Annotated in this window: 61 protein-coding genes and 4 pseudogenes (2 of these 65 only partly in view); 26 read left to right on the forward strand and 39 right to left on the reverse strand. The window is 62.7% G+C overall.

Features of this window, described 5'->3' with window-relative positions; translation table 11 throughout:
- The 3 genes from SO140_RS03080 to SO140_RS03090 form a co-directional block, all read right to left on the reverse strand.
- Window positions 1-181, reverse strand: partial view of a hypothetical protein gene (locus SO140_RS03080; RefSeq protein ID WP_449380838.1) — the 5' portion only. 179 nt of this gene lie to the left of the window's left edge; 181 of the gene's 360 nt are visible here — the first part of the coding sequence; its start codon is at window positions 179-181; its stop codon lies beyond the left edge, outside the window.
- A gap of 56 nt (window positions 182-237) precedes the next feature.
- Window positions 238-2,166, reverse strand: coding sequence for a serine hydrolase (locus tag SO140_RS03085; protein WP_449380839.1), 1,929 nt, complete (start codon window positions 2,164-2,166; stop codon window positions 238-240).
- Window positions 2,167-2,574: 408 nt separating this feature from the next.
- Window positions 2,575-3,663, reverse strand: coding sequence for a methyl-accepting chemotaxis protein (locus SO140_RS03090; RefSeq protein ID WP_449381736.1), 1,089 nt, complete (start codon window positions 3,661-3,663; stop codon window positions 2,575-2,577).
- 268 nt (window positions 3,664-3,931) lie between these two features.
- Between SO140_RS03090 and recJ the strand changes: the two genes are divergently transcribed.
- Window positions 3,932-5,773, forward strand: a complete 1,842-nt coding sequence (gene recJ, locus SO140_RS03095; RefSeq protein ID WP_498542310.1) for a single-stranded-DNA-specific exonuclease RecJ — start codon at window positions 3,932-3,934, stop codon at window positions 5,771-5,773.
- A gap of 58 nt (window positions 5,774-5,831) precedes the next feature.
- On the opposite strand, the gene SO140_RS03100 is transcribed toward recJ, so the two are convergent.
- Complete coding sequence (locus SO140_RS03100) at window positions 5,832-7,058, reverse strand: lytic murein transglycosylase (protein WP_498542311.1); 1,227 nt, start codon at window positions 7,056-7,058, stop codon at window positions 5,832-5,834.
- Between the two features lie 91 nt (window positions 7,059-7,149).
- Here SO140_RS03100 and SO140_RS03105 point away from each other — a divergent pair, with 91 nt between their 5' ends.
- Window positions 7,150-7,317: a hypothetical protein gene (locus tag SO140_RS03105; RefSeq protein WP_449381739.1), complete on the forward strand. Its 168-nt coding sequence runs from the start codon at window positions 7,150-7,152 to the stop codon at window positions 7,315-7,317.
- 11 nt (window positions 7,318-7,328) lie between these two features.
- On the opposite strand, the gene SO140_RS03110 is transcribed toward SO140_RS03105, so the two are convergent.
- Window positions 7,329-7,787, reverse strand: coding sequence for a MarR family winged helix-turn-helix transcriptional regulator (locus tag SO140_RS03110; protein ID WP_498542312.1), 459 nt, complete (start codon window positions 7,785-7,787; stop codon window positions 7,329-7,331).
- 98 nt (window positions 7,788-7,885) lie between these two features.
- Between SO140_RS03110 and SO140_RS03115 the strand changes: the two genes are divergently transcribed.
- Both SO140_RS03115 and SO140_RS03120 read left to right on the forward strand, forming a co-directional pair.
- A complete protein-coding gene (locus SO140_RS03115; RefSeq protein WP_449381741.1) occupies window positions 7,886-8,365 on the forward strand; it encodes a carboxymuconolactone decarboxylase family protein in 480 nt (159 codons plus the stop codon).
- A 28-nt stretch (window positions 8,366-8,393) separates the two neighbouring features.
- Window positions 8,394-8,903, forward strand: coding sequence for a cupin domain-containing protein (locus SO140_RS03120; RefSeq protein ID WP_449381742.1), 510 nt, complete (start codon window positions 8,394-8,396; stop codon window positions 8,901-8,903).
- Window positions 8,904-8,940: 37 nt separating this feature from the next.
- Here the strand turns inward: SO140_RS03120 and SO140_RS03125 are convergent, their stop codons facing one another.
- From SO140_RS03125 to efp, 3 genes are all read right to left on the reverse strand, one after another.
- Complete coding sequence (locus SO140_RS03125) at window positions 8,941-9,153, reverse strand: hypothetical protein (protein WP_449381743.1); 213 nt, start codon at window positions 9,151-9,153, stop codon at window positions 8,941-8,943.
- A 324-nt stretch (window positions 9,154-9,477) separates the two neighbouring features.
- Complete coding sequence (locus tag SO140_RS03130; RefSeq protein ID WP_449381744.1) at window positions 9,478-11,085, reverse strand: M23 family peptidase; 1,608 nt, start codon at window positions 11,083-11,085, stop codon at window positions 9,478-9,480.
- A gap of 53 nt (window positions 11,086-11,138) precedes the next feature.
- Window positions 11,139-11,705 carry an elongation factor P gene (gene efp, locus SO140_RS03135; RefSeq protein WP_194476041.1) on the reverse strand — a complete coding sequence of 189 codons (567 nt, stop codon included), beginning with the start codon at window positions 11,703-11,705 and terminating at the stop codon, window positions 11,139-11,141.
- A 162-nt stretch (window positions 11,706-11,867) separates the two neighbouring features.
- Here efp and epmA point away from each other — a divergent pair, with 162 nt between their 5' ends.
- From epmA to SO140_RS03150, 3 genes are read left to right on the forward strand one after another with little or no spacing between them, the layout of a single operon-like run.
- Window positions 11,868-12,920 (forward strand): EF-P lysine aminoacylase EpmA, encoded by a 1,053-nt coding sequence (gene epmA / locus SO140_RS03140; RefSeq protein ID WP_449381745.1) that lies wholly within the window; start codon window positions 11,868-11,870, stop codon window positions 12,918-12,920.
- The gene (locus SO140_RS03145) at window positions 12,917-14,011 is read left to right on the forward strand and encodes a lysine-2,3-aminomutase-like protein (protein WP_449381746.1); all 1,095 of its coding nucleotides are present in this window, start codon (window positions 12,917-12,919) and stop codon (window positions 14,009-14,011) included. Before epmA ends, SO140_RS03145 begins: the two co-directional genes overlap by 4 nt.
- Before the next feature lie 46 nt (window positions 14,012-14,057).
- A complete protein-coding gene (locus tag SO140_RS03150; protein ID WP_449381747.1) occupies window positions 14,058-14,312 on the forward strand; it encodes a hypothetical protein in 255 nt (84 codons plus the stop codon).
- A gap of 52 nt (window positions 14,313-14,364) precedes the next feature.
- On the opposite strand, the gene SO140_RS03155 is transcribed toward SO140_RS03150, so the two are convergent.
- The 8 genes from SO140_RS03155 to SO140_RS03190 form a co-directional block, all read right to left on the reverse strand.
- Complete coding sequence (locus SO140_RS03155; RefSeq protein ID WP_449381748.1) at window positions 14,365-15,450, reverse strand: 3-deoxy-7-phosphoheptulonate synthase; 1,086 nt, start codon at window positions 15,448-15,450, stop codon at window positions 14,365-14,367.
- Between the two features lie 235 nt (window positions 15,451-15,685).
- Entirely contained in the window at window positions 15,686-16,264 is a 579-nt protein-coding gene (locus SO140_RS03160) for an HdeD family acid-resistance protein (protein ID WP_449381749.1), read from the reverse strand.
- Between the two features lie 71 nt (window positions 16,265-16,335).
- The gene (locus tag SO140_RS03165; protein ID WP_498540063.1) at window positions 16,336-17,367 is read right to left on the reverse strand and encodes a PrsW family intramembrane metalloprotease; all 1,032 of its coding nucleotides are present in this window, start codon (window positions 17,365-17,367) and stop codon (window positions 16,336-16,338) included.
- Window positions 17,368-17,877: 510 nt separating this feature from the next.
- Entirely contained in the window at window positions 17,878-18,147 is a 270-nt protein-coding gene (locus tag SO140_RS03170) for a hypothetical protein (protein ID WP_449381750.1), read from the reverse strand.
- Window positions 18,148-18,299: 152 nt separating this feature from the next.
- Complete coding sequence (locus SO140_RS03175) at window positions 18,300-18,866, reverse strand: hypothetical protein (RefSeq protein WP_449381751.1); 567 nt, start codon at window positions 18,864-18,866, stop codon at window positions 18,300-18,302.
- A 392-nt stretch (window positions 18,867-19,258) separates the two neighbouring features.
- Window positions 19,259-20,722, reverse strand: coding sequence for an autotransporter family protein (locus SO140_RS03180; protein ID WP_498542313.1), 1,464 nt, complete (start codon window positions 20,720-20,722; stop codon window positions 19,259-19,261).
- On the reverse strand, window positions 20,713-22,761 hold the full coding sequence (locus SO140_RS03185; protein ID WP_498542314.1) for a beta strand repeat-containing protein: 2,049 nt from the start codon (window positions 22,759-22,761) through the stop codon (window positions 20,713-20,715). The genes SO140_RS03180 and SO140_RS03185 overlap by 10 nt, the downstream gene beginning before the upstream one ends.
- 557 nt (window positions 22,762-23,318) lie before the next feature.
- A complete protein-coding gene (locus SO140_RS03190) occupies window positions 23,319-23,453 on the reverse strand; it encodes a hypothetical protein (protein ID WP_449381753.1) in 135 nt (44 codons plus the stop codon).
- A gap of 1,223 nt (window positions 23,454-24,676) precedes the next feature.
- Here SO140_RS03190 and SO140_RS03195 point away from each other — a divergent pair.
- Window positions 24,677-24,877: a hypothetical protein gene (locus SO140_RS03195; protein WP_498542315.1), complete on the forward strand. Its 201-nt coding sequence runs from the start codon at window positions 24,677-24,679 to the stop codon at window positions 24,875-24,877.
- A 635-nt stretch (window positions 24,878-25,512) separates the two neighbouring features.
- Here SO140_RS03195 and SO140_RS03200 read toward each other — a convergent pair.
- The 9 genes and pseudogenes from SO140_RS03200 to SO140_RS03240 form a co-directional block, all read right to left on the reverse strand.
- Entirely contained in the window at window positions 25,513-25,770 is a 258-nt protein-coding gene (locus tag SO140_RS03200; protein WP_498542316.1) for a DNA ligase-like domain-containing protein, read from the reverse strand.
- 203 nt (window positions 25,771-25,973) lie between these two features.
- Window positions 25,974-26,558: pseudogene (gene ku / locus SO140_RS03205) on the reverse strand (non-homologous end joining protein Ku); the annotation flags it as partial.
- Window positions 26,559-27,494, reverse strand: a pseudogene (locus SO140_RS03210) (major capsid protein); the annotation flags it as partial.
- A gap of 55 nt (window positions 27,495-27,549) precedes the next feature.
- The gene (locus SO140_RS03215) at window positions 27,550-27,906 is read right to left on the reverse strand and encodes a head decoration protein (RefSeq protein WP_498542317.1); all 357 of its coding nucleotides are present in this window, start codon (window positions 27,904-27,906) and stop codon (window positions 27,550-27,552) included.
- Between the two features lie 29 nt (window positions 27,907-27,935).
- Window positions 27,936-28,070, reverse strand: coding sequence for a hypothetical protein (locus tag SO140_RS03220; protein ID WP_498542318.1), 135 nt, complete (start codon window positions 28,068-28,070; stop codon window positions 27,936-27,938).
- Window positions 28,031-29,614, reverse strand: a complete 1,584-nt coding sequence (locus SO140_RS03225) for a phage portal protein (RefSeq protein WP_498542319.1) — start codon at window positions 29,612-29,614, stop codon at window positions 28,031-28,033. Before SO140_RS03225 ends, SO140_RS03220 begins: the two co-directional genes overlap by 40 nt.
- A 3-nt stretch (window positions 29,615-29,617) precedes the next feature.
- Window positions 29,618-29,860 carry a phage head-tail joining protein gene (locus SO140_RS03230; protein ID WP_498542320.1) on the reverse strand — a complete coding sequence of 81 codons (243 nt, stop codon included), beginning with the start codon at window positions 29,858-29,860 and terminating at the stop codon, window positions 29,618-29,620.
- Between the two features lie 3 nt (window positions 29,861-29,863).
- Window positions 29,864-31,894: a terminase gpA endonuclease subunit gene (locus tag SO140_RS03235; protein WP_498542321.1), complete on the reverse strand. Its 2,031-nt coding sequence runs from the start codon at window positions 31,892-31,894 to the stop codon at window positions 29,864-29,866.
- Window positions 31,895-31,899: 5 nt separating this feature from the next.
- The gene (locus tag SO140_RS03240) at window positions 31,900-32,145 is read right to left on the reverse strand and encodes a hypothetical protein (protein WP_498542322.1); all 246 of its coding nucleotides are present in this window, start codon (window positions 32,143-32,145) and stop codon (window positions 31,900-31,902) included.
- Window positions 32,146-32,642: 497 nt separating this feature from the next.
- Between SO140_RS03240 and SO140_RS03245 the strand changes: the two genes are divergently transcribed.
- Window positions 32,643-33,608, forward strand: coding sequence for an ABC transporter substrate-binding protein (locus SO140_RS03245; RefSeq protein ID WP_498542323.1), 966 nt, complete (start codon window positions 32,643-32,645; stop codon window positions 33,606-33,608).
- A 535-nt stretch (window positions 33,609-34,143) separates the two neighbouring features.
- On the opposite strand, the gene SO140_RS03250 is transcribed toward SO140_RS03245, so the two are convergent.
- Entirely contained in the window at window positions 34,144-34,467 is a 324-nt protein-coding gene (locus SO140_RS03250) for a hypothetical protein (RefSeq protein ID WP_498542324.1), read from the reverse strand.
- Between the two features lie 584 nt (window positions 34,468-35,051).
- Window positions 35,052-35,700 (reverse strand): annotated as a pseudogene (locus SO140_RS03255) (SOS response-associated peptidase).
- 151 nt (window positions 35,701-35,851) lie between these two features.
- On the opposite strand from SO140_RS03255, the gene SO140_RS03260 reads away from it, so the two are divergent.
- Entirely contained in the window at window positions 35,852-36,484 is a 633-nt protein-coding gene (locus SO140_RS03260) for a hypothetical protein (RefSeq protein WP_498542325.1), read from the forward strand.
- Window positions 36,485-36,491: 7 nt separating this feature from the next.
- On the opposite strand, the gene SO140_RS03265 is transcribed toward SO140_RS03260, so the two are convergent.
- From SO140_RS03265 to SO140_RS03275, 3 genes are all read right to left on the reverse strand, one after another.
- Window positions 36,492-36,905, reverse strand: a complete 414-nt coding sequence (locus SO140_RS03265) for a hypothetical protein (RefSeq protein ID WP_498542326.1) — start codon at window positions 36,903-36,905, stop codon at window positions 36,492-36,494.
- Between the two features lie 479 nt (window positions 36,906-37,384).
- A complete protein-coding gene (locus tag SO140_RS03270; RefSeq protein ID WP_498542327.1) occupies window positions 37,385-37,576 on the reverse strand; it encodes a hypothetical protein in 192 nt (63 codons plus the stop codon).
- Between the two features lie 149 nt (window positions 37,577-37,725).
- The gene (locus SO140_RS03275; RefSeq protein ID WP_498542328.1) at window positions 37,726-38,244 is read right to left on the reverse strand and encodes a hypothetical protein; all 519 of its coding nucleotides are present in this window, start codon (window positions 38,242-38,244) and stop codon (window positions 37,726-37,728) included.
- A 167-nt stretch (window positions 38,245-38,411) separates the two neighbouring features.
- Here SO140_RS03275 and SO140_RS03280 point away from each other — a divergent pair.
- From SO140_RS03280 to SO140_RS03290, 3 genes and pseudogenes are all read left to right on the forward strand, one after another.
- Window positions 38,412-38,750: pseudogene (locus tag SO140_RS03280) on the forward strand (transposase); the annotation flags it as partial.
- 246 nt (window positions 38,751-38,996) lie between these two features.
- On the forward strand, window positions 38,997-39,869 hold the full coding sequence (locus SO140_RS03285) for a hypothetical protein (RefSeq protein WP_498542329.1): 873 nt from the start codon (window positions 38,997-38,999) through the stop codon (window positions 39,867-39,869).
- A 109-nt stretch (window positions 39,870-39,978) separates the two neighbouring features.
- Window positions 39,979-40,254: a hypothetical protein gene (locus SO140_RS03290; RefSeq protein WP_498542330.1), complete on the forward strand. Its 276-nt coding sequence runs from the start codon at window positions 39,979-39,981 to the stop codon at window positions 40,252-40,254.
- Between the two features lie 417 nt (window positions 40,255-40,671).
- Here SO140_RS03290 and SO140_RS03295 read toward each other — a convergent pair whose 3' ends face one another.
- The 4 genes from SO140_RS03295 to SO140_RS03310 form a co-directional block, all read right to left on the reverse strand.
- A complete protein-coding gene (locus tag SO140_RS03295) occupies window positions 40,672-41,067 on the reverse strand; it encodes a choice-of-anchor Z repeating domain-containing protein (protein WP_498542331.1) in 396 nt (131 codons plus the stop codon).
- Window positions 41,057-41,323, reverse strand: coding sequence for a hypothetical protein (locus SO140_RS03300; protein ID WP_498542332.1), 267 nt, complete (start codon window positions 41,321-41,323; stop codon window positions 41,057-41,059). Before SO140_RS03300 ends, SO140_RS03295 begins: the two co-directional genes overlap by 11 nt.
- Before the next feature lie 22 nt (window positions 41,324-41,345).
- Window positions 41,346-41,939 (reverse strand): hypothetical protein, encoded by a 594-nt coding sequence (locus SO140_RS03305; RefSeq protein WP_498542333.1) that lies wholly within the window; start codon window positions 41,937-41,939, stop codon window positions 41,346-41,348.
- Window positions 41,940-42,340: 401 nt separating this feature from the next.
- The gene (locus tag SO140_RS03310; RefSeq protein WP_498542334.1) at window positions 42,341-42,571 is read right to left on the reverse strand and encodes a hypothetical protein; all 231 of its coding nucleotides are present in this window, start codon (window positions 42,569-42,571) and stop codon (window positions 42,341-42,343) included.
- Window positions 42,572-42,656: 85 nt separating this feature from the next.
- On the opposite strand from SO140_RS03310, the gene SO140_RS03315 reads away from it, so the two are divergent.
- The gene (locus tag SO140_RS03315; RefSeq protein WP_498542335.1) at window positions 42,657-43,016 is read left to right on the forward strand and encodes a hypothetical protein; all 360 of its coding nucleotides are present in this window, start codon (window positions 42,657-42,659) and stop codon (window positions 43,014-43,016) included.
- 993 nt (window positions 43,017-44,009) lie between these two features.
- Here the strand turns inward: SO140_RS03315 and SO140_RS03320 are convergent.
- Window positions 44,010-44,141, reverse strand: a complete 132-nt coding sequence (locus SO140_RS03320) for a hypothetical protein (RefSeq protein WP_498542336.1) — start codon at window positions 44,139-44,141, stop codon at window positions 44,010-44,012.
- 270 nt (window positions 44,142-44,411) lie between these two features.
- Here SO140_RS03320 and SO140_RS03325 point away from each other — a divergent pair, with 270 nt between their 5' ends.
- Both SO140_RS03325 and SO140_RS03330 read left to right on the forward strand, forming a co-directional pair.
- A complete protein-coding gene (locus SO140_RS03325; protein ID WP_498542337.1) occupies window positions 44,412-44,594 on the forward strand; it encodes a hypothetical protein in 183 nt (60 codons plus the stop codon).
- A gap of 95 nt (window positions 44,595-44,689) precedes the next feature.
- Window positions 44,690-44,875: a hypothetical protein gene (locus SO140_RS03330; protein WP_498542338.1), complete on the forward strand. Its 186-nt coding sequence runs from the start codon at window positions 44,690-44,692 to the stop codon at window positions 44,873-44,875.
- A 143-nt stretch (window positions 44,876-45,018) separates the two neighbouring features.
- On the opposite strand, the gene SO140_RS03335 is transcribed toward SO140_RS03330, so the two are convergent.
- From SO140_RS03335 to SO140_RS03350, 4 genes are read right to left on the reverse strand one after another with little or no spacing between them, the layout of a single operon-like run.
- A complete protein-coding gene (locus SO140_RS03335) occupies window positions 45,019-45,210 on the reverse strand; it encodes a hypothetical protein (RefSeq protein WP_498542339.1) in 192 nt (63 codons plus the stop codon).
- Between the two features lie 9 nt (window positions 45,211-45,219).
- Window positions 45,220-47,292 (reverse strand): AAA family ATPase, encoded by a 2,073-nt coding sequence (locus SO140_RS03340; RefSeq protein ID WP_498542340.1) that lies wholly within the window; start codon window positions 47,290-47,292, stop codon window positions 45,220-45,222.
- The gene (locus SO140_RS03345) at window positions 47,289-47,816 is read right to left on the reverse strand and encodes a hypothetical protein (protein ID WP_498542341.1); all 528 of its coding nucleotides are present in this window, start codon (window positions 47,814-47,816) and stop codon (window positions 47,289-47,291) included. The genes SO140_RS03340 and SO140_RS03345 overlap by 4 nt, the downstream gene beginning before the upstream one ends.
- Before the next feature lie 6 nt (window positions 47,817-47,822).
- Entirely contained in the window at window positions 47,823-48,194 is a 372-nt protein-coding gene (locus SO140_RS03350; RefSeq protein WP_498542342.1) for a hypothetical protein, read from the reverse strand.
- A gap of 524 nt (window positions 48,195-48,718) precedes the next feature.
- Between SO140_RS03350 and SO140_RS03355 the strand changes: the two genes are divergently transcribed.
- The 10 genes from SO140_RS03355 to SO140_RS03400 all read left to right on the forward strand — a co-directional run.
- Entirely contained in the window at window positions 48,719-48,907 is a 189-nt protein-coding gene (locus SO140_RS03355) for a hypothetical protein (RefSeq protein WP_498542343.1), read from the forward strand.
- Between the two features lie 2 nt (window positions 48,908-48,909).
- Window positions 48,910-49,113 (forward strand): hypothetical protein, encoded by a 204-nt coding sequence (locus SO140_RS03360; protein ID WP_498542344.1) that lies wholly within the window; start codon window positions 48,910-48,912, stop codon window positions 49,111-49,113.
- Window positions 49,110-50,042 carry a PD-(D/E)XK nuclease-like domain-containing protein gene (locus SO140_RS03365; protein WP_498542345.1) on the forward strand — a complete coding sequence of 311 codons (933 nt, stop codon included), beginning with the start codon at window positions 49,110-49,112 and terminating at the stop codon, window positions 50,040-50,042. The genes SO140_RS03360 and SO140_RS03365 overlap by 4 nt, the downstream gene beginning before the upstream one ends.
- On the forward strand, window positions 50,042-50,959 hold the full coding sequence (locus SO140_RS03370) for a hypothetical protein (protein ID WP_498542346.1): 918 nt from the start codon (window positions 50,042-50,044) through the stop codon (window positions 50,957-50,959). Before SO140_RS03365 ends, SO140_RS03370 begins: the two co-directional genes overlap by 1 nt.
- 14 nt (window positions 50,960-50,973) lie before the next feature.
- The gene (locus SO140_RS03375) at window positions 50,974-51,129 is read left to right on the forward strand and encodes a hypothetical protein (RefSeq protein WP_498542347.1); all 156 of its coding nucleotides are present in this window, start codon (window positions 50,974-50,976) and stop codon (window positions 51,127-51,129) included.
- Between the two features lie 10 nt (window positions 51,130-51,139).
- The gene (locus SO140_RS03380; RefSeq protein ID WP_498542348.1) at window positions 51,140-51,394 is read left to right on the forward strand and encodes a hypothetical protein; all 255 of its coding nucleotides are present in this window, start codon (window positions 51,140-51,142) and stop codon (window positions 51,392-51,394) included.
- Between the two features lie 23 nt (window positions 51,395-51,417).
- Window positions 51,418-51,765, forward strand: coding sequence for a hypothetical protein (locus SO140_RS03385; protein WP_498542349.1), 348 nt, complete (start codon window positions 51,418-51,420; stop codon window positions 51,763-51,765).
- On the forward strand, window positions 51,749-52,147 hold the full coding sequence (locus SO140_RS03390; protein ID WP_498542350.1) for a hypothetical protein: 399 nt from the start codon (window positions 51,749-51,751) through the stop codon (window positions 52,145-52,147). The genes SO140_RS03385 and SO140_RS03390 overlap by 17 nt, the downstream gene beginning before the upstream one ends.
- A 178-nt stretch (window positions 52,148-52,325) precedes the next feature.
- Window positions 52,326-52,622 carry a hypothetical protein gene (locus SO140_RS03395; protein ID WP_498542351.1) on the forward strand — a complete coding sequence of 99 codons (297 nt, stop codon included), beginning with the start codon at window positions 52,326-52,328 and terminating at the stop codon, window positions 52,620-52,622.
- A protein-coding gene (locus SO140_RS03400; protein WP_498542352.1) for a tyrosine-type recombinase/integrase crosses the window boundary here: on the forward strand, window positions 52,619-53,714 show its 5' portion. 14 nt of this gene lie beyond the right edge of the window; 1,096 of the gene's 1,110 nt are visible here — the first part of the coding sequence; the start codon lies at window positions 52,619-52,621; the stop codon falls past the right edge of the window. Before SO140_RS03395 ends, SO140_RS03400 begins: the two co-directional genes overlap by 4 nt.

Raw genomic sequence — 53,714 nt, forward strand, 5'->3', positions numbered from 1 at the left:
GACGCACCGCGGCCTTCTGCGCATAGGGCGGAAGGCTGTTGCTCGGCGGCTGGTGATAGCCCGGCAAGAAGCCGTAGCCACGCCAGACTGGCGCCGGCCGCTTGTGACTTGCCGCAGCCGGCGCGACGACCGGCAGCAGCGACAGAACGACGGCGATCGATGGAAACACGAGGCGCGACATCAGCAGACAATAGACGGTCGATTGTGGGGAGGCGATTCAAATCGGAGTGCTAGCCTCTATGGGACGAGCGCGCCCCGTTGCTCCAACGGTCCCGGATTGAGGACCGCGCCGTTGACCTTTCCGGCCTCGTCGCGACGGAAGGCGATCCGTGTGTGATCGCCGCTTTCGACGTGGAATTCATCTTTTGACAGGGCCGCCAGCGGCGTCGGCTGGCCCTTGTCGAAATCGAGGATCGACCAGGCGCCTGTTGCCTCGACGACGAGCTTGCCGTCCGCAACACCGACTTGAAGCGCGACACTGCGCGACGGAACTGCCTCCCGGGCAAAGGCGACAACGAGCGGATCGGTCTGCTTCGCGCGGATGATCTTGAGCTTGATCATCGCGTTTGTCGGCCCCGAAATCCGGCGAAAGGCCGCTTCCAGGCTCATGCCTCTGGCCGAGACTCCGTCGATCGCTGCTATGAGGTCTCCCGCCATGACGCCGGCCCTCGCGGCGGGGCCGCCGCCAACCGGTTTGATCACTCTTAGTCCGTCCGTCTCCACGACAACGGACTCAAGGCCGGTCCAGCCGTTGCCGTCCGCGACCGCGACTTGTCTGTCCAGCGGGCTTGCGGATCCGCCGAAAACGTAACGTCCGACATAGTCGGTGAGAGCCGCGGCATTCGACTGCTCCGAGGCGACGGGCGTGGGAGCTTCGGGAATCTTCAACGCCGCGTAGGGCAGGCGACGGATGGCGTTGAAATAGAAGCCGTTCTCACTGAACTGGCTCCGCTGCATCATCATCACCAGGATCAGCTTCTGGGCCGGATCGATCGAGAAGAACGTGCCCCAGCTTCCCTGCCAGTTGAAGCTGCCGACCGCGCCCGGGATCAGGCTGAAATCCGGGTTGGTGCGAACGGCGAAGCCGAGCCCCCAACCGGTCCCGAAAGCCGGGCCCACCTCGTGCCCTGCGAAATGGATGTCTGACGGCATCGAGTTCGTCGTCATCAGCCGGACCGTTTCCGGCTTCAGGATGCGCACGCCGTCGAGCTCGCCGCCATTGAGCAGCATCTGGCAGAAGCGCAGGAAGTCGGGGGCCGTCGAAACGATCCCGCCGCCGCCTGAAAAGAACGTCTGCGGATGCGTGACGTCGCCATCCGAAAGCGGCGCGGGCTGCGCGCCCGGTACGGCCACGAGACGGGCGAGCTTGTCCTCCGGCACGTGGAATCCGCTGTCGACCATGCGCAGCGGCGCGAACAGGCGGTTTTGCAGAAACTGGTCGAATGTCTGACCCGAGACGACTTCAATGACACGCCCGAGCACGTCGTAACCGATCGCATATTCCCAGACTTCGCCCGGCTGGTGCAGGAGCGGGAGCGTGGCAAGGCTGCCGACGAAGGAGGCGATGGGCTTGTCGCGTCGGAACGGCGCCCTGGCGCCGTAAAGCGCGTGGATCACCGCATTGCCATATCCGGGATCGGCAAAGTCGGGCCCCGTATAAACGAGGCCGGACGTGTTGCGCAGGAGGTCCCGAATGGTCATCGGCCGCTTCGCAGGTTCAAGCGCGATGAGGATGGCATCCCCGGTGGCCGGATCGGTCTTGACGACCTGAATGTCCCTGAGCTCCGGCAGATACTGCGCCACGGGCGCATCGAGCTCGAGCTTGCCGTCATCGACCAGCATCATGGTCGCGACACTGGTGACCTGCTTGGACATCGAGCCGATGCGGAAGATCGAATCCGCCCGCATCGGAATTGTCTTGTCGTGATCCGCAAAGCCGGTCGGCTGCAAATAAGCGAGCTTTCCGTTGCGGGCGATCGCCACGACGAAACCGGAGGGATCGTCCTTCTTGGTCTGCGCCTCGAACCAGGAGGTGATGCGCGCCAAACGCCGAGCCGAAAAGCCGAGGCTGTCGGGATCGCCAACGGTCTGCAAGTCGTCGGCCAGTGCTGCACCCGTCAGACAGAGCATGACCACCGCCATGCATGAGGCCCGGACGATTTTCATGGGAGAGCGCTCCCGAACCGTGATTGTCATGATGCGGCCTCACGGCCGGAGCCGCCGTTCGGCTCGATCGTCGCAGATGAGCCTTCAGCCCGTAACAAGCCCATTCTGCTCTCGAAAATCATCGACGACCAATGCGGCATCGTTCCTGCAACGGAAACCGGTCTATACGTTACGTATCGTAACGCTACATTTAGCCGCGAGTGCCGTCAACGTTCGGCAGCCTCTACGTGCGTCTGTTTTGGTGTTTTCTAGCGCACGGTGGCGTGACCCCAGCGAACTCTTAGCAATCGTTGCAGGGTGCCACTGTTTTGCCCGACGGGTCAACCGATTTTCCGAAATGCAACGCGTCTTACCAACAACCCCGGCTACTTTGCATGGGGTTGTTTTACGAGTTTTGCTTCCTAGGCCTTACGCCCCGCAGATGATCACGCCGTACCAGCCGAGCCCGCGGTAGGTCTCATAGCCCGGCGTGGCGTGGAAGGCGACGAGGGCGCCAGTGCGGTCGTGATAGAATCCGGAGCGCTGGCCGTTCATCGATAGCGAGACGCGCTCCGACAAAATGCCCTGGCCGTCGGACGCGGCGATGACGCGCAAGTTCGAGTCGACCAGCAGCACACGCGCCTTGTCGCTGTCGCCGACGCGCACGCCCTGCACGATGGCGCGGGCCTGCGACTCCCAGTCGAAATGGATGGCGAGCACGCCGATTGGTGCGCCATTGGCCTCGCCGCCCGCGCGGACGCTCGCGCAATAGGTCGCAACCTGCGCATTGCCGAGCAGTGGCTGGTTCTCGACGTCGCCAGCGACGTAATCGTCGCCGGAACGCAAGGTGCGCGCCTCACGAAACCATTTCGTGTTGGCGACGTTCTGGCCGACTACGCGAAAACGGTCGGCGCGGCCGTTGGCGATCACGTTGCCGTCGAGGTCGCAGAGCCAGAGATCGAGATAGACGGTGTAGGCGCCGAGGATGACGCCGAGGCGCTGCGAAGCGTGCGAAACCGCCGCCGCGCTCGGGGAGGCGGCGCAGTCGACCACGGCGGAGTCGGTCGCCCACCAGCGTACGTCGCAGGTGCGTTCATAGAGGTTGCGGTCGATCAGCTCGATGGCATTGAGCGACAGATCGACCATGCGCTCGCCGCGCGAGCGCTGGCTCATCCGCTCGATCGAGGAGACGAGATCGCCGGTGCGTTTCGTCAGTTGGGTCTCGAGCTCGCGTGCGATGGTCTCGACTTGCTGGCCGACGCCGCGCACCTCCTGCGCCACCACCGCAAAGCCCGCGCCTTGCGCGCCGGCGCGCGAGCTTTCGATCAGCGCGTTCAGCGCCAGCATCTTCATCTGGTTGGTGATCTGCTGGATCGATTTGGTCTTGTCGACCGCGATCTGGTTGACCTCGGCCGTCAGGCGGTTGATCAGGGCGGAGATGTCGGAATTGTCGTCGGCGGCTTCAGGATTGGTTCCGGTGGGAAGCGGCTTGGTCTTCAGGGCCAGCGCAGCAGACATCGAGGGGATTCCCTTGCAATGAAGTCTGACCTGCAATGACCCGGAACTAAAAATTACAGATCGAATACGGGCCTTTTTCGAGGATTCCGCCTAACGCCCACTTAATTTGCTGCCGCCCCGACTGCTCAAATGATAATCAGATCGCATACGGATTCGGCAATCCACCGCTTTATTCGGCCCGGACATTGCAAATGGCTCGAGTTTCCCGGCGGAATCCTGATCGCCATAGCCACACGACCTGATCTGAACTCATCGAAGCCGCCGAATCATGATGCCGTCTGCCACCGCGTTGCCCGTCGAGCTGCCCCAGGCGTTCCTTGGCGTTACGCGCTCGCTCACCGACAAGCTCTGGCGTGACCGGCTGGACGCGCGCGGGGCGGCGAGGGCGCTCGCCATCGTCCAGCGCCACCACCTGCCGGAGCTTTTGGCGCGGGTGCTGGCGGGGCGCGACGTCGACATCGACGCGGTCAGCGACTTCCTCGATCCGACCATCCGCAAACTGCTGCCGGACCCGTTCACGGTGACGGAGATGGAGGCCGCCGCCAAGCGCATCGCGGAGGCGGCGGTGCGGGGCGAGAAGGTCGCTATCTTCGGCGATTACGATGTCGACGGCGCGACCTCGGCCGCGCTGCTCGCCTGGCACCTGCGCCATTGCGGGCTCGATCCCCTGATCCACATTCCTGACCGCATTTTCGAAGGCTACGGCCCGAACACGGAAGCGGTGCGGGCGCTTGCTGCGAAGGGCGCGACGCTGCTCGTCACCGTCGATTGCGGCACCACCAGCATCGAACCGCTCGCCGAAGCAAAACGGCTCGGCATGTCCGTGGTGGTGATCGATCACCATCAGGCCGGCGCGGAGCTGCCGGCGGTCGACGCGTTGGTCAATCCGAACCGGCTCGACGATCTCTCCGGCCTCGGCCATCTTGCCGCCGCTGGGCTGGTGCTGGTCACGCTGGTCGCGGTCAATCGCGAGTTGCGCCAGCGCGGCTTCTGGACGTCCGAGATGCCCGAGCCCGATCTCCTGGGCATGCTGCATCACGTCGCGCTCGGCACGGTGGCTGACGTGGCGCCACTGATTGGCCTCAACCGCGCTTTTGTCGTCAAAGGGCTGATCGCGATGCGGCGGCGCGACCATGTCGGCCACACCGCGCTGATGGACATCGCGCGGCTCAACGGTCCGCCGGAGGCCTGGCATCTCGGCTTCATGCTGGGACCGCGCATCAATGCCGGCGGCCGCATCGGCCGCGCCGATCTCGGCGTGCGGCTGCTGCTGGAAGGCGATAGCGTCGAGGCCGCACGCATCGCGGCCGAGCTCGACCGCCTCAACGGTGAGCGCCGCATCATCGAGCAGGCTGCCGAAGCGCAGGCCGAAGCCGAGGCGCTCGCCTCGATCGGCCTCGAGGATAAGCTCGGCGTGATCGTCACGGCCTCCGAAGGCTGGCATCCCGGCGTGGTCGGCCTCGTCGCCTCCCGCCTGAAGGAGAAGTTTTCGCGGCCCGCGTTTGCCATCGCGCTCGAGCCCGGTGGCATCGGCACCGGTTCGGGCCGCTCAATCGCCGGCGTCGATCTCGGCAAGGCGGTTCGGCAGGCTGTCGCCGATGGCATCCTGCTCAAGGGCGGCGGGCATGCCATGGCCGCCGGCGTCACGCTGCGCAAGGAGAAGCTCGCCGAATTCCGCGCCTACCTCGAAAGTGCGCTCGCGCGCGACGTTGCGGAAGCACGCCACGTCAACGAGCTCTTCATCGATGGCGCGGTGTCCGCGCGCGCGGTGACGCCCGAACTCGCCAACACGCTCAATCGCGCCGGCCCATTCGGCAGTGGCAATCCGGAAGCCGTGCTGGCGCTGCCGGCGCATCAGCTCGTCTATGCCGACGAGGTCGGGCAGGCGCATTTGCGGTTGCGGTTCAAATCGGGCGACGGCGCGATCGTCAACGGCATCGCGTTCCGCTCCATCGGCCAGAAGCTCGGCAACGCGCTTCTCGCCAATCGCGGCCAGCAGTTGCACGTCGCGGGCGCGCTGTCGCTCGACCGCTACCAGGGCGCCGAGCGCGTGCAACTTCGCGTCATCGACGTCGCCTTGCCTGACCAGGGGCCGCAAACCATCCGATAGGCGCACCAACAAAAAAAGGAGGTGCAGGCCGCGGAGGATGTGAGCTTACGCCAAGGTATCAGCCACCCTGCCGCAGCTTCGCCAGCACCTTCAGCCCGCCATAACCATCCGTGGGTGTGATGCCAGCCCTTTGCTGAAAATCCTTGATCGCTTTCATCGTATCGTTGCCGACGCGGCCATCGGTGCCGCCGGTGTCGAATCCGGCTTTCGTCAATCGCGTCTGCATCTCCTGCACCTCGGCGAGCGTCAATGCGCGCTCCGAGCCGGGGAAAGGCTGGATGAAGGGCGGCGCGCCGAGGCAACGGTCGCCGAGATGGCAGATCGCCAGCGCATAGTTCATCGATGGATTGTAGCTCTTCACCGAATAGAAGTTTGGCCCCAGCAAGAACGTCGGCCCGCCCGCGACCGGCGTCCAGATCTGAGCCGAGGCATTGGGTTGCGGAAATGGCTGGCCGTCGGCGCGCGTGACGCCAGCGGCTTGCCAGGCCGCATATGTTCGACCGCCGCTTAGGTTGCCGGGCGCGCGTACCTCATAACCCCAATGCTCGCCGCGATGCCACTTGCCGCGGTTGACCAGATATTTTGCCGTCGAGCCCAGCGCATCGTCGGGCTTGCCGAATGGTGAGACCTTGCCGTCGCCGTCATAGTCGATGCCGACATTGAGCCAGACCTCCGGCATCCACTGCGAATGCCCCATCGCGCCGGCCCAGGAGCCGTGCATCTCTTCCGGCGTGCTCCAGCCCTTGTCGACGATGCGTAGCGCGTTGATCAGCTCGGTCTCCCAATAGGCCTTTCGGCGCGGCTCGTTCCAGGCGAGCGCAGCAAGCGAGGGAAATACCGGCTTCATGTGGTTCTGCTGCACCAGCGGATCGCCATAGGCGGATTCCACGCCCCACAGCGCGAGCAACGTGCCGCGCTCGACACCGAAATCACGCTCGATGCGGGCGAACAGTGCCTCGTTGTTCTTCAGAGCGATCTTGCCGTTGATGATGCGCCAGTCGGAGACGCGGCGGTTGATGTACTGCCAGACCTGTTCGTTGAACTCCGGCTGGTTGCGGATCTCCTTGAACACGCTCATGTCCGGCTCGACATGCGCCATCGCGCGCTGCCAGGTGGCGGCCGAAATGCCCTTCGCCATCGCGCGTGCACGAAAACTCTCGCGCCATTCCTCGAAGCCGGGCGGGGTGGCTGCAAGGGCAGGCGAAGCGATGAGGGCGGCCGCGCCGAGCAGGGATTGCAGCGCAGTGCGACGGGTCGGGTGGGGCGAGGAATCAGGCTGTTTCATGCGGGCAGTTTAGCCGGAAGCAGGCGCTCTCGTCGGTGAAACCTGAAGCCGGAGGGGCGACTTTCGGCCCATCGGTTTACGGAACTTTCGCATGTCATTGCACAGAATGACGGCCATGCAGGAGCTATTCGACCTCATCCGCGCCAATCCATGGCCCTTTGCCGCCGGGTTGATCGTCGTCATCGTGGCGATTCTGGCGGAACATTACGGACGCGGTGGCGATGGCACCGAATTCCCTGACATTTCCTGGGACGACTAGACCGGGTCTTCCTAGTCCGCCTGCAACTCCGTTGCGATCCGCGCCAGCCAGCGGCGGATGGTAGTTTCGGCCTTCGCGTCGAGCCCTGCGGCAAGGCGCTGCTCCAAAGCGAGAACACGCTCCCGGCATGTCCTCAGGAGTATCTTGCCGCGCGCTGTCAGCGTCCATTGCAGGATGCGGCCGTGCACGGGATGGGGCGACTTGCGGATCGCGCCGTCGCGTTCGAGATTGCCGATGATTACGCCGACGGTCTGCGGCGTCAAAAAGGTCAGGCGGGCGACCTCCGCTCCGGAGAGACCGGGATAGGCCTTCAGCATGGTCAGCACCGCAAATTGCGGTGGCGTGACGCCGAGATCGGCGAGGCTGCGCTCCATGCTGAGCCTCACGGCGGCCTGGGCCTGGCGCAAGAGATAGCCGAGATAGCCCGCTTCGCCGCGTTTGCCTTCGCCGGGAGCGGGCGGAGCGATCATGCCGTCCAGTTGAGTATTTGTGATCCGACGAGGCTTGCGCATAATATCAGAGCTCTGATAACTTGTAAGTGCACTGACAATATCACGAGGTGAGGGCCATGTCACACGCCCGCAGTGAATATGAAGACTTCAAGGCGCTTGCGCCGGACGCCTATGACATGACGCTCGCGCTTGGCCAGCTTGCAGCCAAGGCCGGCCTCGACAAGCATCTGCTCGAGTTGATCAAGCTGCGCGCCTCGCAGATCAACGGCTGCGCTTTCTGCGTGCAGCATCACATCCTGCTGTCCGAACGGCTCGGCGTACCCATCGACAAGCTCAATCTGGTCGCAGTGTGGCGCGAGGCGCCGATCTTCTCGGCGCGCGAGCGGGCGGCGCTCGCCTGGACCGAGGTGCTGACATTCCTGCCCGAGGGTGTCAGCGACGACGTCTATGCCGAGGCAAGCCGCGAATTCTCGGCGGTGGAGCTAATGTACCTGACCTCGGCGATCGCCTCGATCAATGTCTGGAACCGCTTTGGGGTCGCCTATCGCTGGACGCCGCCGCAGCGGCCGGCCGTGGCGCACGCCAAGGCGTCATGATCCGTTACCCTTTCGGGAGGACACAAGAATGTCGTCAACGATATCAGCCATCTCCACTGCTCCCTGGCGGCTTCAATCGCGACCGCTGTCGCTCGCGATCGTCGCGGGGTTCGCCTGCGCGTTGGCCGTTGGAAAGGCGCTGCCGGTAACGATGGACACCGTCTCCGGTGCGCTGGCGCCGCTGTGCGCCAACGCAGCGGATGGATCGTCGCTCGACAAGGTCGAGCCTATCGGCTCCTATGCGCTGCCGAACGTGCCGGGTAAGCGTGTCACCATCGTGCGCGTCACTTACGGCCCGGGCGGCTTCTCGCGGCCGCACCGGCACGCCGGTTCCGTCACCGCCTATATCACCAAGGGCGAGATCCGCTCTCAGCTCGGCGGCGGCCCGGTCGAGACCTTCACAGTCGGGCAATCCTTCTTCGAACCGCCGGGCTCGACGCATCTGGTGTCGGCGAATGCGAGCAACACGGAGCAGGCGGAGCTGATCGCCGTGTTCGTGGCGGATGAAGGCGCCCAGCTCACGACGTTCATCGACTAACGCTGTGTGGTTAGAATGGCGCCGGCGTAAGTTCGCGCTATTGCGTCGCCTTGCCGGCGCCCGACACCATCGACTTCCAGTCGATCGCGGAGGCATGATCGGAATGGATCATGCGCTCGAAGTTGCGTTTGGCCTTGCCCGTGTCGTGATTGATGGAGGCATCCTTCAGCATGGCGGAGGCATCCCGATGCGCGCACAGCAGAAATACGGTGCTCGCAAGCACGGCCAATGTGGATGGTCTTTTCTGCATGATCCGGACATCCTATTCGGTGTAATCAGTGGCGCGCGACGTGCCGCACAATAGGGGCTCGCGGCGCGTTCCGGAACCGAGGGCAGCGTCAGAAGATCGTGAACCACGGAAGTTCCGAACCTAACCGACGCGCCTCGACCTTCTGCGCCGGCTGTCGCGATATTGCATCTCGGACGTCATAGCCTGCGGCCATTCCCACACTGCGAATGCCGACGATGATGGGGATTGGGGACATCGCGACTGTGAGAGCATTTTTGCATGCCATTGGCGTTCCAAACGCCAGGATGTTCAAAGCGCCTCGCATTGCGCCAAGCGCGGCTCGCCTCAATTGTCTTCGCTGCTTGAGCCTTCGCGCTGGTCCGGCTTGACCGCATCTTCGGGTAGCGCGTGCGCAAGCGGTTGCGCCGCGCCGGCGACCTCCGGGCCGATCTCGCGGCCGCGGCCGCGGATCAGGCGTTCATAGGCGGAGACGAGGGTGACGTAGGGATTGACCCAGATCCAGCCGTCGCGGGTGAACACTTGGACGTCGAAATGCAGGTGCAGCGAGGTGCCGCCGGGATGGTCAAGATAGTTGGAGATCACGCCGATCTTCTCGCCCTCGCTGACGGCGTGGCCGTTGACGAGGCCGTCGGCGTTCATCGCGGAGGGGTTCATGTGCATATAGCGGAAGCGGATATGCTCGGTGCGGCTGTTGACCTGGAGCGTCGCCGCTTGGTCATTCGGCCCGCGGATCACGGTCGCATCGCGCACGGCGACGACGCTCCGCTGCTTGGGGTCGCAGCGTTGGCCGGCGTCAGTATTCGCCGCGCAATCGGCGGCGCGGATGTCCTCACCCTGGTGGCCATAGCCGCCCGGGCACTGCCAGACCGCGAAGCTGCGGGACTCGCAAAAATTATCGCGCCAGGGATAAGTGGCCGGCCCGTCGATCCGGTCGCGCTTGCCATAGGATTGCGAGCGGACGAAGGCCGTCGCCTTCGCCAGCGGAAAGCGAATCTGCGCATAGGCCATGACGTCGGGATGGCCCGTCTGCTTGCGGTAGCCGGTGTTGGGAATGATGTCGCCGCTCGGCCGGTAGTCGAAATCCGCCGATCGCCCCAAAGGCCGATCGACGATTTCGGAGGCGATGTCCGTCAGCGGACGCACGCGCTGGCCGCCTGCCACATGCAGCGCCTTCAGGAAACGCTCCGCGACCGGGTAGGCCTCCTTGCAGGCGAGCCGCCGCGGCTTGGCAACGCTGTCGAGGCACTGGATCGACACGACATAGGCGGCGCCGAAGCGGCTGAAGGCGTAGCGCACATAGCCTTCGCGGATGAAACGGCGCAGATCCGGATATTGGCCGGATAGGGACTTGACCGGCTCGCCCTTGCCGCCGGCGGGATCGGCAAGATCGTAAATCAGGGCGGAACCAGTGATCTGGACCTCTACCGGCTTTGCGAACACCCGTTGCGGCAGGCCGTCGCCGGCACCCGGCTCGAGCGAGAAAACGGCGTTGTAGCCGGCAGGTCCCGCATCGAACAGGTCGGCCGCACTGAAGTCGGACTGGTCGCGGGTAAGCGACAGGTTCGCTGGCGCGCCGCTGCGCTGCGCGTCGAGATAGGCGGCGGCATCGAAGGGCAGCAGCACCGGAACGGAGCTGCGGGCGATACCTGAGAAGAATTGCGAGGAAACCCCGTTGAGTTGCACCAGCGCTGGCAGCGCGCGAGGGTCGAAGCGGCCGACCGATCGGCGCTGTGCGAACACGAAGTCACCGGCGATCGCGGGATGGGCGTTGATTTCGCTGCGGAGCTGGTCGAGAGCTACACGCCAGTCGATGCGCAGCGCCGTGAGCGAGGGGGTGCGGAATTCGTCCGCGGACAGCGGCACCGCCTCGGCAACCAGAAGCGTAAGCAACCCCAGAAGAGACGAGACGAAGCGGAACCTGTGCCTGCCCACTGTTGTCCCGCCCCCCGGCGACCTTGCCTGTTCCGACCGCTCGGCCGCTTTGCCTAGTCCTTGGCGCGCTCGGAGTATGAGCCGTCTTCAGTCATCACCACGATGCGGGTGCCGACCGAGATGTGCGGCGGCACGGTGGTGCGGATGCCGTTGGAGAGCACGGCGGGCTTGTAGGACGACGAAGCCGTCTGGCCCTTGGTCACCGGCTCGGTCTCGACCACTTCCAGTGTCACGCGCTGCGGCAGAGCGAGCGAGACCACGTTGACATCGTGGGTCGACAGCTTGACGGTCATGTCTGGCTGAAGATAGGCGGCGGCATCGCCGACGACGTCCTTGGGGACCTGGACTTGGTCATAGGTCTCGGGGTTCATGAAGTGGAAGCCGTCGCCATCTTCATAGAGGAACGTGTAGTTGCGCTCTTCGATCGTGGCCTTCTCGACCTGGTCGGTGGTCTTGTAGCGCTCGGAGATCTTTACCCCGTCCGAGATTCGGCGCATTTCGATCTGGCTGACCGGCGTGCCCTTGCCGGGATGGATGTTCTCGGCGCTCACGACGACATAAAGCTTGCCGTCTTGCTCGATCACGTTGCCCTTGCGAATAGAACTGGCGATGACTCTCAAAGCTGTATTTCCTGCTTGCTTAGCCCGGCACCGGCCAGGGCGTGGTCAAATTGATGGGGGACTGCGGGCCTTGAGTCGGACCTCGGCGCCCTTTTCGGGCCGCAACATACTGATTTTGCCGTTGGATGCCAGCATTTTGCTGCCCCCCGGGATGGTCCGTTGATGGTTGGGGACAAGCCCATCAGCCCGTTTTGGGCCCCCAACCGGCACATCGACCGACGACCGTTCCTCCAGGCAAGGGGGGCGATCACGGCGGCAGTCCGGGCCTTCTTCGCCGAGCAGGGCTTTGTCGAGGTCGAAACCTCGGTTTTGCAGGTCTCGCCGGGCAATGAAACCCATCTGCATGCGCCCCGAACCGGGATCATTCGCCCCGACGGTAGCGCGGTGACGCGGTATTTGCGGACTTCGCCGGAATTTGCCTGCAAGAAGCTGCTTGCGGCCGGTGAGCCCCGGATTTTCGAGCTGGCGCGGGTGTTCCGCGACCGGGAGCGGGGCGACCTGCATCTGCCCGAATTCACCATGCTGGAATGGTACCGCGCTGGCGCCCCCTATGACGCCATCATGGCCGACTGCGTCGTCGTGATCGCACACGCCGCGCAGGCGACCGGAATCGGCCGGTTCTCATTCCGTGGCCGGACCGCCGACCCCTCCGCGGAGCCGGAGCTTTTGACGGTTGCCTATGCCTTCGAGCAATTCGCAGGCATCGACCTGCTGTCGACCATTTTAGGCGACGAGGGCGACCGCGATGCGCTCGCCGCTGCCGCCGGGACGAAGGTGCGGGTGACGGAGGACGACACCTGGTCGGATATCTTCAGCAAGGTCCTGGTCGAGCACGTCGAGCCGCATCTGGGGCAGGGGCGTTTGACCATTCTGTTCGAATACCCATCTCCCGAGGCAGCGCTGGCCCGGGCGAAGGCGGACGATCCGCGGGTCGCCGAACGGTTCGAGGTCTATGCCTGCGGGGTGGAGCTTGCCAACGGCTTCGGCGAATTGACCGATGCCCCGGAGCAGCGCCGGCGCTTTCAACTGTCGATGGCGGAGAAGCAGCGGCGCTACGGCGAGGCGTATCCCCTGGACGAGGATTTTCTTGCCGCCGTCGGCCAAATGCCGGAAGCGAGTGGCGTGGCGCTCGGCTTCGACCGGCTGGTGATGCTGGCGAGCGGCGCACAACGGATTGATCAGGTGGTATGGACGCCGCCTCAGGGTGAGACATGACGAAGGCCAATCTTGCACGCACCTTGCGTGAGCCCAGCGAGCTCGTAGAGCGCGGTCTCGCGCCGGCCCCGGAGCTCGCGGCGCTCGAGCGCGTCGCCTCGCGCTACGCGGTCGCGATCACGCCGGAGCTCGCCAGTCTCATCGACAGCTCAGATCCCGATGATCCCATCGCGCGGCAATTCGTTCCGAATGCTGCGGAACTCGAGGTCCAGCCGGGCGAGGATGCCGATCCGATCGGCGATCACGCCTGGTCGCCGGTTCCTGGCATCGTGCATCGCTATCCCGACCGGGTTCTGTTCAAGCTCGTGCACGTCTGCGCGGTCTATTGCCGCTTTTGCTTCCGCCGGGAAATGGTCGGCCCGGGCAAGGAGAACGCGCTGTCGGAGAGCGCCTATCGCGCAGCGATCGCGTATATCCGCGCGCGCAGCGAGATCTGGGAGGTGATCCTTACCGGCGGCGATCCCCTGATGCTGTCGCCGCGGCGGATGGGCGAGATCATGGCCGATCTCGCCGGGATCGATCACGTCAAGGTCATCCGCCTGCACACCCGCGTGCCGGTGGCCGATCCCGACCGCGTCACCGACGAGATGGTCGCCGCCTTGAAGGTGAAGGGCGCCACGACCTGGGTCGCGCTGCACGCCAACCACGCCCGCGAGCTTACGGACAAGGCGCGCGACGTCTGCGCCCGCCTCGTTGATGCCGGTATTCCGATGGTCAGCCAGTCGGTGCTGTTGCGCGGCGTCAATGACAGCGTCGCCGCTTTGTCGGATTTGATGCGTGCTTTCGTCGAATGCCGGATCAAGCCCTACTACCTGCATCACGGCGACCTCGCGCCGGGCACGTCGCATCTGCGCACCACGCTCGCGGACGGGCAGGCCTTGATGCGCGAGCTGCGCGGCCGGGTGTCGGGATTGTGTCAGCCGGAGTTCGTGCTCGATCTTCCCGGTGGCGCCGGCAAATCACCGGTTGGCCCGAATTACGTGTTGGCGGTGCAAAATACCGCAGCCGCCAAAGGTGATGCGGCGTCGGAAACGCGCTATCGTATCGTTGACTATTGCGGCGACGTTCATCTCTATCCGCCTGAGAGCTGAGCGGACAAGACGAGGACGCACCGGCCTTTCGGAGTGGAGGAGCAGAATGAGAAAAATCGTCGTGGCACTGTCGCTGCTGGTCCTGTTCGGCGGCACGGCCATCGCCCAGACCGGCAGCAAGGGATCGACGACGTCGGGTCAATCCGGCGGCGGATCCGTACTGCCCGCACCGGTCGGCCATCGCCAGCCGCGCGCCTCGGACGTGCCGAACGAGAAGAACCTCAGCGATCCCAGTGATCCCCTGAGCAAGGAAAACCAGGCGCTCGACAAGAAGATCAAGAGCATCTGCCGCGGGTGCTAGGTTATTCTCCGCGGGCAGGGCGCGACAGCTCGCCCCGCCCGCAAGGGTCCGCCTAGGCAGAGCGCTCGTGAATGCCCGCGCGCTGTGCGTTGCGCCGGATCTCGACCGCGTCGGCGAGCTGCTCGAGCGCACTCGCCGTCGTCGTCCAATCGATGCAGCCGTCGGTGATGCTCTGGCCGTAAGTGAGCGGCTTGCCCGGCACCACGTCCTGGCGGCCGGCGACGAGGTTGCTCTCGATCATCACGCCCATGATGCGGCTCTCGCCACCAGCGATCTGGCCGGCGATGTCGGCGGTGACGATCGGCTGGTTCTCCGGCTCCTTGCTCGAATTGGCGTGGCTCGCATCCACCATCAGGCGCGGCCCAACGCCGGACTTGGCGAGCTCGTTGCAGGCCGCCGCAACGCTCGCAGCGTCGTAGTTCGGCTTACTGCCGCCGCGCAGGATGATGTGGCAGTCCTCGTTGCCGGCGGTTGACGCGATCGCCGAGCGGCCGCGCTTGGTCACCGCCATGAAATGGTGCGGATGGGCGGCCGATTTCACCGCGTCCGCAGCGATGCGAACATTACCGTCGGTGCCGTTTTTGAAGCCGACCGGGCAGGACAGCCCCGATGCCAGCTCGCGATGGATCTGGCTTTCGGTCGTGCGCGCGCCGATCGCAGCCCAGGACACGAGGTCGGCGATGTATTGCGGTGTCGTCATGTCGAGGAATTCGGCGCCGGCGGGCAGGCCGAGATTGTTGACGGCCGAGAGCACGCTGCGCGCAAGCCGCAGGCCCTTGTTGATGTCGAAGCTGCCATCGAGGTCGGGGTCGTTGATCAGACCCTTCCAGCCGACGGTGGTGCGCGGCTTCTCGAAATAGACCCGCATCACGATCTCGAGCTGGTCGGCAAGATCCTCGCGCAGGCGTGCGAGCTTATCGGCGTAGTCGATCGCGGCCTCGGGATCGTGCACGGAGCAGGGCCCGACGACGACCAGAAGGCGGTCGTCCTGGCCGTTGAGGATGGCATGGATCGCATTGCGCGCCGCCATTACCACGCGGGTTGCGGTGAGCGTGCGCGGGATCTCCCGCATCACCTCTTCCGGCGTGCTCAGCTCTTTAAGTTCGCGGATGCGAAGATCGTCGGTCGTGCTCAGCACGGCGGGCTCCTGTTGTTAGAGAACCTGCCGGCCAATAAAAAAGCCGCCAGGTCTGGCGGCTGTTCAGATGTCTTGCTGCAATGTGTCAGATTGAGCGCGATCCTCCCGCCGCCAGCGAGCTGTCGTAGCTAAAGTACCAAAAATAGCTGGTGGCGAAGGTGATCATGGCGGGCTCTATAGCGCAGCATTTAGGGCTTGTCACCCCCCAAACAAGAGGGTGAGCGCGACGCGTCGATCAAGTGTTGCTGTTGCGTGCCGCAAGCGAGATGCCGATCAGCGTGGCGCCGCCGAACAGGAGGTTGATCCCGACGAGGATACCGATCGCCCATTCGGCCGAGCTGGGCAGGCCCGTGATGACCAGGAACGAGATCACGATGTCGACGAGGCCGGAGATCACGAGCCACGACCAGCGGCCGGTCAGCTCGCGGCGATGCTCCAGCGCATACATGATGGTGGCGACGCCTTCGGCGAGGAAATATGCCCCGAGCACGATCGTCAGCGTCAGCACCGCCTGCATCGGCCGCGCCAAAAGGACCATGCCGGCGAGCACGGCGAGCGCCGCGGAGATCAATGACCACCAGAAGCCCGGCATGCTGCGCGCCCAGAAGGTCACGAGCAGCCCGCCGATGCCGCTGATCAGGAACATCCAGCCGAGGAAGATCGTGATCGCAAGGCTCGCGAGCGGCGGCAGGATCAGCGCGGCGATGCCGAGAATGACGAGCAGGATGCCTTCGAACAGGAAGGCTTTCCAATGCGCCTTGACTGCTCGGCTCATGGCGGACTGCAAGCGCGCAAATTGCTCGGGCGACGTCATGGAGACCTCCAGGGCCGCAACGACGAGATGCGGCTCACTCTAGTGTGTGCGTTCCGCGGTGACCACCCGCCTCAGGGCGCGGATGAGAACCCTTCCGCGCTGGTGCGGATGCGGTTGCGGCCGAGAACGTAGATCGCCGTTGTGACAACCAGTAGGGCGATACCGAGCAGGATCGAGGTCAGACCGATGGGAATGAGCACCAGGGTCACGTTGTGATCGGGATTGACCAGCCAGTGATGGATCGAGGTCAGCACGAAGGCGAGGCCGACAAAGCCGACGCCGCCGCCGATCACCAGCAGCGCCCACATGCGCCGGAGCTGGCTGAGGCGCTCGCGCGCGACCTCAGTGCGCGGCGCGTGGTGGCGCGCGACACGCCGCACCAGGCGGATGGCGAAAGCGATCGAACTGAATCCGATCAGAAGGCTCGCCGCGCCGAACCACATCCGCACATTCGGGTCGAGGTCGGGCATCCGCTGCAAGGTCAGCAGCGGAAAATCGAAGCTCGCATGCAGTGCGAGCGGCCCCATCAGCATCAGGACGCGGCTAGAGAAACGCGCCCAGTCGCGATGATGACGATGCGCGCCGAGCGCCGTACCCGAGCGGGCGATGGCGAGATAGGCTCCCGCAATGATGCCGAGTGCGCCGTGAAAGGGCACTGTGAGCACGCTGCGCAAGGCCGCGAGCGCGCGCCACATGTCGGCATGCTGCACGAGATAGGCGAGGTTTTCGTAGGCGGCAAAGCCGAGCCCGACTGCGGCGCCATAGACCACTGTGTCCATCGGATTGGCAAAGGTCCGCCGCTTGGTCGAGGAGACCAGCACGATGGCGATGACCTTCACCGCTTCCTCCGGCAGCGCCACGCCGAAGATCGAATGCATGGCGAGCGCTGCCCAGGGATCGTCGGGGGCTGCGACCATCTTGGCGAACGGCGCACGCGCGAGCCCCAGCAGCGAAATGCTGGCCGCGCCGAGCAGGAAGGCGGTCCAGACCTGGGCCGGCGGGCCGGGGCGCTCTTCGGCCGCGATGACGAGCCAGAGCATCAACAAGGCCGGTGCGACGGCGGCCGTCCCGATCACGGTCGGCAATGCTTCAAGCAGTGTCATCATCGGCCGGACAATAGGTTCCCTTGGTCAGCTTATCCACTTGAAGCGATGCGACGATGTGTCATGTGCTTGCTGTCGCAACGCTTAACGGTCCCGACAGCTTCCGTTCATCAGTGCGCGGCGCGCGAATCAAAAGCCCCAGCGCAATCAAGTGCATAACCATTTCCGCTCGATTTTTACATCAAGCACCGCGCACATTGCATAGAGCGATGATTAGTCCGAAAAATCAAAGAATTCAGACCTTTTCTTCGCGCCACGATGCGCGCGTTCGTACCGCGTGTCCATAAGCGAAATCGCAAAAGCCGGGCAGGCGGAGGCACTTGGAGCGCCTATCGTTGAGGCGGCGATTGGTTGCGGCGCGAGCGCACCTGCTCCAGCTGCCAGAAGACCCGCACAAAACAAATAGCACGACGGCCTGATCGGGAGCGGCAAGGTGTATCATGCCCCTGACAAAGCAACAGCTATGCCATCTGTTCCCGGCGGCGCTCCGCGTCCGATGCAGACGCGCCGCTAGTGCAGCTCACCTGTCGCCGCACCCGCATATGAGCTGTCGGAAGCTGATTGAGCGTCGGGCGAGATGTCGAACGCGCCGAGATGGAATTCATCGCCGACGGCATCGGCCGACGGCACGTGCGCGAGGAGCGTGAAGGCCGCATCGGGATATTGCTGCCAGACCTGGAGGTCGCCCTCCGTAATTGTCAGCCAGCCGAACGTGTACATGTAGCGTCCAGGCTCGGTGACTCGGCCGACGCGTTCCCAGGTGATCTTGTTGACAGCCATTCGGTCTCCGATCGCAAGCGAGCAATGACAACGATGGCCGCGCACAAGGCACGGTCGACATGAGTTTGCCTCAGCAATTTGGGCCAAGACAAGGCAATCAGTCGAACGCGGTTAAGACCGCCCCGCGGCCATCGAGACCATGGGCCGGCCCGTCATCGCGAAAGCACGTGACCGCGACGCACGGGGGCAACCAGCCGAACGACTTCGCAGGTCGCAACGAGGCCGATCAACCATGCGATGTTGAGCAGTCCGAGGCGCGCCACGACTGCCGTCGTGAAGGCACCGGCACCGCCAAGGAGAGGCGTGACAGCGAGCAGCGTGAGCTCGTATGCGCCGTAGGCACAAAGGAGCGCAAGCGTGAGCACGAGCAGCGTGCTCTTCGAGGAGAGATGCTGGAGCACGACTGATGCTGCCGCGGTCGCAGTCAGTGCGGCGGCACCGATCGCAAGGCCCCAGGCCATCGTGCTTGGCTCGATCGGATAGTGAAGCGCGGCGAACCCGATGGTCTGATTGACGAGCCACGCACCGGCGACGACAAGCAGCGCCGGCCGTAGCGGCAGTGTCGCCGCGGCAATGACCGAGAACGCCGCAAAGGGCGTTGCACAGGCGAGCGCGAAGCTCGCAAGCATGCATGAGACGATCAGCAGCGCGAAACTGAAGGCCGGTGCATGGTGTGGCTCGACCGGACGAAGGCGGACGTCATCGACGGAAGGCAGCATGAAATATCCTCTCGTCGAACTCTATTACATTTTCAGATCTGCGACAGTCCGGATGAGGTCTCGGGCTGGCGGAACCTAGATATCACCGGCCGATGAGCAGGACGATCGTCGCCAAGACAATGGCGAACCCGATCGCGGGGAGGATGATCCAGACTGTTTCGTTCCTCATGCCGACCGATGAGGCCGGAATTCGCGGTATTGCGATAGCTATACGTTGGTTTCGTCAAGTCCGGCGCTGGCTCCCCCGGCGGAGCCGGTAGTTCCTTCAAACTCAATTGGTTGATGAGCGTATGGGGGAGCTCCAATAGCTTTTTTCGCGTCTCCGACGCGAGGGCGCTCCTTATCCTCGCCGGGACGGGACATTCTGATTTCGACGATGGCAATCTTACCCGTCACCAGCCTACCCGCAGTCCGGCCTTGCCGGTGTAGGCGAATCCGCCGCCGTCAAACCGGCTCTGGTAGGACGCGTTGGCGTAGAGCGTTGTGTTCGGTCTCACCTGCGCGCTGACACCGACATTGAGCTCGCCCCAGAGACCGCCGAGATCAGCAAAGAACGGAATGAAGCCGGTCTCTGAAGAGAACGACGTGACCGGGTTGCCGCGGAATTCGTTCCAGAGGTTTGGCCGGATCCAGGCGGTAATTTGTTGCGCGAACCCGTCAAGTGCCCATGTACGACCAAACCTTGCGCCAAATCGAGCGGCGAGCGAATCGACGTCGGCAAAGCGGACCTGGGCGGCGACGTCGGAGGCGTCATGGATGTTGATGTTCTGATAGATCAGCTGCGCCTGCGGTTCGATGAACCAGCCGCCGGCGAACTTGAAGGGATAGCCGCCCTCGAACGAGGTGGCCAAACCCTGGCCTTGGGTCCTGAATGTCGGCAGGCCGCGGCTAGCCGTCGAGTTGATGTCGTAGAAGGTGCCCTGCAGGATCGCATCGAGGTACCAGCCGCTCGGCCCGAAGTGAGTCCAGTAGCCGCCGAGCGTGTAGGCGGTGAAGTCGCTGTTGCCTTCCCTGCCGTCGAAATGGGTGACCTGTCCCTGGTTGCCGCCGATTGCGAAATAACCACCGGCGTGATCGCGCGAACCATCGGGTCGGTCTTGGCGGAGGAAATCCATGCCCGCCTGCAGCCCCAGGAATTGGTATTCAAAACGCGGACCGCCGGTGCCACCACTCAACACGCCGAGGCTATCGCCGTGCTGGGTACCGTTGACGCCGATGATCCGACCCCAGCCAAGATATGGTGAGCCGGGAACGAGCGGGGCGGCCTTGTAGTATCCGGCTGGGGCCGCGGTTGGATCGAACTCCTCTCCGACGCGCTCGTGCAATGTGTCGAGCAGATTGCGGCCATACAGGAGCGCCATCGACGGGATCGCCGCATAGAGGGAGGTCTCGATGCGGAAGTTTGGAGTGGTCGGCGTCGGTGGAATGGGAGGAACCGGTGTCTGACACTCCGGCAAGTTCGGGGTCAGCGTGCAATTCAGCGTCGAGCGCAGGTACCAGTTGCCGTTTCCTGCATCGGCGCCGACGCCGCCCAGGAACAGGGTGTATTCGTAAGGGCCGGCGACGGCGGGAGCGCCGAGCGTGAATACGCCACCGGCTGACCGGCCGGGATCAAGTGCCTGCACGACCAGGATGCCGTCGTTGACCGTCAGCGCGCCGGCACCACCGGCATTCTTGGCAAAAAGCCGCGTCGCACCGCCAGCGCCAAGGGAGGTGCCATCGACCACGAGCACGTCGGAATGCGAGTTGGCGCCCCCCTCGTTCAGCACGGTATCGAGCAGGAGCTGACCGCCGTTCGCGATGAATGTGCCACCACCGTTCATTCCGGGCGTATGGCCACCCGAAATCAGCAACACGTCACCGGCAACCGGATTGGCCTGCAGATCGATGATGCCGGAATTGGTGAAGCTGGTCGCACCGAGAATCTGGCCCCGCCGAGCGCCATCGCGTTGAAATTCAGTCCCAGTGGCAAATACTGGCCGGTGGCATCAAGGATGGTCGCCCCGGGACCGCCCAGCAACGCCAACGTTCCGTTATTGGTGAAGGTACTGGGACCGCCACCAAGATCTGAAACCGCGACACGCAGCGTGTCGCGAACTCCGTCACCATTGGTGTCGGCGAAATGGCGCAAGTTGAAGATGCCGTTGTTGATGACATCGTTCACACCCGCGAGCTGGACAAAACCCGTGATGGTGCCGTTGTTGATGATGATCGGATCGCCGGCAATGGCGCGATCGGACAGTGCCCCAATACTTCCGTCATTGGTCAGGGTCGCGATCCCACCGGCGGAGCTGAGGAAAACACCGGTAGCCTGCAAACCCCAAATCGGCCCGACACTGGTCAGGTCGGCCTGCCAGCCGCCCATGATCGATCCGCCTGGCGCGATATTGACCGTCACGCCACCGCTGCCGCTGGTTGCGCCGATTGCGGTACCGAACTGTCCCGGTGTCGATACGTTGGCCGCGTTGACTTCGACATGTCCTGTCGTTGTGGAGCGCGCAATCGGCCCGTGCAAAGTCTGGGTATCGGTGAGCAGCCCGTTGCTTCTGGCGAGTATCGTGCCACTGTCAGCCAATATGCCAACAGCATTGGAGCTGTTGGTCGTATCGATCGGCCCGGTGGCATTGACGGTGATGCTGCCACTGCCGGAAAGGGCAACGATGCCAGCGCCGCCACCGCCCTGGGTGGTAATGCCCGGACCGGTGTAGGTCACCGTGGTTGGCGCGTCGGCGTAACTGATGGTTCGGATAGCTACGGGGTTGTTGAAAATATTCGAATCGGGGACCGCGGTCCCGAAGCTCATGATGGTCGATGCTACGCTCGCAGTTAGCGACCGACCGTTTGCTGCGGTGGCCGAATCCAACTGGACGGCGATCCCAGCCTTCACAGGTTGTGTAGGGCTGCTGTCCCCGGGGTTCGCGCCACTGACTGTGATGACGGTGCCGGGGCTGGTGGTGACCGATGCCGACCCGTCGCCCTCGACCCATACGACGATGCCACGAGGCCTGTTTCCAAACACGTTGATCGTGCCGCTATTGTAAGTCACCGACGCATCGCCGGCTCCCGACGGGACAAGCAATGAGTCTCCGGCATGAGCGATCAAGCCGTAAAAGCCGGACCCACTCACACCCGGCGTGCCCGTGATATTGCCGGAAGCAACTATTGCGGCATTTCCTGTTCCGCGGTTATCGGCCTGGATGCCAGTAGCCTCGGTTCCGCTGGAGGTTAGGCTCCCGCCGCTCCAGGTTACGCCCGCCAGATGAGGAATCCCCGTCAGGTTTGGCATCGCGAACGCAACGATCGCGTCCTCGCTTGCGGTGCCGGCCACGTCGATCGTGGTGTTCGTTGCGCTGATGATCGCGTCGCCGCTCGACTGGATTCGCAATCCGGTGTTGTTCGCCGTGAGAGGATTGGCCGTATTGTTGATTGTTACGCCATCCGTAGTGATGGTGATGTTGGCACTCCCCGAAGTCACGCCCGTGGAGTTGGCGGCGTTGACAGCGTTAACGCCGCCTGCGCCAGCGGGGATGACGACATTGACACCGGGTAGAAGTGTGAGGCCGATGGGGGTGCCGCCGGTGCCGTTGTTGGTATCGACGTTGATGCCGCCGGAATAGGGGTTGCCGCCAAGCGTACAGATCGTGTTGCTCGCGGGACCTGCGCACTGCGCCAGCGCTGGCGACAGTCCCGCATCGAATGCGGCTTGGGCAGTTACAATGGCGGCTAACGAAACGGTTGATAGCAGCCGATAGCGAAGCAATCGACACGAGACAGGATTACGAACCAGTCGGGAGAGCGCGGCACTCGCAATCGAATGGTGTTCTCGGCGCTTTAGGGTGTTCCGGACTTGCCGATCCGACACACAAGCGCCGACGGCCGCGAATCCATACTTCATCGCTCTCCCCACCGAGGTGATACAAGCAAATGAAAAAGGCGCGCCGTCCCGTTTGGTTGGAACGCAAACACAATCGTTGCGTCACACGATCAGCATGACGCTTAAATTCAAGCTCCCCAGCCTGACTGTAAACAACACCACAATCGTCAATGAAGTCGCGAGCGTCTCCTTGTCCCCGCGCGACGCCATCTGTGATTTGTGGTCGCAATCCCCAGCAACGGTCCGGCAACTGGCGGCAGCTACGGGACCGTTGCTTGTGAGGCCTGTCGGGTTGCCGATAGGCACCCTGATAAAAGACGACAAATCCAGAGCGTGCAATTGTCCTTAAAGACAATTGCCCGTCAAAGGTGTCGTCCTGGTTGTGACGATCAGCGGCACACTGTCCTTGAGCTGGTGCTTTGAGCACGCAAGGTGCGAAAGAAATCTTGCGAGCTCGGGCGAGGGAGGGAAAAATTTCGGTACAGCCATCCCATTCACGGAACTGCCCGACGCGCAACTTTAGGAGATCGCAGGACCGTCGGAGTCGCACACCGCGATGTCCCACTCGATCCGGCAGATCACCGGTCGGTATGGGGGATCTCGTAGCGCTCCAGCCGCTCGACGGCCGCCTGTTGCTCGTGATGTCCCAACCACAGGACGAAGAGGATCAGCGAGCCGCCTAAAGCAGCCAAGCCGAAAGCAAGCTGCCTCATCCCGCTTGAATGCGCAGGAGGGACCGACGTTCCAGCGCCGGCGCCACTTCGGTTCGGCGCCCTATATTGAAGGGCTGACCGATCCGCAGGGCATATGGGTTCTGACCAGGCGCCCGTGCAGGCACTCTCCATGTCGCTCGTGGACGAAGGCAAGCAAGCCCATGACAATCAAAGCGGCGACGACACACACGGTTACGAAGTTCTGCGTCATGGTGCCACTCCAGTTGCTGGAGTCTGATCCGCGGTTATCGGGCTGGATCAGCACATCATCGACGAGCTCGGCGGTGAACGACCAACTGCCAGCCCCTAGGCCGGCGGGTTCTCCATGCGCCGCGGCCGCATCCTGACAGGTGGCTTTTTTTGCTTTGTGGGAGAGCGAACCTGCGGACTGTCGCTGTCGGGCTGGCGTTCTTGCTGAGCTGGCGAAATAGACCGTTCAAATCTGGCGGCCCACCGCTGCGCGGACCGCCTTTCAAGTTCTAAAGGGACCATACTCACGACCGGAACTCCGGGTTCGCGATCCTGCCCTGGCTTGAAGACATCAACGCTCGCCACGTCTCAAAGGTCCATCGGACACAGCGGAAGAAGGAATGGGCAAGTCTTTGATTTTGTTGGCGCTCCCTAGCGAAGTCCCACTTTCCTAAGTAATCAACGATTTAGGTTTGTCTATTCGCCACAACGGACCACAGACGAACCAAGGCTTTCTAACGGGGTGTCTACGAATTTCGGGCGGTTTTTTCGGGCCTCAGCCACCGGTCGGGGCGGCGTTTTCTTGGTAGACCGATGAAGGGGCGCTTTGCTTAGTTTCAGCTTGCGTCGGCAACATCGCAGGCGAAGGACCGGGCTCCTAGGTACTCCGGGCCTCGCTGTAAAGCATAATGCGACAGAAGTCCGGACATGTCCGCCAGAGGTTATGCCGACGATCTCAACGCGGCCGTTCGCTACGCCTTGGAGACGACCCGTGCCGTTGCGGTCCGCCCATTCTACTCTGAGGTCTCCGAAAGCCACGCCTTCGAGCGCGAAGAGGATCGTCAGGAGCGACGGCACGAATTGGGATCCAAAAGTCCGTTAGGGAGGAGATTGGACGGCAGTTGAGCGAAGCCGCAGATGGGGAATGTCCCGTCTGCGTCGCATTGAACCCCCGGTGTGATCGGGCGTTCTAACCACGTGCGTCCAGAAAAGAAGAGGCTTGTGCGCTCATGGATCGGTCCAGGGAAGTGGCAATGCTTGCGCAGGCCGACCAATTGATCGCTAGAGCTGAAATGGCGACCATCGAGCTGATCGCTGAATTCGACAAAGAGCGCGTCGCCGGTCACGACACGGCGATTGCAGAGCGCACGCTTCGTGCATTTACCGATAGCCTTGAAGCTCTAAAAGAGCGGCGAGAGCTTACCCGTCGGACCATCCAGCAGTGCGGTCTGTGAAGCTCTAGCCTATGAACGCTTGGTAGGGGCGTGAGAACCTACGCGTGCGGCTTGGCAGAGAGAGCGGTTCAGCCGCGACCTGGAACGTGACGAGCGGCAACTGTGGCACGCCGAGGCAAAGGCGGGACCGTTGACGCCAGCAAGTCCCGCCGATCACGACGCAAGGACTAGAGACCTAGAACCGACTGCAGTCTCCGCCAAACGATTTGGGTGTAAGGAAGGCCCTGTTCCGCGGCTCGTTCCTCGCGATCCTTCCGGCTAAATTCTCTCTCTCTCCGCTCGAAATCAGCCAGTTCCTTTCGCGCCTCCTCTAGAAGGTGGTCTCGCGGTGCTTTGGCCAGTTGAGAGCGTTCCGTCATTGCTTATCCGTCTCCTGCTGGTGCCCCAGCCCTAGGAAAACTGGAACAGCAGAAAGGTTCGATGCCTTAAAATCAAAAATTTATGACGGCGAGGGCGATCTAATTGTTACCTCGGTTTGTCAGCGGGCGGGCAGCTTCATGCACTTTCCTTCCCACAGTTGTCCAATCCCAAGCCTCAGATTGAGGTGGTGTCGGGCCGAACCCCGACCCGTTCAGCGCGGCGGCGAAGGCGGCCCCCGCGCTCGAAGATGGCATAGCGCCGCGGATAATTTCAGCTTATCTTTCGCGGAATAGATCGGGGCCGATTTCGCCTTGCTCGAACGGGGCGAGGAAGATCCCCTCCGCCCGGCGGGCGAGCAATCGCGCCAGGTTTGTCTTGCGCATGGAGAGCAGCAGGCGGCGGTAGTCGTCACCGTCCCCGGCCAGCATATCGAAGGCGTAGAACTGCGCCTCGTGGTCGTGCTTGCGGGAATGCAGGGCGTCGAAATCGGAGATGCCGTCGACGTTGAGCACGACGGTTTCGCCGTCGAGCATTGAGCTTGCGCGCGGTTTCGACAATCCATGGAAAGCGCTTTGTCCAATCCAACCCGCCTCTTGTGATCAGGCGCACGCGAGCGTGCGCGCGGATCACCATCATCCGACAGCCGTCATGCTTGATCTCGTGGAGCCAGTCCTTTCCGGCGGGAATGGATATGCCGCGGGTGGGAATACAGGGCTGAAAGAGGTGCGCGGGCATGTTAGCCCGCCTTGCGCTTTTTCGCCGCCTTTTTTGCTGGCGTCTTGGTCGGCCGTGCCTTCGGCGCGCCCTTCTCGGAGGCGAGGCTTTGGCGGAGCGCGTCCATCAAGTTGATGACGTTACCGGGCGCGGTCCTTTTCACCGCGGCGATCGGCAGGCCTTTCTGCTTCTTGGCGAGCAGCTCGGCAAGCGCCGCCTCATAATGGTCCTCGAATTTCTCCGGCTCGAAATGGCCGCTCTTCTGCTCGACGATGTGCTTTGCGAGGTCGAGCATGTCCTTGGTGACCTTGACGTCCTCGATATCATCAAAATATTCCGCCGCGTCGCGCACCTCATAGGAATAGCGCAGCAGCATGCCGACGAGACCCTTGTCGCGGGCTTCCAGCGCAATGACGTGTTCGCGGTTGGTCAACACCACACGGGCGAGCGCGACCTTGTCGAGCGAGCGGATGGTCTCGCGGATCACGGCAAAGGCGTCATGGCCGACCTTGCCGTCGGGGACGATGTAATAGGGACGCACGAGGTAAAGGTCGTCGATCTCACTCCGCGGCACGAACTCGTCGATCTCGATGGTGCGGGTGCCCTTGCCGTTCGGCATGTCGTACTGCTTGACGTAGCGCGGGCGGCCCATGGTGTTCACGGTCTCGATGTAGTCGGCCGGTGCGAACACCGTCCGGAAGAGACCAGCTACGCCGGTCGGGTAGAAGTAGGCGTGGGTCGTATCGACGTAGGGCGTGTTGTTGACGTTGCCGCGATAGTTCACCCAGTTGATGCCGCCGAACGGGAAGGAGCCGAAAATCTGGCCGCCGTCCACATAGCCGGTGCGCAGCTCCGACGCCGCCTGCGTCTGCAGATAGGTCGCGCGGACTTCCTGATGCGCGATCAAGCCGTCGTAGAACGCATCGCCGCAGATGGCTCCGACACCGGAGAACGGCGTGCCGCCCAGCGCGTTCGCCATCGTGCGGATCACGCCCGCGCACTGCTGGCGCAGGATGCCGGGGGCCGGTGTCGCCGCGGCGAGGTTGAACGGGATGTCGGCCGGGGGACCGGCGACACCAAACTCGTTGTACAGGTTCAGCGTGCTGCCGTCCGCGTAGGTGATGATGCCGAGAATGCCGCCGACGCGGGAGTATTCCATCGTCGCTTCGAAACTCTGGCCAGCGATCTGCATGCGCTCGGCGACCTTTGCCATCACCGGCTCGTCGCCGGACTCCTCGCCGAATGGCCGGACGTTCTGCACCTCTTCGGCCATGACTGCGTCGTTGACCTCGAAGTGCGGGACCGAGAGCAGGCGGATGGCGCGCTTCGGCTTGTCGATGGTCACGCCCGGTGCGCCGCGCGGCGTCGGCGGGACCAGCCGGATGATGCCGTTCTGCTCCTCAACGGCGACCGCCGTGGTTGCGATCGAGGTCTCGGTGTACAGCCCGATCGAGCCGAGATAGCCGGGCACGAACAGCATCTTGTTGATGGCGTCTGTCAGACTGACGACGTTGAAAGCGTCAGTGTGGAAAACGTCGAGCATTTGACTTCTCCTCTAAAGTGCCGCCCTCACGAGCCAGCCTGTTGCGATCCGCTCGTTAGTTCCGGACGATGATGTGGTTCGCCGCGAGCAGTGCAGCGATGGCGTCCTTGTTGGCCTGCGTCGCGCCAGCGAAGTAGACCAGCGCATTGCCGTTGACCTCGGCATCCCGCAGCAAGACCGCGACCTTGACCGACGTGCCCGCGCCGGTCGTCGCACCGCCGTAGATCGCAATCGCATCGGCCGCCGTGGCATCGGCTGCGACCGTGTAGACGCCGCCACCGGACGACTTGAGGATCGTGCCAGCGACGAAGTTGGCCGGATCGTTGATCGTGCCCGCGCCGCGCGAGCGCTCGCCGTTCGCCTCGGAGAGGATGAATTCGCCGGGATGACGGGTTTCGTTGAGAACAGGCATGGTTTGGTCTCCTCGTTGTGGTGCGCTGGCTACTTCTTCCCGCTGATCCGCGCGTTGAGCTTGCCGATGACGTTGTCCCACTTGCGCGGTGCCTGGACGCCCAGCGGCGCCGGGCGATGCGGGATCACGGACGACTGCGCCTCGATGCGCGCGCGCTCTGACATGAGCGCCTTGCGCACGTCGGCGATCGGCTTCTTCTCCGCGATGAAGCTGCGCGCCATCGCAGGCAGCGATGCCATGTTGCAGAGGTCGAGCACCTCGTTGACGTAGCGGGCGTGCTCGTCGGCGCCTTCGGTCTTTGCCTTGGCGCGCAGCTCGACCACGTTGGTTGGCTGCTCCGGTGCGGGCGGCTGCTCCTTCGGCGGGTCCTCCTTCGGCGGGTCCTCGACGGCAGGAGAGGGTGGCGCAGGCGACTTGTCGTCACCTGCGCCGTCCCCTTCCTTCGGCTCCGGCGGCGGAGCCTCGGAAGAAGACATGACGGCCTTGATCCTGTCGGCGGCCTTCGGCGGCAGAACTGATGGACGATGACGTTGTACTGGAGCTGCTCCAGCCTGCGCCGATACTCCACGATGACGCCGCGCAGCGAGCTGTAGCTCGCGCGCCGGGTGTCTCCCGTGCCGATCATGTAGGGCACGCCCATGGCTGAGAACGCCGCGAGCTGCTGCCTGTACTGGAAAGCCTCGTAGGTGCCGCCGACATCGGCGGGCTCCGAAAACTTCACGTCCTCGCCGGGGAGGAGCGCCTGCATGGTGCCAGGTTCGAGACCTGCGAGACCGACGCCCAGCTCCATCGGCTGCTCTGCATCGCTGTTTGCCGGTGCGGGCAGGATGTCCTCGGGCGCCGGGCTCGTCACAAAGCCCGCGAAGAGTGCCGCGATCTTTTTGCGCTCAAGCTCCGCGTCGTCGTACTGGTCGAGGAAGAAAAGCCGGGTGATCGCCGCAGAGACCAATGGCACGCCGCGCACCTGACCGGGGCGTGTCGGCCGGAAGATGTGCAGCACCTGATCTGCAGGCACACGCACCGGGTCCATGTTGAGATAGATTTGCGGATCGACAGGCGCGTCGCCGGGGTGGCCGGGATAGAACCAGTACGCCACACGCTGCGCGCGGTAGTCGAACTCCACACCGTTCATGATGTAGTTGCCGTTCGGCGCGATCTGGTTGAGCCAGTACGGGCACATCTCGCTTTCGAGCAGCTCGACCTGCAGCGGCACGGTGAAGCCGTCCTCGACGCGGCGCGAGCGCATGCGGACGAAGATTTCGCCCGCCTCGAAGAGCGCGGAGCCGACGACGCTCTGCATGCCATAGAAGTCGGTGAGGCCGTCTGCATCGGCCTCGTCGGTCCAGTCCATCCAGACTTCCATGATCTGCTTGCGCAGCTCGGGCTCGTCGGTGATCAGCGACGACGGCTTGATGCCCGCGCCGATCAGGTTGGCGACGAAGTTCTCCCGTGCGGCGACCGCGTGCGCGCTGTTGCGCATGAGGTCGCGGCAGCGCGTGCGCAGGAGCGGCCCCTGCATCGCCATGATGGTGTTGATCGAGAACTGCGTCGGCTTCCACGACGCGAGCCGCCGACGATAGCGACCGCCATCGAAGCCCCCACTGGTCGAGCCTGCTGCGGATGAGAACGGATCAAACTGGTTCGTTGGCCGAACCAGTCCCATCTTTCCCAGCAAGCCCTCCGCGAGCATGTCGCGGAAAGCACCCATCGACTACAGCCCCTTGTCAGCCGGACAAACGATCCTGAACTGCCGGGTCGGGACTAATCCTGCGACTTCGTTTTCCATGTCGTTGAGGATTTGCAGCATCTCCGACAGACTGCGGTACTCGACCCGCTTGTCGCCGTAGCTGACCGTAGAGACGCCCTGGGCGATGGCGTAGCGCAGCGCATCGATCTGAGACTGCGTTGCCAGCAATTGCGCCGGGGTACGGGTGCTGAGCTTCCTAACGCGCATGGACTACACGCCGAGATAGTTCGACCTGACGATCCTTCGCCTTGGTGTTGCTCGGCCACGATCCGCCATGCGCGGCGCCACTTCGGGCTGCGATGGAGCCTCTTGTGGCTCAGGCTCATCGCTGCCGCTAGCTGTAGTCTCGTTTGTTCTTGTTGGCAACGGGATGCGCTGAACATTGAGCAGATAGCCGCCCGCTGCCTGCATCGCTTCGCAATCGAGAAAGTCGTGATGACGCCCGCGCTCGATCCACACCGGCCTTCCATTCGGCTGCACGATGCGTGCCTCGCCGACGAGCTGGTGGCAGTAATCGTCATCGACGCCCTTCGGCAGATGCCACGCGCCGGGCTTGTCCTCACGCCAGCGGATGCGCTCATGCACCCATGACTTCCAATGGTCGGTATCGAGCCGAGCGATGTCGAGCCCGAACTTGCTGCTCTTGCCGGCGCGGTTGACCTCGACCTTCGAGAAGATCAGCGGCGTGCGCATCGGCGAGGAGCTGCCCTTGGTCGCGCGCACGCGCTTGCCCATGCGCCGGCAGAATTCGTAGATGCGGTTGAGCGGCAGCGTGTCCACCTTGCCCGGCCGGAAGCCGCTGTCGATCAGGGTGAGGCGGATCGGCACCTCGCTCACGTCGCTGGTGATGAGGTCGGCGAGGGCGTCCCACACCTCCTCATCGGCGGTGTCGCCCTGCAGCTTGCCGTAATCGACCAGCCATGACGTGGCGCGTGCGCCCCAGCCCCGGAGCACCCATGGCAGCGACTGCTTCTGCACGTCCACGGTGAGGATCATGTAGAGCACGCCATCCGGGACTTCCCCGCGCGAGTACAGCGAGCCGTGCGACTTGGTCCTGATCTCCTCCCATTCCGGGACCTCGCCGCCGCCGGGCGCGTACAGCTCGCCGAAGCCCGCGTTCATGGCCTGCTGCACCATGGCGTCGTCGCCGGACTGCTCGGCCTCGACCAGCACCGCGACGCGCTCGCCGAATGAGACGAAGGGCGAGGCGAGACCGCTGACCCAGAACGAGATGGACTTGCTCTCCATCGGCTGGCCGCGCACTTCGCCGTGCTCATCGACGGTCTGACCCGGCGCCACGTAGCACCCGCGCGCGTTCATTTCGGCCTTGTGCGTGTCCTCGATCACGCCGCCGCAGTGCGGGCATTCGAGGAATGTCGCCCGTGCCGCCTCCAAAGGCTTGGCGTTGCGCGGGTAGCGCAGGAGGTTAAAGCGCGGCACGAAATACTTGCTGCAGTGCGGACACGGCCAGCACCAGTGATGCCGCGTGCCCTGCTGCCAGAGCTGCCAGATCGGGCTCTCGATGTCCTCGACCACGGTGGCTTCCCAAAACAGGAGACCGCTTGCTTCGTCCTTCGCGGCCTGCACCCGGCCGCGCTTCGGGGTCGATGTCACGACGCAGACGAAGTCGGCATAGGTGTCGCCGCGCCGCTCGACCAGACCCAGCGGGCCGCCTTGATTATTCACGTTGTCGCGCATCTCGTCGTACTCATCGACCAGGGCGAGCACGGCCGGGTCCGATTTAAGCGCTGTCGAGCTGCCGCTGTGCGCGAGGCGGAACGGCACGCCCGCCACCACCTTCCGCGTCTTGGTCATGCGCTTGCCGCGCGCGAGCTTGGCGGTCAGCGTCGGCGCCTCGTCGAGGAGCTGCATGACGCGCGGCTCGAACTGCTCGGTCAGAAACTGTTTATTCGGACCGACGTAGAGGATCGGACCGGGCCGCTGATCGAGGCGAGCGCCCGCCACGTCGAGCATCGCTTCGCTCTTGCCCGATTGCGCGCCGAACACCATGACGACCCGCCGATAGGCGCCCGACGCGATGGCGCGCTCGGGCTCGATCACATAGGGCGTCAGGAGCGGATCGCGTGGTCCCGGCACCGCCGCCGTCGCCGGGTAAACCCTGTTCGCTGCCGCCCACAGGTCCGGCTCCATCGGGTCGGACGGCATCATCAACGCCGCGAACCTTCTCCAGCCGTATGGCCTGTGCCATGGCGTGCTCGGCGATGCGACGTAGGCGTCCATTGACCTCACGCTCGATGATCCGGCGCACGGTAAGGTTCGCGCGTGCATGCCGTGGCCAACTCGGCGAACTCGCTTCTCACCACCCCGGCGATGTTGTCGATCATCTCCTCGTAGACCTCAAGAGGGACAAGCCGACCAAGTCGCTGATTGGTGCGCACTTTGATCTCGCGCGCCTTCGCGTCGCGCATCCGGAGGTCCGCCGACAATGGCAAGGCCGTCACGGGCAGCGCAATCCGAGAGGTGTCGGACATTCTCGGGTTTATGACCTGGCTTCACAAGGAAGCGGTTATCCGCGCCTTGAAGCCAAGATCGATGCCGAAAGCGATGATGCGAACGCGCTGACGCAGGAACAGCGGGAGGTCCGCTTGAGCGTGACCGGTTGCGCTTCGAGCGGGAGGACACATCCAGTCGCAGATGACCGAGCAGATGCGTTCGCCGAATTGCAGGTCGCGCGATTGGAATCCGCATTGTCCGCGCTGCAAGTGGCGCTCGTCACCGAGCGCGGGAAGGCAATCGACGTGCCGAACCCGTTGCGGAGCGTGAAGTGACCGGCAATCTCCGCTTTCTGCGGCAGAGCGGAAATCTTGTGCTCGATCATAGTATTACCGCTCACGACCCCTTGCGGACCTTGCCGACCGCAAGGATAATATGACCCACAGAGAAAGCGATCGAGGTCGGTGCGTGGCTGGCAGCGGCTTGGCGCGGTCCGCTTAGAATAATTCCGCTCCTGCAAAATGCGGGGGACGCGATGAAACGGCGCGATTTTATTTGGCTTCTTGGGACTTCCGCGATATGGGCGACTCAGTCTCGAGCGCAACAGCCGCTTCGGACGATTGCGCTCATTGGAAACACGCCGGCGGCGTTTGGTCCCTGGCAAGCCGCTCTTGTTGAACGACTCGGCCAACTTGGCTGGATTGCGGGCCACACGCTGCAAGTCGAGTATCGGTGGTCCGAGGGGCGCCGAGACCGTGTCGTCGCGATTGCCGCAGAGCTAGTCAGCAAGAAGGTTGACCTGATTTCAACCTACGGAGGCGCTGCGGTCGTAGTGAAACAGGCGACTGCTTCAATTCCTATTGTTTTCGTGCCAGCGGTTGACCCAGTAGCGGCTGGGCTCATCGTTGACTTCGCGCACCCGGGCGCCAACGTGACTGGCGTATCGGTTCAACAAGCCGAAATCGGAAGCAAGCGGGTTGAACTACTTCGCCAAATCGTTCCAGGTCTCAGAACCTTAGGAATCCTATTTGATGCAAACTACCCCCCAAGCGTGCGCGAAGCCGATAATGTTGAGGCTGCTACTCGCCAATTTGGCATCACGCTGCTCAGGCGGGGCATTCGTGTAGCTGCCGATCTAGAGCCTGCCTTTGACGCCTTCAAAAATCAGGCTGATGCCGTTTATCTCGCGGATGCTGGCCTAATAGATGGCAATCGCCCCCGCGTCGCTTCACTCGTGCTGGATACCAAGTTACCGACGACGGCCTCAATAAGCGAAACAGCCCGAGCCGGAGCGCTCATGGCCTATGGACCAAACTACCCGGATTTGTTCAGGCGCGCCGCCGAGGTCATTGACAAAATTTTGCGGGGCGCAAGCCCCGGGGACATCCCGGTCGAGCAACCGACCAAATTTTATCTCGTCATCAACCTCAAGAGCGCAAAGGCGCTCGGCCTCACTGTTCCAAATGAGCTGCTCCTGCTCGCCGACGAGGTGGTCGATTAAATGAGCTTAATGTCACTTGTTGGCCCGTGGCTGACCTCAGCCCTGAGCGCGGCGTTGTCCGCTTCCGAGAGATGACCCGACCAATGGCATGCTGGCTGCCGAGGGCAATCTTTGACCCGAAGCGAACTTCAATCTCCTGACCGAATGGACGATGCGTCCACATTTGCACAGTTTAATGCGGCGGCCGTATCGGCCGGGTAATCCCTTCCCATGGAACGAGAACTCCGACGCCTCGAACGCTACGCCCGCCATCAAGCGGCCCTGTCTGCTGACGAGCGCGCAAGGTCCGCCTTGCTCGAAATCGCGGAAGAGTACCGGCTACGCGCCGACTCCCTCGAGGCCAAGCCGCAACCCCAGCTGGATAGGACGTTGAAGGGCTCCTAATCGCTCTTTTTGGCACTCTCGGGGGATTGACTGCCAAGCCGCCGAGGCTCAGCGTCCGTTCCATCATCGCCCGGTCCGTGGCTTCAATCGGTGACTGAGAGACCAGTTGTGCTCCCGCCCACTCAAACAGGGAGCAACCGTCATGCCGATTTCACGGCTGATTTCGAATATAGATTTGACCCACGAACAAGAACATGTTCTTGAGTTGGCCTTCAACCACGCCCTGCGCAAGCTCGACTTGGTGGATCGAAGGGATCCCCTCTGTGATCTCGTCGCCAAGAGGATGATCGACATTCACATGCGCGGCGTGACTGATGCCGTAGCTCTGGCCGAGATGACAGTCCGGGAAATCAGATTGCCGAGACAGTAAAAGCACCCCTGATTTGGCGTCTCCCCAGCTATGTCGAGCAAGTCCGTTCATGTCGAGCAAGTTTTTTCTGGCCCCCTGTGTATCTTTTGATACTTTGCCCACCATGGGAAATTGCTTACTTTTCCCTGAACAGAGGGGCGGGGAATGGAGCGGCTAAAGAACTCGCTGCGGCACCTCGAAGCACCGGTCTGCCCCAATTGCCACGTCGGCATGCGATGGTTCAGATCCGAGCTGGTGCAGGACGACGCGCAGCCGCTAATCGCTCACCTCTTCGTTTGCCCCAATTGCAAGAGCGCTCAGCGGCGGGACAGCAAGGCTGCGCCAGTTCGCATTCCTCCTGAAAAACTATTGAGCCCGCGCTTACGTGTGGTGGGGTGATTCAGCCCACGTTGATTTCCGCTCCTGTGACATCTGCGACCTCGTGCAATGTCTGCTTTCATGCCGCTGTTGAGAGCATAGCCGGACATCATTCAAAGGGGCCGTTGGCGGGTTCGAAAAATTAGCAATGCCTCAATCTTGAGTTGTAGGTAGGCGAGTTCAATCCCAACAATCTGAGGGACAGCAATTCGGCCTTGCGCAATGGAATGGACGACATCGATGCGCCGCTTGATCTCCTCCATTAGATCACAGTACAGCGTCACGAGGCGCGGGTCTAACTTAGCAACGGACATGTTTATCCGCCGATCTAGCTACGCTGCTGCCTTGTCTTCCTTGTCCGCGCCACGCATCACGATCTTGACGGCATCAGCAGGCAATGGCCGCTGCAACGACTTCGCCTCGTCCCAAGGCGCGCGCATCCAGACATCCCGCTCCTCGTCGGTCGTGAGGATCACAGGCATGGCCTTGGGATGGATCGGGGCGACCACTGCGTTCGGCGCTGTCGTCAGAAAGCCGTAGACCTGATGCGGACCCGGCACTGGCTTCGATTTGGTGCCGCGATCGCCGTTGAACGTCGTCCAGATGCCCGCGAACGCGAACGGCGGCCGATCCTCATTGAGCGCGAACCAGACCACGTCTTTCTTTTTGGTCTGCGGGTTCGGCTCCGGCGCGTACTCGGCGAAGCTGTTGGCGGGGACGAGGCAGCGGTGCTCCGGCTTGAGCCAGCCGCGCCAGTGCGGCGACGACGTGTTGCGGATGTTGGTGACCGGCGGCCCGCCCGTGCGCAGTGGCGGCGGCATGCCCCAGCGCATCGTCACCATCTCGGTCCCCGCGTCACTGTTGCGGACGACCCGGCGCCGGGTAGTCGGGGAAAACGCCCGTCATCGGTGGCAGGTTGCCGACGTAGCGATTGACCACGCGGAAGAGCGAGGCGATAGCGGCTTGGTTTGTGGTGACTATAGAGACACATCGATTTGCACAACCAACGAGCGAATGGTAGTAATCAGGAACTTAGCGACACCGCGATGGAATAACGCCGGTGAACGAGCAGTTGGAGGCTTTCAGAAAGCGCTTGCGCGGACCGGACCCGCCACCTCAACCGCGAGAGCGAATGAAAGCAAGGGAATGGGTAGCAATTTTAGTCTCCCTCACCGCCCTCGCACTGTCCCTGATGACAGCGTACTTCGGCGTTGTGCGTCAAGCGGAAGAACTGCGTGTATTTACCGGTACCACTATTCCTATGGTGAAGTGGCTAGACGATGGTAGGCTGCAGCTTGATGGCCCCTTGGACATTGCCTTCCTGAATACAGGAACTAGACCCGTCGTTGTATTGGCCGCGTACTTGTTCTTGGTTACCGACCAAGACGATGAGATATCAAAGCCAGAACCCTGCGACGAATTCAACGGTGGATACCCGTTCGATCTGGTTTCGTTTGCTCTCAAAGAAAAAGACTCGGTTACAAAGCTTCTCCGGTTGAAGCTGGATCTTGTTACTTTACCGACGCTCGCTGACGTTACAAAAGAAGGCCACATTCTTATACGGCCCCTTATCAGAGGCAGACAAATCCGATCTGTTGCAATGTGCATTCGCATCGAGGGAGCCACACCGTCACGGCCAGAATTGTCCGCCGAGTTTAAGTTGGCGCAGTTTGAGATGCGCGCTGGCAGCATCGCAATTAAGCAACCTCCGCTGAAGTCCAATGCTATTTGGACAAAGCGAGGAACGATTTTCAGTATGGAGTGAACACCACTTAGCGTTCTCCCGGCCACCAATGCGAGGCTGGATCGCTCGCCGAAATCTTCGTCGTCCGCAGCGCCACCAGGTGGCTCCGCTTGTAGGAATAGCCGCGAACCTGCGAACAATCCTTGCAGCGCATGTAGCGCTCCAGCTCATGAACCGGCGTTGTCTTCGGTCGCCGGACGATGTCGAGGGAAACAGTCTGATTTGTGTCGCAGCCGAGACACCTGACTTCGAGATAGAGGTAACCGGCATTGAGCGCGTCGCCGAGCGTCGGCGACGGCTGCGCCGGTCCCTTGAAGGCCAACATGCGCTTATTCCATGCCTCGCAGGCGAGCCGGTCGGCTTGCTTGCGTGCTTCCGTCGCCCGCTCCGCCGCCGCTCGGACCGATGCGCCGTAAATGGTCTCGCGTGATATGGTGCCCATGCAAAAAGGGAGGATCGCCGGGCCGCGCGACGCAGGCAAGCCGCTACGGATTGCGGTGGACAACGCGGCGGGCACAACGGAATGGCCCGGCACTCCGGCAGCACAAGCCTCAAACCGCGTTGCGACGGCGTCAAACGTTGGTTCGAGTTGGTGCCAAATAGTACATTTCGCAATGAAATCAGTGTTTTACATGGCTCGAAATAAAACCTTAACGGAGACCCGATCGCAGGAGCAGCCAATGCCACCAAAACCACTCGCCGTCCTTCAGCCGAGTGGGCGATCACTTCGCCGCCGCCGTCTGGCTTCGGACATTGCTCGAAGCTTCGCCCCGGATACCGGAGGGCGAACGATCAGCAAAAGAGGCGGGGAAGAAGCTCGGCGCGGCATCGATCACTTCCGCAAGGCCGGGTGGGACAAACACCGGGCGATGTTAGTTGCCCAGTGCTGTAGACCCGACCAGAAAGGGTAGGGCGAACGGCTCAGGCTGAATGGGGGGAAGTTCCATGAAGCTTGAAGAAGAGATCAAGCTTCACAGGTTCGCCGGTATCTCGCCAGAACAGTCTTTTGCCCATGCTGCCCGCGACAGCCAGGCGATGGTGGCCACCGAGTAGAATATGATCATCCGTTGCTATGGCGATGACCTCGCCGGTTTCATCAACGATGACTTTCATGCGGCGCCTCCAATGCAGGGCGCGTCAGTCAGCGCAGACGCGGTGGTCTAAACCTCGTGTCTACCTCCGCGTTCCAACGGTGAATTTGGCCTCGGCAAGCCACTCCGCGCAGCGGCGGTCGGCGTGACGATCGAACACCCCGGTGGTCGTCATCGCTCGGTCAGCGGCGGTTCCCCGACTTCCTCCGCCTTCTTGGTGCACGCCGCGCTGATCTCGCGCCTGATCTGCATCACGGCGGCATCGATATTGCGCCTGACCGCCCTGTCGCGCGAGCACCGGGCCGCCATGCCGGATAGGTGCGTGAGCACCACGCCGCAGAGGTCGTCAACCAGAGCATCGACATTCGCCCGGTGCACCAGCTCGCGTCGCTTCTCCATCAGGCGCAACTGGAGCATCTCGGTCTTGACCCTGACGTGATCAACGGCGGCCTCGCTGCGCAGCGATTGCCGTCTCTCGCGCCGCAAGTATCGCAGATAGGCAACGCGGCTCTGGTCGAGCGGGAAGCCGTCACCTTGCCGCTGGATCACGCCTTCGGCTTCGAGCTTGCCGATGTACGTGCGGCTGCAATCAAGGTGCGCGGCCAGCGCCGACGCGCTCACCGTCGCGGGCTTTCCGGATCGTGGTCGAGAGGTGACGGGCAAGCGATCATTGGTGACAGTCTCAGCCATCGTGTTTACTTCCTGTTGCGTCGCGGCAGGATAGCTGACTTCCGCTTTCGGCGGCATAGCGGAAGATGCGCCGACTTGCCGCTGGACCAACGGGGTCGCGAATGACCCTGGCTGCGTAAAAACGACGAGTCAGATAGGGATCGTCTCGGGGTTTCCGGAGACGATCGATGCGAAGGTTCATTGAAGGCGCGGATCGCGATCAGTCGACGTTATTGCCGGAATGCCTCGACGACTGGGTCAATGAGAGCAATCCTGTTCGCGTTGTCGATGCGTTCGTCGAAACTCTTGATCTCGGCAAAATGGGCTTCGAGGACATCGAACCGTCGGCGACCGGGCGGCCGGGCTATCATCCAGCGGCGCTGCTCAAGCTCTACATCTACGGCTATCTCAATCGTATTCAGTCGAGCCGCCGGCTGGAGCGCGAGGCGAGGCGCAATCTTGAGGTGATCTGGCTGCTGCAGCGGCTTTCGCCCGACGACAAGACGATCGCCGACTTTCGCCGCGAATATTCGGAAAAAATGAACCGCAGCACAGATGCTCCATCGTGTATGCCTTGACTGATTGCTAGTCTGAGCCGGGTGGCGTTGCCGACATTCTTAGTCAGAGATTGTGCGGCGCACTCTTGCCCGAATGAAGAAAATTTGATCCGCTTCGACGGCCTGTCCGTTGGACGGCTCTCTGGCGGATGTCGCAGACCTGGCATAAATCGAGGGTATACAGTTTCATTCAACATTACTTAAGGGTGTATGTGCATGGACGCAATTGGAGCCTTTCTACAGGCAATCCCGTCGGCTGCCACGAGCCCTTTGGCGTTAATTGCATATTTGGCGGCGATCATAGCATGGGTGGTGCTTTCCCACCGGAAGGGATTGATCCAGTCCGTTGGACCTTTCCTACGAGACTTGCCGAGGGATGATCGCGCTGGCACCTTCAATAGAGTTCTTCCTGGCGGAGACGTTCCAGCGGACTATAGCGCTGCCGATTACAACGCCAACAAAAATGCCGAGCGCCGTCTGTACGCCCTGTACGCGGTTTTAGCGGCGGTTGTCATCGTATTCGCAATCGCAGGCTATAAGGCGCATAACGAACTGGCACGGTCTGACGGAATGATCGGCGAAATTTTGGATGACGGGAGGCTTCGTACCCCTATCGCTAACCTCGCTAGGGGTACCAAGCTTGTAAGCGGTGCTTCGGAGGAAAGGTCAAGCGACATACCTTCCAACGAACTGGGAGAATACTACGATCGGCTGAGGATGGGTAATCCGAGCATGAACAACCTCAACGCTCTTACTAGGCGTTCTCAAGAGAATTCCTCCGGCGGACGGCTTCAAGCGGCGAGCGGCATACTGAATCGAGCCGCAGGCCAACTCAACAATGCGTTTGAGAAGATTGACAATTGCTACCGGGAGGGCGACTGCGTGAAGAGCAGCCGGACACCGGAGTTGTGCCAGTTGACTTCCCGTATCTTGAGCGACACAAACGCAATCAACGGGTCGATTGGTGACGGTGTTATGGTCGACACGACTGATGCTGCGCCAAACTTTGGAAACGGTGCGATGGATCCGTATTTCCACAAGGTGACGGTGCCAAATATTGCTGATTGGCATGCAAGGGCGTGCAGCTAGCGTCGCATTGAGGGCTTATTTCGCATCCCGCCGCCTTGCATAGGCGGTCGTGTCATCCCGGAGCATGCTGCAGAAATACAAACCATATTGGTCAGAAGGATGACCGCTAATGTCGAAGCAAAATGAAATGAGCAGAAATATTTTGGGCTGGAGAACATTTGCACTCGTAACTGTTTTGGGAATTTCTTCAGCACGTGCAGATCCAATAGATCCGAGAGAAGCCCCGAAAACATCGCCATCATGCGCACCTTTGCGGGATAACCAGCAAGTGCGAACAGATTATAATAAGATGCTGAAAAAGGGTTGGATAACGCAAGAAGCTTGGGAGCGGCGAACTAAGGAGTTAGACGAAATAGACGCCAGGCTTTCTTCCCAATGCCGCTAGACGAATACTGCACTTGTAGTGTGAGTACCGTCGAGCGGTACTGTCGTTGCACTTTCGGCTAGTGGCCCATCGGGTCATTCCGTTGCACTGCGGGAACGGATCGCTATCAGAGCATAGCGTCCATGGAGCAAGGCGCGCGCCGCCTTCCGCAACTGCAACCACGGATTTTGTCGCAGCAGATATTCTGAATAGGGGCGGTCGCGCGTACCCCGCGTTTAGGGCGGGCCCCAAAGGACCCGTGCGACGGTGGGGTCCTCCCTGGGGCCTTGCCCAGGGGCCTGGAGCTGGCCCTACGTTCGCTTGCGCGCATGGTGTGGTGTGAATGACGAGGCTCGGCACGACGCGATGTGTGCAGCCCCCTGGATTGCGGGGAGCGGGACCGGGGCGTTGCGTCGGCTCCGGTCCAGCGTTTCACGTTTAGCGGCGACGCTTGTGCTCTCTCTCTTCGCGAGCTGCGGGTGCCGTGAAGCTGAAGGCGATCGCGTCCGAATAGGCTGGGCCGTTGCGGACCTTCACCGGCACAGTGGCGGGTGCGAAGAGGGACGGCTTGACGATCGTGGTGACCTCGGTGTCGGACACCAGTGTGGTCGGCTCGTCGTAGTCGCCGAAGATGATCGTCGTGCTCTGGTCGAAGCCGGTGCCGATGCATGAGAGCACGAAGTCCGGATCACCAGAGACGGCGGTGTCCGGACTGAGTGAGGACAGCACAGGGGTCGGAGGCGGCGGCTCAGCCTCGGCGCTCTTGGCGAGTGCGTGTGCGGTGTCATAGGCGACACCGGCCAGGACGGACTTGCGGATGTTGTCAGCGTCCATGGGCCTCTTCCTTGTGTTCGGCCGCAGGCGGGAAGCCAGCGGCGACTGCGGCTTCGGCCTGTTCCTTGGTCGGCGGCTCGCCGGGAGGTGCGTTCGGCGAATACTTGGTGCCCGAATAGTCGGTGGGCCCAAGCTTGTCGGGCATGGCATCGACCGCCGCTTCCTTGTCGGCGCGCAACTGCTCGGGCGTCTTCGGTGCCTGGGGCTCGGCCTCGGCGGGCTTGGCCTTCTGCTTGGTCTCGTGCTTGTCGGTCATCGTGGTCTCCTCGTTGCCTGTTTCACCGAGCCCGCCGGGTGCGCATTGCGATCCCGATATTGCCGGCGAGGTTTCGCTCCATCTCCTGAAGCATGATCTTTGCGAAGTCGGTATAGAACGCCACGTCGCGCTTGATCTTCGCCGCGGGCTTCAGGACGTACATCAGCCGCAGGCGGTTGTTGCCGATGCGCTGGTAAATCACGTCGCCCTTCCTGAAGCTGTTCTTCAGGTTGCGGGGGCGCTGGCCCTGGGGCACGCCGCGAGCGGTCCGGTTCACCGCACCGGTTGGCGGGATGGCCAGCGCGCTCGTCTGCGGGACACGGGTGCCGCTCTTCGCGTGGAGTGCCAGGTTTGCGCGGCCAAGCTTGTCGTAGATGGTGACCTCAAGATCGGTCTTGCTCGCGCGCGCTCCCTTGGTGGTCAGCGCCGCCCGCATGAAGCTCTGATTGCGGACCTGCACCGACGACGGCCACGTCGTGTTGATGAGGTAGCTCCGCGTCGCGTCGGCCGCATCGTTGAGCGTGCGGGCCATGATGTAGGGGATTTGATCTATCGCCGCGCCCAGCTCGATCGCGGCCTGCGTGAAGCCCGTGGTATCGATGTTGACTTCGATCATGCGCAACCTCACGCACGGAGGCCAGCGGGGAACGGGCGGGATGGCTTCTCTTTCAGGCGAAGTAATCCATCCCTTCACCACCGCTGGCGCGCGTCACCATATAGGCGCGTTACGTCTTGCGCGCCAGTCGTCCATCGATTTGGCGGACGTATTCGAGCGCCAAATTCCGTTCGCGATAGATGCGCAGGATTGCGCAGCGCCCGAGAGACAGCTCGTCTGCCTACTCGGCCACGTCTTTCGCGTCGAACTCCACGTCGTGCGGGAAGACGATGGTGACGGTCGCATCGGTGATGCTGAATTCGATCGAGAGCGCGATGTCCTCGATGTCTACGGGCAAATGCGCGCTCCATTGCCGCGCTACTCATGGCGATCCCTCTTGTGTGGTGATCGCCTATTCTATCTCACTGCAACGAATGTCGCGCTACCAAATCGAAGCCGCCGTTGCTTCTTCGATACTCAGCGGTGAGCCGCTGGCGTGCGAAAATCCGGATGACCTCGACCGTGCCGTTGCTGGCATTGAAGCAGTAGGCGACGACGTTGATCAAATCCACGTCCTCGTCGGCGAAGCTGACCGTGGCCGTGCGGGTCTCGAGGTCGTACTCGATCGCGGTGGCATCGCTTATGTCGTGCAATGGCCATCCTCCTGAAACGACAAAGGGGCGGCGCCGCGCGGCACCACCCCTCCGATCAGCACCGCAAAGCATGGAGCAAGCACACATGGCGGCGCGCGATGGCAGGGACCATAGTGCAACGCTGCGCGCTTCACCAGGAATTGGCGCCAGCTTTGGGAATGAGAGCGATCATTTCATGGCCTTCACCAACACCAAGGGGGAGCACCGTGTCGTGGTCGAGTGTGACGAGCCTGCGGTCGCTGGCGCGCTGCAGATCTACGCGCGTGATCAGGTGCGTGTGGGCGTGAGGACGGCCCGCGCCAAAAACACGGGCGGCTCTTTTCTGCCACGGCATATGTACGGCATCACGAAGTGGCGACCTTGCACATCGGATGACCCCGGTGTGGAACGCTCACCCGCGCAGAACGTCAAGGGGCAGAGCACCAATCAGGGTCTAAAGCGATGAGCTTCTGGTGCGGGTTCGCTGCAGGTGTACTGATCGGCGGTGTGCTCGGCGCCATTGTCATGGCCGTCATCCAGATGGCGTTACGGGGCAACCCTTACGACAAGGGATGACAGATGCCCGGCATGCAGCCATGGGAAGTGGATCTGGAGCGGCAGCGCAACGCCGCCAGCGTTATTCTAGGAAGGATTTCACGGGCGTCTTGAGTTGTATCCTTCTGCCGCAGTCTAGGCAGGTGAACCTGTTCTCAACGACCTGTTCAGCCGAGATCAGAACCGACCCGATCCATGTCATCGCGACTTGGCAATAAGGACAGATGGGAGATGGCTGTTTCGGCGGCTGCTGGAGGATTTCCATCTGAGGCGTCCCCATTCCTCTGATGCGAAACTACGACCTTGGAACATCGCCCTCAACCAACAATGTTAGCATTTTCCACCGGTCCTCATCGCGAGCGACCAGCTCGTGCTAGACAAGACCAGCTCGTTCTCATGAAGATCACCAGTTCCACACTTTATGTCTCGCCATCCCGAATACCTAGACCGTTGGAACATCCAGAAGAGCGGGGCATAGTGGAATATGGCAGCCGCAAATGACAATTCCGATGTCCATTTGGTTCAGGTCACCACCGATGACCGCAAACACCAGATTTGGGTGTCCGCGGGTCGGCGCGAGGAAGCAGTCAGCCAAGTCTTGGATGCCGTCCCAGAGGGGTGGACAGCTGCCTTGCTAAGCAACCTTCTGAACGGAGGCCGAGGTTTCATCCAGAAAGGGAGCGCCCCAAGTTAAATGGCTAAAGCGACAGCGGATCTGCGATCTTTGGCGCGAGCTCACACTGAGGCTGCGGTGCAGACGCTTGCCGGGATCATGCGGCAGGCCCAGTGCCCGCCCTCGGCACGCGTCCAGGCAGCGACGGTGCTGCTCGAACGCGGTTGGGGCAAAGCGGCTTAACGGATCGCTGGCGACGACGGCGGCCCGATCCGCATCGTCATCCGTCAACTAGTTGATAACAGTGAAAAAAAGCCGATGAAGGTGATCGAGCACGAGGCCGACGAAGGCCAGCTTGAGCTGCCGTTGCGCAAGTGCTGCGAACTGCTCCACTAAGTCATTGATATTGCTACGCTTCGCCATCGCTGCGCCTGGTTAGCTCTGTGTGCGTGACGTCACGTCATGGAGGGTGGGTGGTCCCCCAGGGCGGCATCTCGGGGCTCGATGCACGGCAGACACCGGTACCAGTAACTGCCATCTTTTCGTCCGCGACTTACGTCCTTCGGATTTCCCGCACTCCGTTAACAGCTGACGCGCCCGTTGGCGTACGCGTCAGGATGGCTGCCACTGCAGCCAAACTTATGTTAATGAATTATCAGCTAATCGAGCTGGGCACATGGTTGGAGGGACCCCATGGGCATTGAGCGTATGCACCCGCCTCAGTACTGGCAGATGCGGGCCGAGGAGTTTCACACCAAGGCCGATAATGCGGAGCACGACCAGACCAAGCAAACCTTGCGCAAAACTGCGCAGCACTATGAGGAGCTAGCGCGCCGCGCCGAGAAGATCCGCTCAGTCGAAGATCTGAAAAAGTAAGGCCGCCCAGGTTGGCATTCTCTTTCGTTTGCGACTAGCGAGGGCCCAGGCTCCTTTGGGGGCAGGGGACAAGAGCTGGGGCCGCCGAGGCCGCGGTGAACGTGCTGGCGAGCATCATGAGGCAGCGAAACGCGACTCCGTCAGCGCGCGTGGCAGCGTGCGATCTGCTGCTCGAACGCGGCTGGGGCAAGGCCGTTCAGCCGATCGCGGGCGAGGACGGCGGCGGCATCAACATCATCATCCGTCAAGTGATTGATATTCCAGACGAAAAGCAGATGTAGACGATCGAGCACGAAGCCGATCTGTCGCAAGGGTTGCGAAGTGCGTCGCTAAGCCATTGACATTGCTACGCTTCGCGATTGCTGTGCCTAGTTAGCCCTGTGTGCGTGACGTCGCCAGCCGCTGGCGCTTCTGCTCTTTCCGTTCACGTCGCAGCATGATCGCGCCTCATTCCGCACCGGGCCATCTGCACCAGATTGCGAGCCAGCGACCGGCACTGCGCTTCCGCGTTGATGGCGTCGATCTCGCCCCGCGTGTAGTAGTTCGCGGCGAAGTCGCGCTCGGTGACGCACCCGCACAGCAGCAAGAGCATTCCCAATGCCATCATTCTGAGCATGACCACCTCCTATCTTCCCATCCCGGCGACCGGCTTGCCTGTCGGCCACCAGTACGGGTTCTGCACGCCGATGACGCCTGCGTTGCGCAGCTTGTCCCCCGCGCGCTTAAAGGCCCCACGGAAGCGATTGTCGGCGGCCTTCTTGTCCGCGTCGTCATCGATCACCTTGGCCCGCATGCCATCGCGAACGTAGGCGCTATCGACCACCTTGGTGATGCTGTTTGGGAGCGGGAAGGGCGGTGGCACGCCGTACTCGACCAGCGCATCGTACAGCGCATGCATGAGGAGGCGCTCGTTGCTGGTGGCCTGATAGCCGCCGCGCTCGGAGCTGTCGCTCGCATCGTAGGGTACGGCGGCGCATGAGGTTTCCTCGTTGCCCCACTTGTTCAGGCCGACGCTGATGACAGGCAGCGTGAACTCCCACCGGATGCCGGACTTGCCCTCGCGCTGCTTGCGCACCGTCGCGCGGTGGATGTTGCCGCCCCGCGAAGTGCGCCTGTCGGCCGCGATCTCGAATTCGATCGTGGTCTCGAAGTCGGCGGTCAGCGATGAATGGCCGCGCGGGCTTCCGCCGCCCTTCGGCTTATGGTGCACGAGGATCACGGCAGCGCCGAACCGGTGCTGCAGGGCGACCAGCCGCTTGCGCACGATCGACACGTCCTGGCTGGCGTTCTCGTTCATGCCGGGCGCGAGCGCCGACAGGGTGTCGATGATGATCAGCACCAGCTTCTGCGGATAGGTTTTCTTGACGGCCTCGATCTCTTCGCAGAGCGCGTTCAGGTCGTCGTCGCTGCTGAAGAAGTCCGGCCGCTTGGTGCAGAGATAGAACGGCAGCGGCTGCCCATGGGGCAGTTGGTGCTCGATCACGTAGGCAAGCTTCCGCTTGCTGAAGCCTTTCCCGGCCTCTGCGGCCACGTAGACGACCAGTCCGGGCTCGGTGTTGCGGCCAACGAATTTCTGCCCGCGTGCCAATGCCATGCCCAAGTCGAACGTGCCGAACGACTTGCCGCTGCCGCTGTCGCCAAAGACGAGGGTGATCTCGTCCATGGGGATGATGTCCTCGACCACCCAATTGTAGCCCGATACGTGGCCCGACATGGCGATCTCTTCCCAGCGCAGGCCGCCGAAGCGCGAGCGGAACGGCTCGGCGGTCCAATCGGGTGTTCGCTCCGCGAGCTTGTGCAGGGCGTCGGGCGCGAAGCCCGCCTTGAGGAAGTCCGTCACATCGCCCTTGGGCGGCATGTCCGCCCAATGCCGGGCAAGGTCGAGCACGCGGACACGCGCCGCTGTCCTCTTGAGCGCCTTGGCGACATCCTGCGCATGATCCTGGCCGGGCAGCACCGGTCTGCCGTCCGGGTGCCAGCGCAGCGCACCGTCACCGTTCGGCGGATCGGGGTTCTTTGCCTGGGGGTCGTTGTCCTGAATGATGACCACGTCGGCGTCGCGGAAGAATGCCGTGAGAGTGTCGCTCCACTTGCCGGCGCCGCCGGGGTTCGTCGTCGCGACGATGCCGATCTTCGCAAGGTTGTCGGCGTCCTTCTCGCCCTCGACCACGTAGACGGTGTGGTCGTTGGCGATGGCCTCCATCAGCTCGGGCAAGCGATAAGGCACGTACCTGATGCCGCGCACGGCATAGACCCAGCCGTGCTTGATCACGTCCTGTGGATCGTCGGGCTGTGGTCTCCGCCGCTGCCTGAACGTCTTCGGCTCGAAGCGCACGACCTGAAAGAGAAGCTCGTCGTTCTCGTCCGTGTAGCTGTAGTGCGCGACCTCGCGCCCGAGCTGCTGCGGTTTGCTCTCCTGGCGCTCGCGTTGCTCCAGATAACCGTGTTCGCGCATCCACTGCATCGCAGCCTTATGGTCGCGTCCCGTTTCTCGTGAAATGAGGTCGAGCACGCCGCCGCCGGTCTTTGTCTCATGGTCGTAGAAGCGTCCGGCCTCGACATCGATCGAGAGAGAGCCGTGCTTGCCGTAGCGTCGATCGCCTTCGGATGAGAGGCGCACATTCGGTGCGCCCAGCAACTCCTCGGCGATGGCCTCCATGTGCACAGCGAACGAGACGACCGGTCCGTGCATGTTCATCGGTGCCCCTGTTGAAAGAGGGGTGTGGTGACGAGCGCGAGCTGCGGCCGGATGAGCGAGCACATGTAGTGCCACGTTGCGAGCGCGTCGGCCTCGTTATCGTCTTCGACTTCCCAACCCATCGACCGGCAATGCCGCATGACCAGGGACTTGGCGCGGTCGCGCTTCGGGTTCTCGCCGATGAAGTGCAGCCGCACGTCGCGGGTCTCTGCCTTGCGGATGTCGTAGAGCCCGCATCGATAGGCGCACGCGCCGATGATGGCGGGGAGACCGTAGAGCAACGTCGTCGTGTTTACGTTGCTTCTTCCACGGTTGAACGATGTCGGCATCGGCGCTTCCCAAACCACGGTGCTCGGGCCGAAGTCAGCGAGCATGCTGTACATCCAGCCCCATGCATTGGAAAAAATCGCTTCGTGCGATGCGCCCGGCTTGGCGAATAGGATCGAGCCGTGCGTTGGTGTTTGGCCCGGCTCGCCCACGGCCCAGCCGGTTCTTGACGCGAGGTCGAGGGCGAGGATGGTCATCGGCCGTCAGCCGACTGCGGCGGCGTTGCCTCCAGCACGCTTGAGAGCGGCCTGACCCAACGGCAGGTCGCCGAAGTCGCCCAGCTTCTCGGAAAGCATGGCGTACTCGTTCTGATCGTCGTCCTCAAAGTCGTCAACGACCGCGTCGGCCTTGCGCAGGTAGCTGCGTTCCTTGATCTTGGCCTTGAGGAGCTTCTTGCGGATGCCGCGATCGGCGGCGTGGTCGAACTGATCAGCGCGGCGGTCGCGGATGACCTTGCACCGCTTCATGTAGGCCATCTTCTCCTGAAGCAGCTCCGCGTCGATCTTCTCGATCGCTGCGACGGCGTCCTTGATGTCGTCAGCTGATGGGGTGTTTTCGGCGGCGCTCTTTGCCATATGCGGCATCTCCCGATGTTGCGTGCGAGCAGCGACACGCGCAGCGATGTGTGCGCGATCGTCGTGTCTCGATCGAAGTGAAGGTGGACGGGCCGTCGATGATGTTGCGCCACGCGCAAATCGGAAATCAAGCGCGAAAAAAAGTTAGGACGAGTTAGTGCGTCAAACATTTTACTCTGACGCGAACATGCTGCCCGGCCGTCGCCACAATGCGTTAGGCGATTTCCGTTACAGCATTTATTTCGCCTTATCATTGCGCGCGCTGGCACGCTTCGTGCTACGTGCGCGCGCGCAGTAGTTTTAATATTAAATATATACCTGTTGTGGGGAGAGAGAGGTGTTTACTACCTCTCTCTGTCCCAACTGACAGCGGTGGATGTGGAGAATGCGCGGCGCGCTGAGGGCGCCGCGCTCCGTTACATCGCGTTACAGCGGATTTATTCGCGCTCAGAGTAAAATGCTTTACTCCCGCGAGTTTTTGGACGCGCTACGATCCTCCGAAATCGAACAGGGGACACCGCGTCATGTCGGACAAATCCATCGCTTCGATCGGTAGGGCACTGGCCGCCGCGCTGCTGGCCGAAGCGCGGTCGCTGCCGATGACGGCCGAAGTCGCCAAGCTCTGGAAGCGCGACGAGGACGAGATCGTCGCGCTGTCCGACGAGCTGGTCACCGCCTATCGCGACGAAATTCTCGAAGCGCTGAAGGTCTGACCATGGCGCGCGGTTTCTCGCATCCGAACCTCGGCAACGCGGTCGAGATCAAGCAGCACGGCAGGCGGGTCGAGCTGATCTTCGTCTGCGGCACCGAAGAGCGCGCGACCGAGCTGGCCGACGACCTGCTGCGCCAGCTCAAGGACGGCGCGCTCAACATCACGCTGATGGGCAAACCAACCGGCATCAAGGGATGGACCGAATGATCCAGAGCATTCGCTGGGATGACAACACGATCACGCAGCCCGGCCTCTACGCGAAGCTGCCGCTTGCCGCCTACCATCGCGGCGACATCTGCGATGGCCCGAGCGTGTCCTCGACCGTGTTGCGCAGGTTGTGGGATGGCTCGCCAGCGCATGCCTGGGCGCACTGTGCGCTGAACCCGGCGCGCGTGGAGGAGCCCGACAGCGAGGCATTCGTCCTTGGCCGTGCCGCGCATCACCTGCTGACCGCCGAAATCGGCTTCGCCGACGTGTTCGTGGTGCGGCCCGAGACCGTGGAAGGCGAGAAGTGGAACGGCAACCGGAAGGAGTGCAAGCGGTGGCTCGCCGCCAAGAAGCGCGAGGGCCTGACGGTGGTGACCGCCGCGCAGGTCGAGGTGATCAAGGGCATGGCCATCTCGCTTGGCGCCTTCCCGCTGGTGCAGGCGGGCGCGCTCAACGGCCTGATCGAGCGCAGCCTGATCTGGAAGGACAAGGAAACCGGGCTCTGGCTGAAGGCGCGGCCGGACGTGACGCCGAACGACAGCGGTGACTTCACCGACCTGAAGACGACCCCTTCGGTTCTGTATCGCGACCTGCAGTCCTCGATCGCCACGTTTGGTTACCATCAGCAGGCTGCGCTCGTGCTCGAAGGCGCGATGGCGCTGGGCCTTGAGGCCAACTCCTTCACGCTCATTTGGGTTGAGAAGACCGCGCCGTTCTGCGTGCGCGCGCAGCAGCTCAAGGATGAGGACATCGCGCGCGGCATGAAGCAGAACCGCGCCGCCATGCGGACCTTCGCCGACTGCCTCGCGTCCGGCGTCTGGCCCGGCCCCGGCGATGATCGCGACGATGCTGAGTACGTCGATCTGCCCGACTGGAAGCGCGCGCAGATCGATGAGCGGCTGAAATTCGAATTAAGGGAGGCGGCGTGATGAGTGAAACGACTTTTCCGGGCGACCGGCCGATGGATGCTGACCGCGTGACGCGGCGCGACCTTGCTGAGGGCAAGATCGAGAAGGTGCTGTCCGAGCGCACGGCGCAAGTGCCGGTCGCCGACTTCGGCTTCGACTTCACGAATGCGATGCAGATCGCGGAGGCGGCGAAGATCATGGCGACCGCCGGTCCGATGCTGCCGGAATGGCTGCGCGGCAACGTCGGCGGATGCTGGGGCATCATCGTGCGCGCGATCGAGTTGAACATCTCGCCGCTTACCCTGGCCAACTGGACCTATCTCGGCAAGGACGGCCGCGTGGCCTATGAGAGCCAGTTCTACCATGCAGTGATCGAGGCGAAGGCGCCGCTGAAGGAGCGGCTGCAGCACGAGATCATTGGCACTGGCGACGATCGCAAGTGCCGCGTGTGGGGTGTCTTCAGGGGCGAGACCATCGTGCGCGAGATCACCAGCGAGCGGCTGGGCGACCTGCGGCCGGGCACGAATGAGCGCGGCCAGATCAAGGGCTCGCCGCTCTGGGTGCGCAAGCCCGACGTGCAGATGTTCTACGACACCTGCCGCGACTGGTGCCGCATCTTCTGCCCGGACATTCTCGGCGGCGTCTATGCGCGCGGCGAGGTCGAGGAGAACGAGGGCGTCGCGGCCGAGCAGCCCATGAAGGACGTGAGCCGCGACACCTCCCCGAAGCTGCGCGAGCGGCTGCGCGGCCCGACTGGCGAGGGCTTCGCCAAGAGTTCGATCGAGGAGGCGATTGCTGCCGCGACGCCTGCCGATCCCAAGAGGTCCAGCAAGGGTGATGCCACTGGACCGGCGGATGTCCCCACATCCGTCGAGGCCGCGTCGCCGTCCGACCTGCCCCCAGCCCCGGACGGCGGCGCGGTCGCCCAGCCTGCATGACGAGTGGTTGAGCGATGAAGGTGGAGCTTGAGCGGAAGACGAGTGACGGCCAGCGCAGCGTGTGCCTGATCGCCAACGACACCGCACGACAACCCGAGACGCTGCGCCAGTGGATCAAGATGCTGCAGCTCGCCGAGCGCTGGCTGCGCGAGGTCAAACCACAACAGTGAGGAGGAGCCCATGACGACGAAAGACTTCCCGTTCACCGAAGTCGTGGTGCAGGCATCGAAGTACATCGAGGCCGGGCACACCGTGCATCAGAAGTTCACCTGCCATCGCTGCGGCACGCGTCAGACCATGGAGGTGCCGAACAAGTTCTTCCTGGCTGGACGCTGCGAGGAGTGCAAGGCCGTCACCGACATTCAGGCGCGCGGCTGCAACTACGTGCTCGTGACCGGCGCCAACAAGGGCTTTTTCGCCGAGACCATCCAGTAGCTGCGTGAGGGGGAGGGCGGCCAATGCCCATCCGGGTTGAGATCATCGACACGTTCGATGTGGTGCCGATTTCGCCGCTGACGCCGCGTGCGCTGCGCCGCGCGATCGTGGAGGAGGTCGCGACCGACTACGGCATCGATGCGAAGCTGATCGAGAGCAACGCCCGGACGGAGGAGGTGGTCGAGGCGCGCGCCACCGTCGCGAAGCGCCTGCGCGCGCTTGGCATGTCCGAACGCCGCGTCGCCGACGTGATGCACATCCAGCTCAAGACTGCGCGGTCCTATCTCGGCACGCTGACCCCGCGCCGCCCCGGACCGCGCTACGGTTTTTCCGCTATCAAAACACGAGGCAATGATGCAGCGGACTGCTGAGGCACTTCCCGAAATGAGGCTGAACGGCGAGAGCGTCCTGCATGAGGCGCCGCGCAGGGCCGACAGGCCGCCGCCCGGCGATCAGCTTGAGCGGCCCGCCTATGGGGACAGCTCGCGCGAAGCGATCAAGGCGATCGTGGTCGGCATGAGCGAACAGAACGGCAAGGCGCTCGCCGCGCTCCGCTTCGAGCTTGATGAGCTGGAGCAGCTGATGCTCATCAGCGCCGCGAAGGTGCAGCACGAAATCGATGGCCATGCCTCGATCTGCCGCTACGTCCATGACGAGGTCGGCAGGCTCCATGGCATCGTCGGCAAGATGCGTCAGCAGCAGAGCGAGATCGTGCACGTCGCCGATGGCGACCGTGCGAGGGCTTCGGCGTAAGGCTTCGACCCGAACTGGCCGGGTGCCGAAGTGGGCCAGACGCTGCCCAGCAGGCAGGTGGTGGCGGGAAGAAACAACGGCCTGCAGTCAGTGACGGCTCTCACCGGGCACTGGCGGGCCACGGCGGCGAATTCTGGACGAGCCCGCTGCCGTGGCCCCACTGGTTCGGGAAATCAGCATGTCTGCTTGCCAAGGCGCACTTATCTTTTTGATAGTCCAAGGGGCGCTTTTCACTTACAGTTGTGGGGCTTCGATGGGCAGTAACCCGGCGACCTTCCGTCAGCGTGATGTGACGCAAGCCATTGTCGGCGCACAGCGCGCGGGGCTCAACGTCTCGCGCGTCGAAATCGACAAACAGGGCAAGATCGTCATCCACACCGGCCCGCCGCAACCCGATGCGGGCTGCGAGCAAGAGGCAGGGACCAACGAATGGGACGAGCGAATGCGCAAGCTCGGGATCGAGCCCGGCAAGTGAAGCGGCAGCCGGGCCGACCGCACAAGGTGAAGATGCCGCCGCGCGTCAAGCACTATGTCGATGAGAATGGCCACCCGCGTTTCTACACCCGTATCCCCGGCGTGAAGCCGATCCCGCTGCCGGGGCTCCCGTGGTCCACCGAGTTCATGGACGTGCTCAACGCCGCGATTGCCGGGATGGTCAAGCCGGGCGCTGGTGAGATCGGCGCGTCCAAGACCAAGCCGGGCACCGTCAACGCGGCGCTGGTCGCCTACTACAAGAGCACGGACTTCACGGATGGACTGGCGCCGAGCACGCAGGGCTGGCGGCGGCGTTGCCTGGAGAAGTTTCGGGAGAAGTTCGGCGACCTGCGAATCCGCACCGTCGAGCGGCGTCACGTGCAAGCCTATGTGTCGAGCCTCCCGAAGGCCGGTGCGCAGCGCAATGCCGGTCAGGCGCTCGCCCACTTCTTCGCCTATTGCGAGCAGGCCGCGCTGATCGAGACGAACGTGGGCGAGGACCTGAAGCGGGCGAAGGTGACTTCGACGCCGATCTACACGTGGACCGAGGACGATGTCTTAAAGTTCGAAAAGCGGCATCCCATCGGCTCCAAGGCGCGGCTGGCGCTGCAGCTCTACCTCAACCTCTGTGTCCGCAAGTCCGACGTGGTGCGGATCGGGCCGGGCCACATCAAGGATGGCGAGCTGTCCGACTTCCAGCCGCAGAAGACCAGCCGCACGGGTGGGCACAAGATCACGGTGCCGCTCTTGGAGGACACCCTCGACATCATCCGGGCGACCCCGCTGGTGGGGACCAAGACCTACCTCGTGACCGAGTTCGGCAAGCCGTTCACGGCCAACGGGTTCGGCAACAAGATGCGGCAGTGGTGCGACGAGGCCGGGCTGCCGGACTGCACCAGCCACGGGCTGCGCAAGCTGGGTCTGATCCGGCTCGCCTATGTGGTTCCCGACGTGCTGCGGCTGGCCTCCATCTCGGGCCACAAGAACCTCAAGGAGCTGCAGCTCTATGTCGAGATGGCGAACCGCAAGCGGCTGGCGCGGGAGACCATGGCGGCGCTTCAAGCGGCCCAGAAGCAGGCACGCAAGGCGAACA

Source organism: Bradyrhizobium sp. UFLA05-108, from assembly GCF_059803455.1.

Coding starts and splice junctions, on each gene's coding strand:
- SO140_RS03230 (WP_498542320.1), bottom strand. CDS start 29,860: ATGCGCGTTAGGAAGCTCAGCACCCGTACCCCGGCGCAATTGCTGGCA.
- SO140_RS03390 (WP_498542350.1), top strand. CDS start 51,749: ATGCAGCGGACTGCTGAGGCACTTCCCGAAATGAGGCTGAACGGCGAG.
- SO140_RS03285 (WP_498542329.1), top strand. CDS start 38,997: ATGGACGCAATTGGAGCCTTTCTACAGGCAATCCCGTCGGCTGCCACG.
- SO140_RS03380 (WP_498542348.1), top strand. CDS start 51,140: ATGACGACGAAAGACTTCCCGTTCACCGAAGTCGTGGTGCAGGCATCG.
- SO140_RS03385 (WP_498542349.1), top strand. CDS start 51,418: ATGCCCATCCGGGTTGAGATCATCGACACGTTCGATGTGGTGCCGATT.
- SO140_RS03110 (WP_498542312.1), bottom strand. CDS start 7,787: ATGATCGCTCCGCCCGCTCCCGGCGAAGGCAAACGCGGCGAAGCGGGC.
- SO140_RS03150 (WP_449381747.1), top strand. CDS start 14,058: ATGAGAAAAATCGTCGTGGCACTGTCGCTGCTGGTCCTGTTCGGCGGC.
- SO140_RS03115 (WP_449381741.1), top strand. CDS start 7,886: ATGTCACACGCCCGCAGTGAATATGAAGACTTCAAGGCGCTTGCGCCG.
- SO140_RS03250 (WP_498542324.1), bottom strand. CDS start 34,467: ATGGTGGGCAAAGTATCAAAAGATACACAGGGGGCCAGAAAAAACTTG.
- SO140_RS03325 (WP_498542337.1), top strand. CDS start 44,412: ATGGGCATTGAGCGTATGCACCCGCCTCAGTACTGGCAGATGCGGGCC.
- SO140_RS03235 (WP_498542321.1), bottom strand. CDS start 31,894: ATGGACGCCTACGTCGCATCGCCGAGCACGCCATGGCACAGGCCATAC.
- SO140_RS03125 (WP_449381743.1), bottom strand. CDS start 9,153: ATGCAGAAAAGACCATCCACATTGGCCGTGCTTGCGAGCACCGTATTT.
- SO140_RS03100 (WP_498542311.1), bottom strand. CDS start 7,058: ATGAAACAGCCTGATTCCTCGCCCCACCCGACCCGTCGCACTGCGCTG.
- SO140_RS03290 (WP_498542330.1), top strand. CDS start 39,979: ATGTCGAAGCAAAATGAAATGAGCAGAAATATTTTGGGCTGGAGAACA.
- SO140_RS03190 (WP_449381753.1), bottom strand. CDS start 23,453: ATGAGGCAGCTTGCTTTCGGCTTGGCTGCTTTAGGCGGCTCGCTGATC.
- SO140_RS03105 (WP_449381739.1), top strand. CDS start 7,150: ATGTCATTGCACAGAATGACGGCCATGCAGGAGCTATTCGACCTCATC.
- SO140_RS03360 (WP_498542344.1), top strand. CDS start 48,910: ATGGCGCGCGGTTTCTCGCATCCGAACCTCGGCAACGCGGTCGAGATC.
- SO140_RS03340 (WP_498542340.1), bottom strand. CDS start 47,292: ATGAACATGCACGGACCGGTCGTCTCGTTCGCTGTGCACATGGAGGCC.
- SO140_RS03295 (WP_498542331.1), bottom strand. CDS start 41,067: ATGGACGCTGACAACATCCGCAAGTCCGTCCTGGCCGGTGTCGCCTAT.
- SO140_RS03395 (WP_498542351.1), top strand. CDS start 52,326: ATGTCTGCTTGCCAAGGCGCACTTATCTTTTTGATAGTCCAAGGGGCG.
- epmA (WP_449381745.1), top strand. CDS start 11,868: ATGGTTGGGGACAAGCCCATCAGCCCGTTTTGGGCCCCCAACCGGCAC.
- SO140_RS03120 (WP_449381742.1), top strand. CDS start 8,394: ATGTCGTCAACGATATCAGCCATCTCCACTGCTCCCTGGCGGCTTCAA.
- SO140_RS03090 (WP_449381736.1), bottom strand. CDS start 3,663: ATGTCTGCTGCGCTGGCCCTGAAGACCAAGCCGCTTCCCACCGGAACC.
- SO140_RS03305 (WP_498542333.1), bottom strand. CDS start 41,939: ATGATCGAAGTCAACATCGATACCACGGGCTTCACGCAGGCCGCGATC.
- SO140_RS03275 (WP_498542328.1), bottom strand. CDS start 38,244: ATGGCTGAGACTGTCACCAATGATCGCTTGCCCGTCACCTCTCGACCA.
- SO140_RS03375 (WP_498542347.1), top strand. CDS start 50,974: ATGAAGGTGGAGCTTGAGCGGAAGACGAGTGACGGCCAGCGCAGCGTG.
- SO140_RS03320 (WP_498542336.1), bottom strand. CDS start 44,141: ATGGCGAAGCGTAGCAATATCAATGACTTAGTGGAGCAGTTCGCAGCA.
- SO140_RS03355 (WP_498542343.1), top strand. CDS start 48,719: ATGTCGGACAAATCCATCGCTTCGATCGGTAGGGCACTGGCCGCCGCG.
- SO140_RS03350 (WP_498542342.1), bottom strand. CDS start 48,194: ATGGCAAAGAGCGCCGCCGAAAACACCCCATCAGCTGACGACATCAAG.
- SO140_RS03215 (WP_498542317.1), bottom strand. CDS start 27,906: ATGCCTGTTCTCAACGAAACCCGTCATCCCGGCGAATTCATCCTCTCC.
- SO140_RS03270 (WP_498542327.1), bottom strand. CDS start 37,576: ATGAAAGTCATCGTTGATGAAACCGGCGAGGTCATCGCCATAGCAACG.
- SO140_RS03265 (WP_498542326.1), bottom strand. CDS start 36,905: ATGGGCACCATATCACGCGAGACCATTTACGGCGCATCGGTCCGAGCG.
- SO140_RS03315 (WP_498542335.1), top strand. CDS start 42,657: ATGGCGGCGCGCGATGGCAGGGACCATAGTGCAACGCTGCGCGCTTCA.
- SO140_RS03145 (WP_449381746.1), top strand. CDS start 12,917: ATGACGAAGGCCAATCTTGCACGCACCTTGCGTGAGCCCAGCGAGCTC.
- SO140_RS03345 (WP_498542341.1), bottom strand. CDS start 47,816: ATGACCATCCTCGCCCTCGACCTCGCGTCAAGAACCGGCTGGGCCGTG.
- SO140_RS03260 (WP_498542325.1), top strand. CDS start 35,852: ATGAAAGCAAGGGAATGGGTAGCAATTTTAGTCTCCCTCACCGCCCTC.
- SO140_RS03200 (WP_498542316.1), bottom strand. CDS start 25,770: ATGCTCGACGGCGAAACCGTCGTGCTCAACGTCGACGGCATCTCCGAT.
- SO140_RS03170 (WP_449381750.1), bottom strand. CDS start 18,147: ATGGCTGTCAACAAGATCACCTGGGAACGCGTCGGCCGAGTCACCGAG.
- SO140_RS03245 (WP_498542323.1), top strand. CDS start 32,643: ATGAAACGGCGCGATTTTATTTGGCTTCTTGGGACTTCCGCGATATGG.
- SO140_RS03370 (WP_498542346.1), top strand. CDS start 50,042: ATGAGTGAAACGACTTTTCCGGGCGACCGGCCGATGGATGCTGACCGC.
- SO140_RS03225 (WP_498542319.1), bottom strand. CDS start 29,614: ATGGGTGCTTTCCGCGACATGCTCGCGGAGGGCTTGCTGGGAAAGATG.
- SO140_RS03165 (WP_498540063.1), bottom strand. CDS start 17,367: ATGACACTGCTTGAAGCATTGCCGACCGTGATCGGGACGGCCGCCGTC.
- SO140_RS03175 (WP_449381751.1), bottom strand. CDS start 18,866: ATGCTGCCTTCCGTCGATGACGTCCGCCTTCGTCCGGTCGAGCCACAC.
- SO140_RS03195 (WP_498542315.1), top strand. CDS start 24,677: ATGCTTGCGCAGGCCGACCAATTGATCGCTAGAGCTGAAATGGCGACC.
- SO140_RS03240 (WP_498542322.1), bottom strand. CDS start 32,145: ATGTCCGACACCTCTCGGATTGCGCTGCCCGTGACGGCCTTGCCATTG.
- SO140_RS03335 (WP_498542339.1), bottom strand. CDS start 45,210: ATGCTCAGAATGATGGCATTGGGAATGCTCTTGCTGCTGTGCGGGTGC.
- SO140_RS03365 (WP_498542345.1), top strand. CDS start 49,110: ATGATCCAGAGCATTCGCTGGGATGACAACACGATCACGCAGCCCGGC.
- SO140_RS03160 (WP_449381749.1), bottom strand. CDS start 16,264: ATGACGTCGCCCGAGCAATTTGCGCGCTTGCAGTCCGCCATGAGCCGA.
- SO140_RS03085 (WP_449380839.1), bottom strand. CDS start 2,166: ATGAAAATCGTCCGGGCCTCATGCATGGCGGTGGTCATGCTCTGTCTG.
- recJ (WP_498542310.1), top strand. CDS start 3,932: ATGATGCCGTCTGCCACCGCGTTGCCCGTCGAGCTGCCCCAGGCGTTC.
- SO140_RS03220 (WP_498542318.1), bottom strand. CDS start 28,070: ATGTCAGAGCGCGCGCGCATCGAGGCGCAGTCGTCCGTGATCCCGCAT.
- SO140_RS03185 (WP_498542314.1), bottom strand. CDS start 22,761: ATGAAGTATGGATTCGCGGCCGTCGGCGCTTGTGTGTCGGATCGGCAA.
- SO140_RS03300 (WP_498542332.1), bottom strand. CDS start 41,323: ATGACCGACAAGCACGAGACCAAGCAGAAGGCCAAGCCCGCCGAGGCC.